Source organism: Parasphingorhabdus pacifica, from assembly GCF_054779195.1.
The window spans coordinates 1-57,671 of the sequence record NZ_BAAGYS010000002.1 but is presented as its reverse complement, the minus strand read 5'-3'; the positions used below and the strand labels follow the sequence as shown (position 1 = coordinate 57,671).

Annotated in this window: 50 protein-coding genes (1 of these 50 running past the window's edge); 31 read left to right on the top strand and 19 right to left on the bottom strand. The window is 68.5% G+C overall.

The features are described 5' to 3' along the window. Positions 1-24 carry the 5' portion of an NAD(P)H:quinone oxidoreductase gene (wrbA, locus tag ACYVAN_RS00260; RefSeq protein WP_460954270.1) on the bottom strand. 591 nt of this gene lie to the left of the window's left edge, so 24 of the gene's 615 nt are visible here — the first part of the coding sequence; it begins with the start codon at positions 22-24; its stop codon lies off the left edge, out of view. A 112-nt stretch (positions 25-136) separates the two neighbouring features. Here wrbA and ACYVAN_RS00255 point away from each other — a divergent pair, with 112 nt between their 5' ends. Together ACYVAN_RS00255 and ACYVAN_RS00250 are read left to right on the top strand one after the other, a co-directional pair. After that, entirely contained in the window at positions 137-649 is a 513-nt protein-coding gene (locus ACYVAN_RS00255; RefSeq protein ID WP_460954268.1) for a MarR family winged helix-turn-helix transcriptional regulator, read from the top strand. Positions 650-841: 192 nt separating this feature from the next. Then, positions 842-1,945: a methyltransferase gene (locus tag ACYVAN_RS00250; RefSeq protein ID WP_460954266.1), complete on the top strand. Its 1,104-nt coding sequence runs from the start codon at positions 842-844 to the stop codon at positions 1,943-1,945. 68 nt (positions 1,946-2,013) lie between these two features. Here ACYVAN_RS00250 and ACYVAN_RS00245 read toward each other — a convergent pair whose 3' ends face one another. Further along, the gene (locus ACYVAN_RS00245; RefSeq protein WP_460954264.1) at positions 2,014-2,577 is read right to left on the bottom strand and encodes a flavin reductase family protein; all 564 of its coding nucleotides are present in this window, start codon (positions 2,575-2,577) and stop codon (positions 2,014-2,016) included. 437 nt (positions 2,578-3,014) lie between these two features. Here ACYVAN_RS00245 and ACYVAN_RS00240 point away from each other — a divergent pair, with 437 nt between their 5' ends. Beyond that, on the top strand, positions 3,015-4,184 hold the full coding sequence (locus tag ACYVAN_RS00240; RefSeq protein ID WP_460954262.1) for a sensor histidine kinase: 1,170 nt from the start codon (positions 3,015-3,017) through the stop codon (positions 4,182-4,184). Positions 4,185-4,207: 23 nt separating this feature from the next. Here ACYVAN_RS00240 and ACYVAN_RS00235 read toward each other — a convergent pair whose 3' ends face one another. Further along, positions 4,208-6,049 carry an AfsR/SARP family transcriptional regulator gene (locus ACYVAN_RS00235; protein ID WP_460954260.1) on the bottom strand — a complete coding sequence of 614 codons (1,842 nt, stop codon included), beginning with the start codon at positions 6,047-6,049 and terminating at the stop codon, positions 4,208-4,210. Between the two features lie 344 nt (positions 6,050-6,393). On the opposite strand from ACYVAN_RS00235, the gene ACYVAN_RS00230 reads away from it, so the two are divergent. The 3 genes from ACYVAN_RS00230 to ACYVAN_RS00220 are packed head-to-tail and all read left to right on the top strand — an operon-like array spanning position 6,394 to position 10,391. Then, positions 6,394-6,582 (top strand): hypothetical protein, encoded by a 189-nt coding sequence (locus tag ACYVAN_RS00230; protein WP_460954258.1) that lies wholly within the window; start codon positions 6,394-6,396, stop codon positions 6,580-6,582. After that, positions 6,579-8,882 (top strand): TOMM precursor leader peptide-binding protein, encoded by a 2,304-nt coding sequence (locus ACYVAN_RS00225; RefSeq protein WP_460954256.1) that lies wholly within the window; start codon positions 6,579-6,581, stop codon positions 8,880-8,882. Before ACYVAN_RS00230 ends, ACYVAN_RS00225 begins: the two co-directional genes overlap by 4 nt. Positions 8,883-8,939: 57 nt before the next feature. Then, positions 8,940-10,391 carry a SagB family peptide dehydrogenase gene (locus ACYVAN_RS00220; RefSeq protein ID WP_460954254.1) on the top strand — a complete coding sequence of 484 codons (1,452 nt, stop codon included), beginning with the start codon at positions 8,940-8,942 and terminating at the stop codon, positions 10,389-10,391. A gap of 4 nt (positions 10,392-10,395) precedes the next feature. Here the strand turns inward: ACYVAN_RS00220 and ACYVAN_RS00215 are convergent, their stop codons facing one another. Further along, complete coding sequence (locus tag ACYVAN_RS00215) at positions 10,396-11,001, bottom strand: response regulator transcription factor (protein ID WP_460954252.1); 606 nt, start codon at positions 10,999-11,001, stop codon at positions 10,396-10,398. A gap of 347 nt (positions 11,002-11,348) precedes the next feature. Further along, positions 11,349-12,755 (bottom strand): cation:dicarboxylate symporter family transporter, encoded by a 1,407-nt coding sequence (locus ACYVAN_RS00210; RefSeq protein ID WP_460954250.1) that lies wholly within the window; start codon positions 12,753-12,755, stop codon positions 11,349-11,351. Positions 12,756-13,028: 273 nt separating this feature from the next. Between ACYVAN_RS00210 and ACYVAN_RS00205 the strand changes: the two genes are divergently transcribed. Both ACYVAN_RS00205 and ACYVAN_RS00200 read left to right on the top strand, forming a co-directional pair. Continuing rightward, entirely contained in the window at positions 13,029-14,660 is a 1,632-nt protein-coding gene (locus ACYVAN_RS00205; protein WP_460954247.1) for a sensor histidine kinase, read from the top strand. Then, positions 14,657-15,337, top strand: coding sequence for a response regulator (locus ACYVAN_RS00200; RefSeq protein ID WP_460954245.1), 681 nt, complete (start codon positions 14,657-14,659; stop codon positions 15,335-15,337). Before ACYVAN_RS00205 ends, ACYVAN_RS00200 begins: the two co-directional genes overlap by 4 nt. 7 nt (positions 15,338-15,344) lie before the next feature. On the opposite strand, the gene ACYVAN_RS00195 is transcribed toward ACYVAN_RS00200, so the two are convergent. Beyond that, entirely contained in the window at positions 15,345-15,953 is a 609-nt protein-coding gene (locus tag ACYVAN_RS00195) for a TetR/AcrR family transcriptional regulator (protein WP_460954243.1), read from the bottom strand. Positions 15,954-16,123: 170 nt separating this feature from the next. Here ACYVAN_RS00195 and ACYVAN_RS00190 point away from each other — a divergent pair, with 170 nt between their 5' ends. Then, positions 16,124-17,497 carry a carboxypeptidase regulatory-like domain-containing protein gene (locus ACYVAN_RS00190; RefSeq protein ID WP_460954241.1) on the top strand — a complete coding sequence of 458 codons (1,374 nt, stop codon included), beginning with the start codon at positions 16,124-16,126 and terminating at the stop codon, positions 17,495-17,497. A gap of 111 nt (positions 17,498-17,608) precedes the next feature. Here the strand turns inward: ACYVAN_RS00190 and soxR are convergent, their stop codons facing one another. Then, a complete protein-coding gene (gene soxR / locus ACYVAN_RS00185; protein ID WP_460954239.1) occupies positions 17,609-18,067 on the bottom strand; it encodes a redox-sensitive transcriptional activator SoxR in 459 nt (152 codons plus the stop codon). 190 nt (positions 18,068-18,257) lie between these two features. Here soxR and ACYVAN_RS00180 point away from each other — a divergent pair, with 190 nt between their 5' ends. The 7 genes from ACYVAN_RS00180 (at position 18,258) to hisI (ending at position 22,862) form a co-directional block, all read left to right on the top strand. Next, entirely contained in the window at positions 18,258-18,974 is a 717-nt protein-coding gene (locus tag ACYVAN_RS00180) for a thiamine pyrophosphate-dependent enzyme (RefSeq protein ID WP_460954237.1), read from the top strand. Further along, positions 18,971-19,912, top strand: a complete 942-nt coding sequence (locus tag ACYVAN_RS00175; protein ID WP_460954235.1) for a transketolase family protein — start codon at positions 18,971-18,973, stop codon at positions 19,910-19,912. Before ACYVAN_RS00180 ends, ACYVAN_RS00175 begins: the two co-directional genes overlap by 4 nt. A gap of 47 nt (positions 19,913-19,959) precedes the next feature. Continuing rightward, on the top strand, positions 19,960-20,589 hold the full coding sequence (hisH, locus tag ACYVAN_RS00170) for an imidazole glycerol phosphate synthase subunit HisH (protein WP_460954233.1): 630 nt from the start codon (positions 19,960-19,962) through the stop codon (positions 20,587-20,589). After that, positions 20,586-20,798, top strand: a complete 213-nt coding sequence (locus ACYVAN_RS00165; RefSeq protein WP_460954231.1) for a hypothetical protein — start codon at positions 20,586-20,588, stop codon at positions 20,796-20,798. Before hisH ends, ACYVAN_RS00165 begins: the two co-directional genes overlap by 4 nt. A gap of 72 nt (positions 20,799-20,870) precedes the next feature. After that, positions 20,871-21,602 (top strand): bifunctional 1-(5-phosphoribosyl)-5-((5-phosphoribosylamino)methylideneamino)imidazole-4-carboxamide isomerase/phosphoribosylanthranilate isomerase PriA, encoded by a 732-nt coding sequence (gene priA, locus ACYVAN_RS00160; RefSeq protein ID WP_460954229.1) that lies wholly within the window; start codon positions 20,871-20,873, stop codon positions 21,600-21,602. Between the two features lie 133 nt (positions 21,603-21,735). Beyond that, positions 21,736-22,509 carry an imidazole glycerol phosphate synthase subunit HisF gene (hisF, locus tag ACYVAN_RS00155; protein ID WP_460954227.1) on the top strand — a complete coding sequence of 258 codons (774 nt, stop codon included), beginning with the start codon at positions 21,736-21,738 and terminating at the stop codon, positions 22,507-22,509. Beyond that, positions 22,506-22,862, top strand: coding sequence for a phosphoribosyl-AMP cyclohydrolase (gene hisI, locus ACYVAN_RS00150; protein ID WP_460954225.1), 357 nt, complete (start codon positions 22,506-22,508; stop codon positions 22,860-22,862). The genes hisF and hisI overlap by 4 nt, the downstream gene beginning before the upstream one ends. Positions 22,863-22,876: 14 nt before the next feature. Here the strand turns inward: hisI and ACYVAN_RS00145 are convergent, their stop codons facing one another. Beyond that, positions 22,877-23,503 (bottom strand): TetR/AcrR family transcriptional regulator, encoded by a 627-nt coding sequence (locus ACYVAN_RS00145; RefSeq protein ID WP_460954223.1) that lies wholly within the window; start codon positions 23,501-23,503, stop codon positions 22,877-22,879. Positions 23,504-23,585: 82 nt separating this feature from the next. Here ACYVAN_RS00145 and ACYVAN_RS00140 point away from each other — a divergent pair, with 82 nt between their 5' ends. From ACYVAN_RS00140 to ACYVAN_RS00105, 8 genes are all read left to right on the top strand, one after another. Then, positions 23,586-25,157, top strand: coding sequence for an anthranilate synthase component I (locus ACYVAN_RS00140; protein WP_460954221.1), 1,572 nt, complete (start codon positions 23,586-23,588; stop codon positions 25,155-25,157). Beyond that, on the top strand, positions 25,138-25,746 hold the full coding sequence (locus ACYVAN_RS00135; protein WP_460954219.1) for a Trp biosynthesis-associated membrane protein: 609 nt from the start codon (positions 25,138-25,140) through the stop codon (positions 25,744-25,746). Before ACYVAN_RS00140 ends, ACYVAN_RS00135 begins: the two co-directional genes overlap by 20 nt. A gap of 241 nt (positions 25,747-25,987) precedes the next feature. After that, positions 25,988-26,797, top strand: coding sequence for an indole-3-glycerol phosphate synthase TrpC (trpC, locus tag ACYVAN_RS00130; protein WP_460954217.1), 810 nt, complete (start codon positions 25,988-25,990; stop codon positions 26,795-26,797). A 13-nt stretch (positions 26,798-26,810) separates the two neighbouring features. Continuing rightward, the gene (gene trpB / locus ACYVAN_RS00125) at positions 26,811-28,112 is read left to right on the top strand and encodes a tryptophan synthase subunit beta (RefSeq protein ID WP_460954216.1); all 1,302 of its coding nucleotides are present in this window, start codon (positions 26,811-26,813) and stop codon (positions 28,110-28,112) included. Further along, entirely contained in the window at positions 28,109-28,903 is a 795-nt protein-coding gene (trpA, locus tag ACYVAN_RS00120) for a tryptophan synthase subunit alpha (protein WP_460954214.1), read from the top strand. Before trpB ends, trpA begins: the two co-directional genes overlap by 4 nt. A 103-nt stretch (positions 28,904-29,006) precedes the next feature. Next, positions 29,007-30,173 (top strand): prolipoprotein diacylglyceryl transferase, encoded by a 1,167-nt coding sequence (gene lgt / locus ACYVAN_RS00115; protein WP_460954212.1) that lies wholly within the window; start codon positions 29,007-29,009, stop codon positions 30,171-30,173. 249 nt (positions 30,174-30,422) lie between these two features. Next, entirely contained in the window at positions 30,423-31,184 is a 762-nt protein-coding gene (locus ACYVAN_RS00110; RefSeq protein ID WP_460954210.1) for an alpha/beta fold hydrolase, read from the top strand. Beyond that, a complete protein-coding gene (locus ACYVAN_RS00105; RefSeq protein ID WP_460954208.1) occupies positions 31,184-32,422 on the top strand; it encodes a cytochrome P450 in 1,239 nt (412 codons plus the stop codon). The genes ACYVAN_RS00110 and ACYVAN_RS00105 overlap by 1 nt, the downstream gene beginning before the upstream one ends. A 34-nt stretch (positions 32,423-32,456) precedes the next feature. Here the strand turns inward: ACYVAN_RS00105 and ACYVAN_RS00100 are convergent, their stop codons facing one another. Genes ACYVAN_RS00100 through ACYVAN_RS00090 form a run of 3 tightly spaced genes read right to left on the bottom strand, consistent with a single transcriptional unit; the run spans position 32,457 to position 35,199 of the window. Continuing rightward, positions 32,457-33,230, bottom strand: coding sequence for an ABC transporter ATP-binding protein (locus ACYVAN_RS00100; RefSeq protein WP_460954206.1), 774 nt, complete (start codon positions 33,228-33,230; stop codon positions 32,457-32,459). Further along, positions 33,227-34,267, bottom strand: a complete 1,041-nt coding sequence (locus ACYVAN_RS00095; protein WP_460954204.1) for a FecCD family ABC transporter permease — start codon at positions 34,265-34,267, stop codon at positions 33,227-33,229. The genes ACYVAN_RS00100 and ACYVAN_RS00095 overlap by 4 nt, the downstream gene beginning before the upstream one ends. Beyond that, positions 34,267-35,199, bottom strand: coding sequence for an ABC transporter substrate-binding protein (locus ACYVAN_RS00090; protein ID WP_460954202.1), 933 nt, complete (start codon positions 35,197-35,199; stop codon positions 34,267-34,269). The genes ACYVAN_RS00095 and ACYVAN_RS00090 overlap by 1 nt, the downstream gene beginning before the upstream one ends. Before the next feature lie 698 nt (positions 35,200-35,897). Between ACYVAN_RS00090 and gltB the strand changes: the two genes are divergently transcribed. Together gltB and ACYVAN_RS00080 are read left to right on the top strand one after the other, a co-directional pair. After that, a complete protein-coding gene (gene gltB / locus ACYVAN_RS00085) occupies positions 35,898-40,451 on the top strand; it encodes a glutamate synthase large subunit (RefSeq protein WP_460954200.1) in 4,554 nt (1,517 codons plus the stop codon). Continuing rightward, positions 40,444-41,949 (top strand): glutamate synthase subunit beta, encoded by a 1,506-nt coding sequence (locus tag ACYVAN_RS00080; protein ID WP_460954198.1) that lies wholly within the window; start codon positions 40,444-40,446, stop codon positions 41,947-41,949. Before gltB ends, ACYVAN_RS00080 begins: the two co-directional genes overlap by 8 nt. A 122-nt stretch (positions 41,950-42,071) precedes the next feature. On the opposite strand, the gene ACYVAN_RS00075 is transcribed toward ACYVAN_RS00080, so the two are convergent. From ACYVAN_RS00075 to ACYVAN_RS00050, 6 genes are all read right to left on the bottom strand, one after another. Continuing rightward, complete coding sequence (locus ACYVAN_RS00075; protein ID WP_460954196.1) at positions 42,072-42,923, bottom strand: hypothetical protein; 852 nt, start codon at positions 42,921-42,923, stop codon at positions 42,072-42,074. Positions 42,924-43,081: 158 nt separating this feature from the next. Further along, positions 43,082-45,376 carry a HelD family protein gene (locus ACYVAN_RS00070; protein ID WP_460954194.1) on the bottom strand — a complete coding sequence of 765 codons (2,295 nt, stop codon included), beginning with the start codon at positions 45,374-45,376 and terminating at the stop codon, positions 43,082-43,084. A gap of 568 nt (positions 45,377-45,944) precedes the next feature. After that, positions 45,945-46,718, bottom strand: coding sequence for a transglycosylase SLT domain-containing protein (locus ACYVAN_RS00065; RefSeq protein ID WP_460954192.1), 774 nt, complete (start codon positions 46,716-46,718; stop codon positions 45,945-45,947). A 103-nt stretch (positions 46,719-46,821) separates the two neighbouring features. After that, positions 46,822-49,176 (bottom strand): ATP-binding protein, encoded by a 2,355-nt coding sequence (locus tag ACYVAN_RS00060; protein ID WP_460954190.1) that lies wholly within the window; start codon positions 49,174-49,176, stop codon positions 46,822-46,824. A gap of 144 nt (positions 49,177-49,320) precedes the next feature. Next, entirely contained in the window at positions 49,321-50,226 is a 906-nt protein-coding gene (locus ACYVAN_RS00055; protein WP_460954188.1) for an MIP/aquaporin family protein, read from the bottom strand. Between the two features lie 252 nt (positions 50,227-50,478). Then, positions 50,479-51,345 (bottom strand): phosphotransferase, encoded by an 867-nt coding sequence (locus ACYVAN_RS00050; RefSeq protein WP_460954186.1) that lies wholly within the window; start codon positions 51,343-51,345, stop codon positions 50,479-50,481. A gap of 89 nt (positions 51,346-51,434) precedes the next feature. Here ACYVAN_RS00050 and ACYVAN_RS00045 point away from each other — a divergent pair, with 89 nt between their 5' ends. Then, on the top strand, positions 51,435-52,094 hold the full coding sequence (locus ACYVAN_RS00045; RefSeq protein WP_460954184.1) for a DUF2461 domain-containing protein: 660 nt from the start codon (positions 51,435-51,437) through the stop codon (positions 52,092-52,094). Positions 52,095-52,147: 53 nt separating this feature from the next. On the opposite strand, the gene ACYVAN_RS00040 is transcribed toward ACYVAN_RS00045, so the two are convergent. Further along, positions 52,148-52,555, bottom strand: a complete 408-nt coding sequence (locus ACYVAN_RS00040; protein WP_460954182.1) for a VanZ family protein — start codon at positions 52,553-52,555, stop codon at positions 52,148-52,150. Positions 52,556-52,629: 74 nt separating this feature from the next. On the opposite strand from ACYVAN_RS00040, the gene pyk reads away from it, so the two are divergent. Together pyk and tesB are read left to right on the top strand one after the other, a co-directional pair. Beyond that, complete coding sequence (gene pyk, locus ACYVAN_RS00035; protein WP_460954180.1) at positions 52,630-54,051, top strand: pyruvate kinase; 1,422 nt, start codon at positions 52,630-52,632, stop codon at positions 54,049-54,051. A 112-nt stretch (positions 54,052-54,163) separates the two neighbouring features. Further along, complete coding sequence (tesB, locus tag ACYVAN_RS00030) at positions 54,164-55,102, top strand: acyl-CoA thioesterase II (RefSeq protein WP_460954178.1); 939 nt, start codon at positions 54,164-54,166, stop codon at positions 55,100-55,102. 96 nt (positions 55,103-55,198) lie between these two features. Here the strand turns inward: tesB and ACYVAN_RS00025 are convergent, their stop codons facing one another. After that, on the bottom strand, positions 55,199-55,699 hold the full coding sequence (locus ACYVAN_RS00025) for an Lrp/AsnC family transcriptional regulator (RefSeq protein ID WP_460954176.1): 501 nt from the start codon (positions 55,697-55,699) through the stop codon (positions 55,199-55,201). A gap of 90 nt (positions 55,700-55,789) precedes the next feature. On the opposite strand from ACYVAN_RS00025, the gene ACYVAN_RS00020 reads away from it, so the two are divergent. Both ACYVAN_RS00020 and ACYVAN_RS00015 read left to right on the top strand, forming a co-directional pair. Further along, positions 55,790-56,401, top strand: a complete 612-nt coding sequence (locus ACYVAN_RS00020; protein WP_460954174.1) for a LysE family translocator — start codon at positions 55,790-55,792, stop codon at positions 56,399-56,401. A gap of 343 nt (positions 56,402-56,744) precedes the next feature. After that, positions 56,745-57,416 carry a DedA family protein gene (locus tag ACYVAN_RS00015; protein WP_460954171.1) on the top strand — a complete coding sequence of 224 codons (672 nt, stop codon included), beginning with the start codon at positions 56,745-56,747 and terminating at the stop codon, positions 57,414-57,416. The last annotated feature ends 255 nt before the right edge of the window (positions 57,417-57,671 follow it).

Here is a 57,671-nt window from a genome sequence, read left to right as displayed (position 1 = left end):
GACGACCGCGATCCGAGCACTCATGTCACACCTCAATGGTTGTTCGTTTCGGACATTGCTTTTCTGTGATCGCTTGACCACAGAACGTATCCAGCAGACAGTTCACATGTCAACAGTTGCGATGTACTCTGTGTGGATGACTGCTGAGCATGGTGAACGCACCGTGGACCAGCTCGCCGCGTACGCGGCGATGTTTCGCGCCAACGCCCTGTTCAACAGGCGGATTGACGAAGTTCTGCGATCGGAGGCGGGCGTCTCGCTCGCTGAGCACGAACTCCTGGCGGTGCTCGACGGCCACGGGGGTAGCGCCCGGATGGGAGACCTGGCGCGCGACCTGATGTTCTCCAAGAGCGGTGTCACCCGGCTCGTCGGCAAACTCGAAGACCAACACGGTTGGGTCGCCAGAGTGCTGTCTCCCACCGACCGCAGGGCGGCCTGGGCCGAACTCACTCCTGATGGGCGCGCGGTGCTGAACGTCGCCGAGGCCGTGTTCGAGCGTGCGGTGGCCGACCTGTTCGATGAGCACCTCGACCCGTCCGAACTGCGCCGGATCGCCGACGACCTGGAACACGTCATCGCGGCCAACGACTGGGAGCCCGCGGCGGGGTCCTGCGCGGCGGAGCTCGCCCCGAAACCGCGCGACCAGTAGTGGAGCGCCCAGCAGCGGTAGGGGGAGTAGACGGCCGTTCCGCCATCCCGTTCGTCGGCTCGCTCGTGAGAGGCCGCCGAGAGCGCGAAGTGGAAATGTACTGCGGTGTAACGGAATCAAGTCTGTCGCAACTGGACGGACCGGTGTGCCGACCGCTGCCGTCGAGCGCAGCAGCCGCAAGGAGGAAACGTCGTGACGACCGCCAAGCCCTCGCCCGCCCGCACCCAGCACCCCGCCGAGCCCACCGAGGTTCCGCTCGGTGTGCGCAACCCGCTGACCCGGGAAGATCTCGTCGGAACTCTGTTCGGGGCCGCGGCCTTCCAGGCGCTCAACGCCGGCTGCGAGCTCGGCCTGTTCGACCTGTTGCATCGCGAGCCCGCGCTGACCGCCGAAGAGATCAGCGCTGAACTCGGACTGCAGGAGCGGCCTGCCGGGATCCTCCTGTTGGCCACCACCGCGCTGCGGTTGACGACGCTGGAGAACGGCCGCTACCGAAACGCCGAACTGATCGACGAGTCCTTCCGGGACAACTCCTGGGAGATCATCGCCGATATGGTCGCCTTCGAAGGCCGTATCGTCTACGAGCCCCAAGCCGACTTCGTCGAGTCGCTGCGCGCCAACACCAACGTCGGCCTCGACCGGTTCGAAGGTGCGGGGGACGACCTGTACCACCGGTTGGCGGGCACGCCGCACCTGGAGCAGCTGTTCTACCGGTGCATGCGGTCCTGGTCGCGGTTGTCCAACCCGATCCTGCTGGACAAGGTGGACCTGACCGGGGTCCGCCGGGTCCTGGACGTCGGTGGCGGCGACGGCGTGAACGCCATCGCGCTGGCCGAGGCCAATCCCGGCGTCGAGTTCACCGTGCTCGACTTGCCCGGGGCGGTCGCCATCGCGGAGAGCAAGATCGCCGACCGCGGTTTGTCCGACCGGATCACCGTGACCTCCGGAGACATCTTCGCCGATGACTACCCGAGCGGGTACGACTGCGTGCTGTTCGCGAATCAGCTGGTCATCTGGTCGCCGGAGGAGAACCTTTCGCTGCTGCGTAGGGCGTACGACGCGCTCGACGACGGCGGCCGGGTCCTGGTCTTCAACGCGATGTCCAACGCCACCGGAGACGGCCCGCTCTACGCCGCGTTGGACAACCTGTACTTCGCGACCATCCCCGCAGCCAGCAGCACGCTGTACCACTGGGGCCAGTACGAGCAGTGGCTCACCGAAGTGGGTTTCTCCGACGTGCGGCGGCTTCCCGGCGAAACGTGGACTCCGCACGGGGTGATCAGCGGAGTTCGGTAAAGCTCCACGCCGCGGACCACCCGGCGACCGGTGTCGGGTGGTCCGCGGGCGCGTGGTCGGGACGCGATTCACGGTTGCCCGAACGTTCCGTACTCGCCGTCGAAGAAGACGAGCGGGTACCGGTGGTCGGCCGGTTCGGCGTGGTGCACGCGAGAAACGACGATGACGTGATCGCCCGCGGGGTGCGCGGCGTCGATGGAACATTCCAGCCACGCCAGTGCGCCCACGAGAACGGGCGCCCCCGAGGGAACCGGCGACCAGCGCAGGCCGCGGAATTTGTCGGGCTTGCCGGACAGCTGTGCGGCCACGTGACGTTGACCGTCCCCCAGGACGTTCAAGCAGAACCGACCGGCCGTCCGGATTCGGGGCCAGCTGCTGCTGGTGTGCGCGACGCAGAACGCCACCAGTGGCGGATCGAGTGAGACCGACGTGAACGAATTGACCGCGAGACCGATCGGGGCGCCGTCGGGTTCGAACGCGGTGACCGCGACGACTCCGGTGGCGAACCTGCTCATGGTCTGGCGAAGGAGGGCGGCAGAGACCTCGTGTTCGGGCGGGGGCATCGCGGTGTCGGGACCCGGCCGACTCCTCGGATCGGCCGATGCCGATAGCATGGACATCGATTCGTGCAAACCAGCTCACCTCTTCTCGAAGCCGGCCGATGGCGAAACTCCCGACCGTCTATTCGCGAGCACATCCCGGCGGACAACGGCAATGTTCACAGAAGTAGGCCGCTCCACGGCAGTGAGCCAGGAACGAAGGCAGCATGAATTGATCCCGCGCCGACCATGAAAATTTCATGGTCCGTGCGGAGTGCGTCTTCACTGGGTACGCCGGCACGGCGGGAAAAGCATTGAACAGTGCGAATAGATGTCTTTTGCAACCAATGCCTCCGACGGGGATGTTCGACCGGATTCGGTCGGGTGTTCGGTCGGCTGCCGCGTCGCGATTCAGGCACTGCCCACCTGGTCGTTCGGGTAGATTTGTGGACGAAGCCATGGGCGGAGTTTCTGCGGTGCGTCACCGGCTGCCGCGGAGTGCCTCGCAGTATCTCGACAGGTAGGGGAGTATGGCGCCGGATACCGACGTCTCCGAATTATCCGCCGACATGACGCTGGCCCCGCGCATCGCTCGCGGCGTGGTCGTGACCGTGTTCTTCGCCGTGTGTCTGGTCGGGTTCCTGCACGTTCTCATGCAGCCCGTGGGCGCCGTGGGAATCGTCGTGTCGTTCAGCTGCATGGCAGCTCTGTTGCTGCTCCAGTTGGTCTACTTCGCCCGTTCGCGCGGTCCCCGTGACCGGTGGACGGTCGTAGCGCTGGTCGTACAAGCATGCCTGGTGTACGTCCCGATCCTGCAGTTCAAACAGGCATGGGTGGGGATGCCGGGATTTCTCGCGGGCAGCGTGCTGCTGGTGCTGCCACCGGTGGTGGGATGGACCGCGTTCGTGCTGATCGTGGTGAGCATGGGTGCCGCCCAGCTGCTGCTGAACGGTTCGCTCGTCGACATGTCCTACACGTCGGTCTCGACGGTCATCACCGGGCTCGTCGTGTACGGGTTGTCCCGGCTCTCGGACCTGGTCCACGAGGTGCACCGGGCACGTACCGAGCTGGCGCAGATGGCCGTGGCGCAGGAACGCCTCCGGATCGCCCGGGACCTGCACGACCTGCTCGGCTACAGTCTCTCGGCGATCACGCTCAAGAGCGAACTCACGCATCGCCTGGTGACCAAGCATCCCGCGCGGGCCCGGGCGGAACTGCAGGAGATCCTCGACATATCCAGGCGCACCCTCGTCGACGTGCGGTCCGTGGCCAGCGGCTACCGGGAACTCTCGCTCGATGACGAGTGCCGATCCGCGCATTCGGTGCTCACCGCTGCCGACGTGGACGTTCGGATGGACGTCGACTACTCGGACCTGCCGGTGCGTGTCAGCACCGTTCTGGCCACGGTGCTACGCGAGGGAATCACCAACGTACTCCGGCACAGCAAGGCCGAGCGCTGCGAGATCACGCTGTTCCAGGACGAGGACGAGGTCCACATCGAGATTCGCAACGACGGCGTGGCCGCGAGCGCCGGAGCACCGGCCGAATCCAGCGGGACCGGACTGGACAACCTCGCGGCCCGGGTGCACGAGCTCGGCGGCCGGATCAGCGCTGAGGTGGGCACGGAAAACGACTACCGCCTGCGGGTCCGGGCTCCCTTGCGCGTCGAGCAGGATCTCTCCCACTCGACGGCGGCCTGATGGCACCGGTCGGTGCGCGTACTTCAGATGTGGGACCACACGCTCGTCTCGCGTTCGGCATCACCCGCTCGGTGGCTGAGGACGTCGGCGCGCACCCGCTCGGGGAGCTCGACGAGCGCCCGTTCGCGGGCGTGCAAGCCGATGAGCTCGTGCAGCCTGTACCGGACGGTGCCTTCGCTGCTCACGCCGACCACCTCCACCAGCCGGTGATCCACCAGCGCGTCCAGCAGTTCCTCCGCACACGGCATCGGCACACCGCGAACCGCCATCACGGTCCACACGTCGAAGTTTGGGTCCGGGAGCAGTCCCAGCGCGTACCACAGGGTGCGAGCATCCTCGGACAGTCCCCGCAGGCTCGCTTGCAATCGCGAGCGCAGATCGAGGCTGCCCTGGGAAAGCAGATCAAGTCTGCGTTCCGGCTCGCGCAGCCGCTCGGCGAGGTGAGCCGGAGTCAGGTGCGGGTGGGCGAGCAGCCGGGCCCCCGCCGCGCGGACGGGCAGTGGCAATCCACCCGCGGCCCGGACGATCGCGCGTACGGCGGCCGGATCGGCCGCCGCTCGCTCCCGGCCGACGATATGGGTGAGAAGATCGACGGCTTCCGCTTGGGACAACCCGTCCACCTCGATCGGATATCCACCGGGCAGGTCGGTCAGGTTCGTGCGGCTGGTGATGAGCACGGCCGCCCCCGAGCCGGCGGGCAGGAGCGGCTGGGCCTGTGCGGTGTCGGCAGCATCGTCGAGCACCACGAGCACCTGCCGCTCCGCCAGGTGGCTGCGGTACACGGCCGCGCGTTCATCCACATCGGACGGTATCGCGGCATCCGGCAAGCCCAGTGCGCGCAGGAATCCGCTCAGCACCTGATCGACCTTCATCGGTTCGGGCTGGCGGCCCCCGAGGTCGGCATAGAGCTGACCGTCCGGGAACCGGTCCCGGGTCAGATGTGCGAGGTGGATGGCCAGCGTCGTCTTGCCCGCGCCGCTCTTGCCGAGCAGCGCGCACACTCTGCTGGCCGGGAGGCCGCTCGCGTCATCGCGGTTCTCGCGAACGAGCCGTTGCAGGATCTCGGTCGTCAGTGACGCGCGGCCGACGAAATCGGGGATGTCGGCAGGCAACTGCGCGGGGACCCGGTTCGGCGGGCTCGTGGTCCGTTCCGGCTTCGGGGACTCACCCGCCAACACTTGCCGATGCAGTTCGCGAAGATTCACACCGGGCTCCAGACCGAGCTCGTCGATCATCGCGGTGCGTCCCGCCTGGTAGACGGCCAGCGCCTCGGCCCGGCGGTCGCACCCTTGCAGCGCCGTCATCAGCTGGCAGCGCAGGCGCTCCCGCAGTGGATGTTGGTCGACCAGCGCGGACAGTTCGTCGACGAGCTCCAGTTTCCGGCCCGCGGTCAGTTCGAGCTCGATGCATGTTTCGAGCACGGTGAGCTTACGTTCCTCCCACTTGGCGGCAACCGCTCGCACCTGCGGCGAGTCGATCTCCGTGAGGACCGGACCGCGGAACAGCGCCAACGCGGCACGGAATCCCGGCACCGCCACCGCGAGATCACCGTTGTCGGCAGCCTTCTCGGCCTCCCGCGTCAGTCGTTCGAATTGGCATACGTCGACGTGTTCCTCGGCCACTCGCAGCGCATAACCCGAGGCGGTGGTCGTGATCAGTCCGTCGTCCAAGCCCGCCAGCGCGAACGCGCGGCGCAGTCGCCAGACGCAGGTCTGGATCTGCTCTGCCGCCGTGCGTGGTGGTCGACCGTTCCAAACCGCCTCCACCAAGCGCGTCACGGACACGGTGCGGCCCACGTCCATGACGAGCAGGGCCAGCACGGTGCGCTGTCGATTCTTGCCGACCGAAACCGGGCCGCCGTTCACGGATAATTCGAGTGGACCGAGTACGCCAAAAAACATCGCTAGCCCCCAACGGTTGTTCCGGTGAATGCGCTCCCGGACCCTTTTTCGGTTCGGCATCGCTGCCTTCCGGGCCGCGGCGGGCGCTCCGCCGGGCTGCCCCGACGTGCTGCCGATAATCACAGAAACTCCTGGTCCGAGGTCAGTGAGCACGCCACGAAAGCATGATGAAAAGTGCTGTGACGCGGTATGAAAAATCCACGTTTCGCCGGTGAACGTCGCACTGGCAGTTCGGGGAACGGAGTCAGCAGAATTGTGTCCATCCCGGTGGTGGAGTGCCGGAACTCGAGAACGCAGAAGGAGTCATGATGACTGCGAACGTGACCGAGATCGTGTCATCGCTGCTCGCCGAACCGAACATCAACGCCTACGAACTGCCCGCGGCCGACCTCGTGATCGACGAACTCGACGGCTGGACCAATCCCGCATCCACCGCCGTCGCGCCTACCTCCGTCAGCTGGTCGACACCAGCGCTCGCCACGGTGGTCGCAGCGTGACGGGGAACGGGGTCGCTCCCGCGGACAAGCGCGTGGTCGGCTTCAAGCAGCACCTCCGTGCCGAGGTGGTCAGCGGTGCGGGCGTGTACCTGTTCTCCGAACGCGGCGTGACCGCGCTCACCGGGCCCCACATCGAGGCGCTCGCTCCGTTGCTCGACGGCACGCGTGACCTGGCGGCCCTCCGTCGTGACCTGCCCGGCGGGCTTTCCGCCGAACAGGCCGCGAACCTGCTCGCACGGTTGGTCGAAGCCGACCTGGTGACGTTGCGGGAGCCGGCCGAACCCGGCACCGACGCCGGAATCCGCGCCTTTTGGGAGGCCGGGGGGCTTGATCCGAATTCGGCGTTGACCAGCACCGCGCGAACCAGGGTTCAGCTGATCGCCATCGATGGCCTGGACGGGTCGGCGACCCTTGCCGGCCTGCGGGCCGCCGGACTCACCGCCGAGGACGGCTCCGGCGATGCGCCGCCCGCCCTCGGAGATGCCGACTTTTCCGTCGTGCTGTGCGCGGATTACCTCTCTCCCGCATTGGCCGAGATCGACGCGGCACATCGGGACGCGGGTCGGCCGTGGCTGTTGGCCAAACCGGCAGGCACCCAGGTGTGGATCGGGCCCGTGTTCACCCCGCCGACGCACGCGTGCTGGCACTGCCTGGCCACCCGGCTCTGGGGACATCGGCAAGGGGAGTTCCACGTGCAGGCGGCCCTCGGACGCCGGGGCCCAGCCGAACGACTGGTCCCGTCGTCGGCCCCGCTGGGCGCGACGGCCAGCCACCTCGTCGCGCTGGAGGCGGCCAAGTGGTTGGCCGGGCATCGATACGCGGGGCAACGGGCGGTGTGGACCCTGGACGGCCTTGACCTGTCGGGCCGCCGCCACGAAGTGCGCTCCCGTCCGCAGTGCGAATCCTGCGGAGATCCGAATCTCGTGCGCGAGCAGGTTCGGCGACCCGTGCGGCTCGAGTCACGGGCCAAGGTGTGCCGCACGGGTGGCGGACACCGCTCGCGCTCACCGGAGGAAGTACTCGACACTTATCAGCACCTGATCAGCCCCATCACGGGTGTGCTCAAGGAGATCCGACAGGACCAGCGTGGACCGGCGTTCTTCAACTCCTTCCGGGCCGGCCCGAACCTGGCGCGGGGGACACGCGGTCTCGAAGACCTGCGCTCGACCTTGCGGGCGGAGAACGGCGGCAAGGGGACGACCGCACTCCACGGGAAGGTGAGTGCGCTGTGCGAAGCGCTCGAACGGCACAGCGGGTACTTCCACGGGGACGAGGAACGCCTCCGGGGCAGTTTCGAATCCTTGGGGGACGCGGCCGTTCATCCCGACGCGTGCCAGTTGTTCCATCCGCGCCAGTTTTCCGGCCGTGCGGCGTGGAATGCACGGCACTCGGCCTTCCAGCACGTGAGCGACCCGTTCGAGGAGAGCGCCGTGCTGAACTGGACCCCGGTGTGGTCGCTGACGCGGGAGCGGCACCGGCTCCTGCCGACCGGCATGCTCTACTTCGACTCCCCGCCTGAACAGCGGCCCTGGGTGTACGCCGATTCCAACGGAAACGCCGCGGGGAGCAGCGTCGAGGACGCCACCCTGCAGGGCATGCTCGAACTCGTCGAGCGCGACGCGGTCGCGCTGTGGTGGTACAACCGCACCCGAGCTCCCGGCGTGGACCTCGATTCGTTCCAGGATCCGTGGATCGGGGAATTGCGGGAGGTCCACGCCGCCGCGCGGCGCGAGGTGTGGGTGCTGGACGTGACGTCCGACTTCGGCATTCCCACGATGGCCGCGTTGTCCCGCCGCACGGACAAGCCGAACGAGGACATCATGTTCGGCTTCGGCGCCCACCTCGATCCGCACGTGGCGCTCTGTCGCGCGTTGACCGAGCTCAATCAGCTGATGCCCGCGATCGTCGACCTCGAAGCCGACGACGACTACGGCTGGGACGACCCCGATGCCGTGAGCTGGTGGCGGGAGGCCACCTGTGCCAACCAGCCCTACCTGGTGCCCGACCCGAGTCGGCCGGCGCGGACTCCCGCGGACTTCAACCACGCGCCGACGACCGATCTGCAGGCGGACGTCGGCGACGTCCGCGGGAGGCTCGAAGCGCAGAACCTCGAAGTGCTGGTGCTCGACCAGACCCGTCCGGACATCGGACTTCCGGTGGTGAAGGTCATCGTTCCCGGGCTGCGGGGGTTCTGGGCGCGGTTCGCGCCGGGACGGCTCTACGACGTTCCCGTCCGGCTCGGCAGAGTCGACCAACCGACCGCCTACGAAGCACTCAACCCGTATCCACTGTTCTTGTGAGGAGCCGGGCACGGCCCGCCCTCCTCTCGAACCGCCCAAGACCGCTGTGGAGCACCGATGCAGTTCGATTCCGCACCCCGGACCAGGTTGTGGTCGTTGCGGGAAGACGTGCTGGTGGAATCCGGCTCCGAAGACGGCGAACTGCTCGTCGTCACCCGCTGGGACGAAATCCGGCTGCCTCGGCCCGAACCGCGGGTGCGCGACTGGTTGTACCGAATGACCTTGGGGCCGGTTTCGTTGGCGAACGTGCTTTCGTGCGATCGCCCAGAGGAGCACCCGAGTTATCCCCACCTCGAACGGGTGCTCGCGCGACTGAGCAGTTGCGTGGTGCACTCGTTACGGCTCGACACCGATACCGGTCCGCTGTTGTCGGCGGTACCGATCGCTCGGCAAGCGTCCTTCGCGCTGACACCGCTCGACACGTCGGACGTCGTTCGGCTCTCGAGGTTCGCCGCGATCCGGGCGGACGGCGGGGAACTGGTGGTGGAGTCGGCCCTGACGAACTACCGCGCGGTCCTGCACCGGGAGTTGGCGTCGCGGATCGCGATGTCCTTGCCGACCGCGCGAACGGTCGAAGACATCGGCATCGCCCTTCGGACACCCCCATCGCTGGTCGCCGAGGTCCTGTCGTACCTGGTGGCAGCCGGCATGGTCGTCGTCGGCGAACGGTCTGCGCCGCCGGGCGGGGCCGCGTTCGGTGAGGACACCGACCCCGGTTTGTTGTCGTGGTCGCACCACGACCTGCTGTTCCACTCACGCAGCAGGATCGGACACCACGACGGTCCGGTCGGCGCGGTCTACCCGGTGATCGACGAGCTCCCACCGGCACCGGCGCTGAAACCGGCCCCCGCAGGTGAACGATTCCCGCTGTACACACCGCGGTTGGCGGAGGTGGCGGCTGGAGACCTGTCACTGACCGAGGCGGTGGAGAACCGGCGGTCGTTCCACCGGTTCGCATCTCGCCAGCTGTCCGCGGACCAGCTCGGCGAGCTGCTGTACCGGACCGCGCGGGTCCGGGCGGTCGAGGACGGGCCCGGTCGCGATGTCGTGCCGTACGCGACCACCGACCGGCCGTACCCGAGCACCGGTGGCGCACACGAGCTGGAGCTTTACCTGACGCTCGACGACTGTCCCGGACTCCCTCGCGGTATCTACCACTACGAACCGCATGCGCACGCGCTCACCCTGATCAACACGTCCGAACCGCACGTGACCGCACTGCTCGACGGTGCCAGGATCGCCACCGGAGCACCGCGACACCCTTCCGTGCTGGTCAGCGTGACCGCGCGGATGCGGCGGCTGTCATGGATCTACAGCGGGATCGCCTATGCCACGGCGCTGACCCACGTCGGCGTGCTGCAGCAGACGTTCTACCTGGTGACGACCGCGATGGGATTGGCTCCGTGTGCGGTGGCCACTGCCGATGTCGATATCGCCGTCGACGCGTTCGAACTCGATTGGCCGGCGGAGGTCGGTGTCGGGGACTTCGTCGTGGGGGTGCGGCCATGAGCGGTCAGAGCCAGTCCGCCTCGCTGGCGATTCGAATGGCGTCGACCCGGTTTCGCGCGTTGAGCTTGCTCGCGATCGTCGTCAGATAATTTCGCACCGTTCCGGGGGAGAGGAACATCTTCCCCGCGATCTCCTTGGCGTCGGTGCCGTCGGCGGCCAGGCGGAGAACTTCGATCTCGCGTGCGGTCAGGGGACAACTCGGGCTGTCCCAAGCGGCGAGGGCGAGTTTGCTGTCCACCACCCGCTCCCCGGAGGAGACCCGACGGATCGTGTCCGCCAGTTCCGCGGAGGGAGCGTCCTTGAGGATGAAGCCCCCGACCCGGGCCGACAGCGCGCGGCGCAACGTTCCGGGGCGGCCGAGGCCGGTCAGGATGAGGGTCCGAACAGCGGGCAGCTGCTCGTGGATCTCGCCTGCTGCCGTGAGCCCGTCCTTGCCCGGCAAGTCGATGTCGAGCACTGCGACGTCCGGCAGGTGCTCGCGTGCCACCGGCATGATCTCGTCCCCGTTTTCGACCTCGGCCACCACCTTGATGTCCGGTTCGAGGTCGAGGAGAGCGACGAAGGCGCCTCGGATCATGTGCATGTCCTCGGCGATCATCACCTGAATCATTGTTCGTCTCCCCTGCGACGCGTCCCCAGTACTGCCGGTTTTGTACCATTTCCGGGCGTGCGGCGACTCCGCCGAACGCCACGCCCGGCCTTCCGGCGCGCAGCGGTAGGCATCCTGCCTCATCGGCAGCAGACGCGGATTCGCAGCAGGCGCGGATTAACAGCAGGCGCGTATTCGCAGTGGACTGTGGACGGTGACGACATCGGTGGAGGGCCCCGAGCGGGCTTGTTTCCGCAATGACTCGGTGCGTCGACCGGTTGGCGGTCATGCGCGGGCGAGTCGGTGGTGGAACGAGAAGAAGGGCGGGTGCTCCGTCGGAAAGCACCCGCCCTTCGCATGCCGCCGCGTCAGCTCGTCGGGACCTTCTCGGCCCTCGAGTCGTCCTGCGCGGCAGGCGTTTCGGCCTGCTGTTCGGCCTGCTCGCCGCCGTGGCCCTCGTCGAGGAACGTCTGCTCGTCGAACGGTTCGTTGCCCGCGAACACCTGCTGGAGCTGCTCGCGGTCGATCTGCTTGGTCCAGGCGCCGATGATGACCGTGGCTACTGCGTTGCCCGCGAAGTTCGTCAGCGCACGGGCCTCCGACATGAACCGGTCGATGCCGACGATCAGCCCGACCCCGTCGAGCAGTTCCGGACGGTGCGACTGCAGGCCCCCGGCCAGGGTGGCCAGACCGGCGCCACTGACGCCTGCGGCGCCCTTCGACGCGATGACCATGAACAGCAGCAGCGAGATCTGCTCGCTCACCGTCAGCGGATCGCCCATCGCCGAAGCGATGAACAGCGAGGCCATCGTCAGGTAGATCGCCGTGCCGTCGAGGTTGAACGAGTAGCCCGTCGGCACGGTGATGCCCACGACCGGCTTGCTCACCCCGAGGTGCTCCATCTTCGCGATCAGCCTGGGCAGCGCGGCCTCGGAGGACGACGTGGACACGATGAGCAGGAACTCGCGGCCGAGGTAGCGCAGCAGCGAGAAGATGTTCACCCGGGCGAAGGCCCACAGCAGCGGCGCCAGCACCACGAAGATGAACAGAACGCAGGTCGCGTAGAAGCCGAGCATGATCACGGCGAGGCCCTTGAGGGCTTCCACGCCGGTGGCGCCGACCACGGCGGCGATCGCGCCGAACGCGCCGACCGGAGCCGCCCACATCACCATCGCGAGAATCTTGAACACGAGACGCTGAATGTGCTCGATGCCGCGCAGGATCGGCTTGCCCTTGTCGCCCATCGCTTGCAGCGCGAAGCCGGCCAGCAGCGCGACGAGCAGCGTCTGCAGCACCTCACCGGCGGTGAGTGCGGAAACCAGCGTTTCGGGGATGATGCCCAACAGGAACTCGGTGGTTCCCTCGGCGCCCGAACCGGCTTCCTGCGCGCCGGCACCGCGCAGTTCGTCGGTCAGTTGCATGCCCTCACCGGGGTGCAGGACGTTGCCGACCATCAGACCGATCACCAGTGCGACCAGCGACATGACCATGAAGTAGCCGAGTGCCAGGCCACCGACCTTGCCTACCTGTGCCGCCTGTCGCACGCTGCCCACACCGAGAACGATGGTGCAGAAGATGACCGGCGAGATCATCATCTTGATCAGATCGACGAAACCGGATCCGAGGGGCTTGAGCGAGGTACCGAAGTCGGGAAAGGCGAAACCGACTCCGATTCCGGCCAGAACCGCCAGGATGACGGCGATGTAGAGGAAGTGTGTCCGATCTCGGCGGCGTGGCGGGTTCGCCGACCCGTTCGCAGCATCGTTGCTTGCCACTGTTGTTCTCCTGCGTTGTTCGGCGGGAAGAGCGCGGAACCTTCCGCAGCATTCGTTCCGCACCGCTCGGACGACCGTGTTTCAGGTCACGGTGTTTGTCGCGGGTAACTATCAGGGCGAGGTGCCGGGAGCGTCACCGTTGTGTTCATTGAGTTCACGCGGAGGCAACGTCATCCGGAAGCGGCATTGGACGTGCAGTAACTTGTCGGACATGTCGAACAACGCGCTGGTCGTGCGGCGTAGACCGCGGCGCGGGCCACGAGGCAGGTAACCGTGGAGACGTTGCGCCGATCCAGCGGGCGTGACTGGTTCGGTCGCCTCGCCCGTGGCTGGAGCCTCGCCAGGCAGCTTTTCGTCCTCCAGATCGTCGTCGTGACCGCCGTCGTGCTGGCAGGTGCGGGACTCGCCTGGTACGAGGCGCAACGGCGCACGCGGGAAGCCGCGATCGACGAGGTGGTGGCCGTCGCGCACACCCTGGCGGCCCAACCCGGAGTTCGCTCGGCACTCGATTCCCCGAACCCTTCGCGTTCGCTGCAGCCGTTGGCCGAGACCGTGCGCGCCGACACCGGTGTCGCCTTCATCACGATCATGAACCCGGAGGGCATCAGGTACACCCATCCCGACCCCGAGCGGATCGGTCGCCCCTTCGTCGGGCACATCGACCGCGCCCGGGCGGGTCACGTGCTCACCGAGACCTACACGGGAACGCTGGGTCCTTCGGTGCGGGCGGTCGTCCCGGTGCTCGACGGGACGGGGGGTGTGCACGGCATGGTGGCCGTGGGCATCACTGTGAAGCGGGTCAGTGCGGAGGTGCGGGAGCAGGTGAGCGCCCTCGCCCTCGTCGCGCTCGCGGCCGTCCTGGTGGGCGCCGTGGCGACCTATCTCGTCGGTGCGCGGCTCCGCAGGCACACCCATGGCCTGCGGCCTGCCGAGTTGAGCCGCATGTACGAGTACCACGACGCGATCCTGCACGCGGTGCGCGAAGGATTGCTGCTGGTTTCGCCGAGCGGGCAGGTGACGATGTGCAACGACGGTGCGGCCGAGCTGCTCTCGCTCGATCCCGCCGGTGTGGAGGGGTCGCCGGTGTCCGCGCTCGGACTGCCGGAGTCCCTGGTCCGGACGCTCGCCACGCGGGGCCCGATCCGCGACGCGGTCCACCTGACCGACGACCGCGTACTGCTGGTCAACGTCTCGGCGGTACGAAGCGCGGGGCGCGACCTCGGTACCGTCGTGACCCTGCGGGACCACACCGAGCTGCAGGCCCTCAGCGGCGAGCTCAACTCGATGCGGGGCTTCGCCGAGTCGTTGCGCTCCCAGGCGCACGAGTCGGCCAACCGGTTGCACGCGATCGTCTCGCTGATCGAGCTCGGACGCACCGAGCAGGCGGTGGAATTCGCCACCGCCGAGCTCGCCCTGGCACAGCAGCTCACCGACCGGGTGGTCGGTGCTGTCGCCGAACCGGTGCTGGCGGCGGTGCTGCTGGGCAAGAACGCGGAAGCCGGCGAGCGGGGGGTCGAGGTGATCCTCACCGAGGACACCGAGGTGAGCGAAGACGACCTCGAGCACATCGATGCGCGCGATCTCGTCACGATCGTCGGCAATCTGATCGACAACGCGGTGGAGGCCACCCTGGAGGGGACCCGGGACGGGGTCGGACCCCGCGTTCTGGTGACGGCGCGCTCCACGCCGGACGAGCTGCTGATCCGCATCGCCGACAACGGGCGCGGCATCGATCCGACCGCGAACCGGTCGGTGTTCGAGCGCGGCTGGTCGACGCGGGAGGAAGGGCGCGGTCTCGGCCTTGCCCTGGTGGGGCAGGCCGTGCGCCGGTATGGAGGTGACCTGGAGGTCACCGACGAGGGTGGTGCGGTGTTCACCGTCCGGCTGCCTGCGGAGCGATCATGATCTCGGTGTTGGTGGTCGAGGACGACCCGGTCGCGTGCGAGGCCCACGAGCTCTGCGTGAACCGGATCGAGGGCTTCGAGGTCGTCGGCCGGGCGCACACCGGCCAGCAGGCGCTCCGGTCGCTGGAGGCCACTCCGGTGGACCTGGTGCTGCTGGATCTGCGCCTGCCGGACATGGACGGCCTGCAGGTGGCGCGCGCGTTGCGCAACGCGGGCAGCGGAGCCGACGTGATCGCGGTGACCTCGGCGCGTGACCTCAAGATCGTCCGCGACTCGGTCGCCAGCGGCGTCGTGCAGTACCTGCTCAAACCCTTCACCTTCGCCGCGATGCGGGAGAAGCTGGTGCACTACGCGCGTTTCCGGGAGAGCCTCGGGCACGATCGGGAGGCCAGTGGCCAGCACGAGATCGATCGCGCGTTCTCGTCGCTGCGGGAAGTCGATCGGAGCTCGATGCCGAAAGGCATGGGGGAGGAGACGTTGGCCGCGATCGTTTCGGTGTTGCGGGCCAGCCCGGAGGGCGCTTCGGCGGGCGAAGTCGGGGAACGGGCGGGGGTGTCCCGGGTGACCGCCCGTCGCTATCTGGAGTACCTCGTCGATCACGGCACCGTGGTGCGGCGACCGCAGTACGGCGGCGTGGGGCGCCCGGAGATGACCTACGTGTGGGATTCCGAGGTGTGAACGCCGTTCAGTCGTCCCGAAGGCCGTCGGCGAGCCGGCCGAACGCGTCTTCGAGCACGGGGACGGCGGTGGTTTCCGCCGTTTCCATCGCCGTTTCCATCGTGACCCGCAGGGTCGCCATCGAGGTGGCGGCGACGAGCCGGGGGTGGAAGTTCTCGGGTCTCGCTCCCGTCCGGAGGGCGACGCCTTCGCGCACCGCTCGCTCCAGCGCGTGCGTGCTGACCACGGCTCGGTGCAGCAGGGCGGGGTGCTCGCCGAGCAGCGCGTTGCGCGCGTGCCAGGTGGAATTCTGCGTCGCGTCGTCGAGCATGCCGCTGAGCACCTCGCGCACGGCACTGAGGGTGTCCTCGGCATCGGGCCGTCGCGCGATCAGTTCCGGTGTCGCCTCGATGGTCTCGGGGTCCCAGGGCGCGAGCACTTCCTCCTTCGTGCCGAAGTAGTTGAAGAAGGTGCGCGGTGAGACGTCGGCGGCGGCGCAGATGTCGTCGATCGTGACCGAGTCGGGGCCGCGCTCGCCGAACAGATCGATGGCCGCTTCCTGCAGCGCTCTCCTGGTCGCGCGCTTCTTGCGCTCACGCAGGCCGGGGGCGGTGTTGTTCTTGCGGGTCGTGCTCAACTGCTCAATCCGTTCGACGTGTGCGGTGGAGTCGGAATGGTAGTCCCGGCCGGCCCGCCGTGGGCGGTCTGCCCGATTCTAACCCAAGGTGCAGTTGTGCAATTTTGCATTGACTGCACTTCTGCTAGTCTGAGGCCCGCCGAAGACCGGGGAATCGTGTGAGGAGTCGGGTGTCCGAGAAGGAGCAGTCAGCAGCCGCGTCCGGTGGCGCCGAGGCGCCACCATCGGTGTTCCGAACCCTGGCTTCGACGCTGTGGTTCCCGGTGTTCTTCGTGATCGGCTTCCTGGTCTGCTACCTCGTGCCCTTCCACGCGCCGGCGCCGCACAACGTCCCGGTCGCGATCGTCGGGCAGCAAGCCGCCGCAACCGCGACCGAGAAGATGAACGAGCGCGCGCCGGATTCGTTCGACGTGACCGCGGTCGACACCCCCGGCGCGGCTCGCGAAGCGATCAGTGATCGCGAGGTCATCGCCGCCTACGACCCCACGACACGGGAGCTGTTCACCGCAGGTGCCAACGGGAAGGCGCTCCAGCAGGTCCTGCTGCCCGCCTTCACCCGGCAGACGCCGAACGGTCCCGCGCCGCCCACCGTCGTGGACCTGGTGCCGACAGCGACCGGCGACGTGATGGGCACCGGGTTGTTCTACGTGGTCATCACCATGAACCTGGTCGGCTACATCGCGGTGATGATGCTGCTTCGCGCGACGACGCTGACCACTCGGGTCAAGCTGGCCGCGCTGGCCGGAGTCGGTGCGTTCGCCTCCGTGGCGTCCTACCTGGTCGCTCTGGGGCTCGATGTGATCACCAACCATCTGGGGGTGCTGGTCGTCGGGTTCCTGCTCACCCAGGCGGTCTCCTGGGTGACCTTCGGGCTGGTGCCCTGGGTCAAGCAGTTCATTCCCGGTGTGGCGATGGGACTGTTCGTGATGCTGAGCATCCCGTCCAGCGGCGGCGCGATCCCGAAGGAGATGGTGCCCGAGTTCTTCCAGGTGTTGCACCCGATCATGCCGATGGGCAACGCCGTCGAAGCGATGCGCGGGCTGCTCTACTTCGACGGGACCGGGACGGCTCACGGGGTGGCGGTCCTGCTCGGCTGGCTGGTGCTGGGCGCGGTGCTGATCGGAATCGACGCCCACCGGAAGCGCGGGGCCGAATCCGCGGTCGAGGAATCCGCGGTCGAGGGATCGGAGCCCGCCGCCCTCGCGCCTGCCGCCGAGATCGCGGACCCGCTGCTCACCGCGCCGGAGTCGACCCATGAACGCGACGCGCTCGCGGGCACGGTCTCGGATCGTGCGGGTGCGGCGATCGAGGGTGCGATGGTCACGATCACCGACGCCTCCGGCCGGCAGCTCGCGCACGTGCGCACTGCGGTCGACGGCCGCTACACGGTCCGCGAACTGCCCGAGCGACACGTGACCGTGGTGGTATCCACGCGTGGGCACCGGCCTTCGGTCGAGCAGGTTCACCTGACCGTCCACGGTGCGCGCCAGGACTTCGTGCTCGAGGACAAGGAAGCCGCGCACGCCACAGCAGTCACCGGCTGAGTCGGTCGGGCGAAACTCGCGGCCGGGGGAGGCGAAGCCGGTGAGCCGGGGCGCGGGTCGGGCGCGAGTCGGGCCTCGACCGGCGCGTGAGCCGGTTACGGACTCAGTGGCTCAGTGCCGGTCGGATACCGGTGTCAGTATCGGTGAGCCCGGCCCGTACTCGGCCATCTGATCGTCGGCGTTGTTGAGTGTGCAGGTCCGCAGGGAGAGGCAGCCGCAGCCGATGCAGCCGGTGAGCCGGTCCCGAAGGCGTTGCAGCCCGTCGATCCGCGCGTCGAGTTCATCCCGCCAGCCCTTCGAGAGCCGCGTCCAGTCGGCTTTGGTCGGTGCGTGGTCGGTCGGTAGTGTGGCGAGTGCTTCGGAGATCTGTTCCAGGCTCAGGCCGACGCGTTGCGCGGCGCGGATGAACGCCAGCCTGCGCAGGATCGCGCGGTGGTATCGGCGCTGGTTCCCGCCGGTCCGGGTGGAGGTGATGAGGCCGCGCTGCTCGTAGAACCGAAGTGCGGTCCGAGCGACACCGCTGCGGCTGGAGACGTCACCGATGGTCAGCAACTCTGGAAGTTTCGGCACGTCGCGAGCATAGCCGAAGACCTCTAGTTATGTGGAGACTTTCGTGGGCGGGCGCGTGTCGGATGCTCGCGTCACTCCGCGCCCCGTGCTGCGTCCGGTCTGTGCTCGCGGCAACGGGGAATCGTTGCGGCGCAGCGGATTCCGGAAAGTCCTTGACTTCAAGTGAACTCGAAGTCTGAGGATCGTGCACATGACGATGACGACGCGATCACCCGAGCAACGGGTCGAATTCGACGAGCTGCCCGGCCTGATCAGCAGGATGACCGGCGACGAGAAGCACTCCTGGGCCGCCAACTCGACTCTCGACGCGCTCTGGGTGCTCTACGACCAGGTGCTGTCGATCGAGCCCGACAACGCGACCTCCCCGGAACGGGACCGGTTCCTGCTCTCCAAGGGACACGGTCCGATGGCCTACTACGCGGTCCTGGCGGCCAAGGGCTTCCTCGACCCCGGCGAACTCGACCGGTGGTCCCGGTTCGATTCCCGGCTGGGACAGCACCCCGACCGAGTGGTGGCTCCGGGAGTCGAGATCGCCAGCGGCTCCCTCGGTCACGGACTGCCGCTCGCGGTCGGCACCACGCTGGGACTCCGCGCGCAAGGACGCACCGAGCCCCGGGTCGTCGTCCTGGTTGGCGATGCCGAACTCGACGAAGGCAGCAACCACGAGGCAATCGCGATCGCGGGGCGGTTGCGGCTCGGTCGCCTGACCACCGTGATCGTGGACAACGCGTCGGCCACCCACGGATGGCCAGGCGGAATCGCGGACCGGTTCAGCCGCGAGGGCTGGGTCCACCACGTGGTCGACGGCCGCGACCACGAAGCCCTGCGCGGGGCACTGACCGACACCCGCCGGGAACAGCCGCTCGCCGTGGTCGCCACGGTCGAACCGCGAGGAGTGAAGGAATGACCACGATCGCCGATTCCACTGCCACCATGCGCGACACCTTCGTCGAAACGGTCGACGCCGCACTGGACACCGACGAGCGGTTGGCCGTCGTGCTCGCGGACATCTCCTCCGACCGCTTCGCCGACACGGCCGAGCGGCACCCCGACCGGATCCTCAACGTGGGCATCCGGGAGCAGGCCATGATGGGCGTGGCCGGGGGACTGGCGCTGGCCGGGATGCGGCCGGTCGTGCACACCATCACGCCGTTCCTGGTGGAGCGCCCGTTCGAACAGATCAAGCTGGACCTCAACCACCAGGGTGTGGGTGCCGTTCTGGTCAGCACCGGGGCTTCCTACGACTATCCCGGAGCCGGACGGACGCACATGGCACCGGGTGACGTGGCGCTGCTGGACACGCTGCCCGGTTGGACCGTGCACGTGCCGGGGCACCCGGCGGAGGTTCCCGGGATGCTCGCGGACGCGTTCGCCGGGGACGGTCCCGTCTACCTGCGGCTGTCCGACCGGACCAATGCCGAACCGCGGCCCGGCGGGCTCCACGTCGTCCGGACCGGTGGGCGAGGTGTCGTGGTCGCCATCGGACCGATGCTCGATCCGGTACTGGCGGCCACCGCCGGGACGGACGTCACGGTGCTCTACACGGCGACCGCGCGTCCGTTCGACCGGGCCGGACTACGCCGAGCGGTGCTCGAGTCCGCACCCGCCGTCGTACTGGTCGAGCCCTACCTGAGGGGGACGTCCAGCCACCTGGTCGGCGAGGCGTTGAGCGACGTGCCGCACCGGCTGCTCGGGTTGGGTGTCCGCCGAGAACCGGAGGTCCGCTCCTACGGCACCGCCGCGGAGCACGAGGCCGCGCACGGACTCGCCCCGGCGGGTATCGCCGCTTCGGTGCGCGCGTTCCTCGACGGCGCGGGCCCGGACGGCGGGCCCGCTGGGTGGTGAGCAACACGGCTGCCGAAGGTCCCCGGCCTCGCAGGTAGTCTGGGGCCGTGGCACGAGTCGTCGTACTGGACTACGGATCAGGCAACCTGCGTTCCGCCGAACGCGCGCTGGAGCGTGCGGGCGCCGACGTCGAGGTGACCTCGGATCATCGCGCCGCGACCGAAGCGGACGGTCTCGTCGTCCCCGGTGTCGGCGCGTTCGCCGCGTGCATGACCGGTCTGCTCGACGCGGGCGGTGACAAGATCATCGATCGGCGGCTGGCGGGCGGCCGCCCGGTGCTGGGCATCTGCGTGGGAATGCAGGTGCTGTTCGACGGCGGTGTCGAGCACGGGGTGCAGGCCGACGGGTGCGGGCAGTGGCCCGGCACTGTCGAGCGGCTCCGGGCGGACGTGTTGCCGCACATGGGTTGGAACGAGGTTTCGGCGCCGGAGGGAACCGAGCTGTTCGCCGGGATCGAGCCGGGTACCCGGTTCTACTTCGTGCACTCCTTCGCCGTGCGCGAGTGGGAGATACCGCCCTCCGAGGCGCTCGTTCCGGCACGGGTCACGTGGGCCGAGCACGGTGAGCCGTTCGTGGCCGCCGTGGAGAACGGTGCTCTGATGGCCACCCAGTTCCACCCGGAGAAGTCCGGTGAAGCGGGCGCGCGGCTGCTGCGCAACTGGCTGGGCACGCTGTGAGCGCGCGACGGCACGGGCTGATGCGCCCGGGTGGCGGGTCGAGGTTGATCGCCCTGCTGCTCGTGATCGGGATGATCGCCGGGTTCTCGGCGACCTACTTGGTGCAAGCCGGTGTGCCCACCTGGCTCGTACTGCTGGCCGTGGTCCTCGTGGTGCTCGTTCCGATCGTGTCCGCCGCCCGCCCCGGCAAGGACGGCCGGAACGGCTGATCCGACGCTGAGCTGGGGTGACGTGCGTGACCACCCGGTCACTGCCCACGAGTGGTCTCGTAGGGTTGACGCGTGACTTTCACCCTTCTTCCCGCCGTCGACGTTGCTGATGGACAAGCGGTCCGCCTCGTGCAGGGCGCGGCCGGTACCGAGACCTCTTACGGAGATCCGCTGGAGGCGGCCCTGGCCTGGCAGCGGGCGGGGGCGGAGTGGATCCACCTCGTCGACCTCGATGCCGCGTTCGGTCGCGGCACCAACCGCGAGCTGCTCGCCGACGTGGTTTCCCGGTTGGATGTCGACGTGGAGCTCTCCGGTGGAATCCGCGACGACGACTCGCTGGAAGCCGCGCTGGCCACCGGTTGCCGGCGCGTGAACCTCGGTACCGCCGCGCTGGAGAACCCCGAGTGGGCGGACGAGGTCGTCGGTCGATACGGCGACCGGGTGGCCGTGGGTCTGGACGTCCGGATCACCGACGAGGGCCACCGGCTCGCCGCTCGCGGATGGACCAAGGACGGCGGCGACCTCTGGGAGGTGCTGAACCGGTTGGACCGGGCCGGGTGCTGCCGCTACGTAGTGACCGACGTCAGCAAGGACGGCACGCTGCGCGGCCCGAACGTCGAGCTGCTGCGCGAAGTCTGCTCGCGGACCGAATCGCCGGTGGTCGCCTCCGGCGGAGTGTCCAGTGTGGATGACCTGGTCGCGTTGTCGAAGCTCGCACCGGTCGGTCTGGAGGGGTCGATCGTCGGCAAGGCGTTGTACGCGGGCAATTTCACGCTCGAAGAGGCGCTCGCGGCGGTTCGCTGACCGGGACCGGCGCAGGGAGGTCCCCGCCCTGCGCGGTGGGGAACACCGGACACCGCCCGTCGGCCGCGCGCACCTGGCGGGCATCGTCCGGCCTGTGCGCACGGCTGCCGCGGCTCGCCTCTACCCTGGAGGCATGGCTGTCGCGGTACGTGTGATCCCCTGCCTGGACGTCGACCAGGGGCGGGTGGTCAAGGGCGTCAACTTCACCAACCTCGTCGACGCGGGCGACCCAGTCGAACTCGCCGAGGTCTACGACGGGGAAGGCGCCGACGAACTGACCTTCCTCGACGTCACCGCCTCCTCGTCGGACCGGGAGACGACGTTCGACGTGGTGCGTCGCACCGCCGAACAGGTGTTCATTCCGCTCACCGTCGGCGGTGGCGTGCGCAGCCCGGAGGACATCGACCGGCTGCTGCGCGCCGGCGCGGACAAGGTGAGCCTGAACACGGCCGCGATCTCCCGACCCGAACTCCTGCTGGAATCCTCCCGGCGGTTCGGGGCCCAGTGCGTCGTGCTCTCGGTCGACGCCAGGCGGGTGCCGGAGGGCGGTGAGCCGACACCTTCCGGGTACGAGGTCACCACCCACGGTGGCCGGCGCGGTACCGGCATCTGCGCGGTGGACTGGGCTCGTCGGGGGCAGGAACTGGGCGTGGGCGAGATCCTGCTGAACTCGATGGACGCGGACGGGACCAAGGCCGGTTTCGACCTGGAGATGATCCGCGCCGTGCGCGAGGTGGTGGAGGTTCCGCTGATCGCAAGCGGTGGTGCCGGGGAGGTCGAGCACTTCGCTCCCGCCGTGCACGCCGGTGCCGACGCGGTCCTCGCCGCCAGCGTTTTCCACTTCGGACAGTTGCGGATCGGCGAGGTCAAGCACGCCATGCGTGCGGAAGGGATCACGGTTCGATGAGCGGGACCGGACTGGACCCGGCGATCGCCGACCGGCTCAAGCGCAACGAGGTGGGCCTCGTCGCGGCGATCGCGCAACGGCGCGGCACCGGCGAGGTGCTCATGATGGCCTGGATGGACGATGAAGCCCTGCACCGGACCTTAACCACTCGAAAGGGCACCTACTTCTCGCGCAGCCGGGGCAAGTACTGGGTCAAGGGCGAGAGCTCCGGGCACACCCAGCACGTGCACGAGGTCCGGCTCGACTGCGACGGCGACACGGTGCTGCTGATCGTCGATCAGGAGGGCGCCGCCTGCCACACCGGCGACGACACCTGCTTCGACGCCGATGTGCTGCTGGCCTCGGACGGGTGACGGTCATCCGTCCCTCAGCCGCCGATGCCGGTCACATCACCGGTGAGGTAGCGCTGCAGGCTCGGTGCGATGGCGGTGACCACCGTCTCGCGGTCGGCAGAGGCAAGTGGTTCCAGCCGGATAGTGTAGCGCATCATCCCGAGCCCCACGATCTGTGACCCGCAGAGCGCCGCCCGCAACTCGGGTTCGTCCGCGCGCAAGGTGGCGAGCAGCTTGCCGAACAGCACCCGCGAGACGAGATCGCGCAGCATCGCGGTCGCCGTCTCGTTCGAGGTGACGCTGCGGAGCAGCGCGATGAACTCGTCGCCGCCCGCCGTGTCCCACACGGTCAGGAACTGGCGCACGATGCGCTCGGCCAGCTCGTCGGTGGACCCGTCGAGCAGCTTGGGAATCACCTCGGCCGGGTCGATCGGGATGGAGATGGCGGCGGTGAACAGTCCTTCCTTGCCGCCGAACCAGTGATTGACCATGGCCGGGTCCACATCGGCTTTGGTCGCGATCGCTCGCACGGTCGCGCCGTCGTAGCCCTGTTCGATGAACACCGTCCTGGCCGCCTCCAGCAGCATGGCTCTGGTGTCCGTGCCGTTCGGGCGACGTCCACGCCGTTTCGGCTCCCGCGAGTCGTCGATGCCACCGCCCACCCGAACATCCTCCACGCACGGAGCTGCCGAGCGCAAAGAGACCACGCGCGAGCGTCCGCCGTCCGCGCGGCACAATGACGTCATGGTCGGTGACATCGGCAGCATCAATCTCGAACGCGAGGAGTTCCGCGCGCTTGCCGCGCACCACCGGGTGATCCCGGTCGTGCGTCGCCTGCTGGCGGATGACGAGACACCTCTCGGGGTGTACCGCAAACTGGCGGAGAACCGGACGGGAACGTTCCTGTTCGAGTCCGCCGAGAACGGGCGTTCGTGGTCGCGATGGTCGTTCATCGGCGCCCGCAGCGCCGCTGCGCTCACCGTTCGGGACGGAGAGGCGGTGTGGACGGGCACGCCGCCGGTCGGGTTGCCCGAGAGCGGCGATCCGCTGGAGGCGCTGCGCGAGACCGTCCGGTTGTTGCACACCGATCCGCTGCCCGGCATGCCACCGCTGACCGGTGGGATGGTCGGCTACCTCGGCTACGACAGCGTGCGCAGGATGGAACGCCTCCCGGACCTCACCGAGGACGACCTGCAGATCCCCGAGATGGTGATGCTGCTGGCCACCGACCTCGCTGCTCTGGACCACCACGAGGGCACGATCACGCTGATCGCGAACGCGGTGAACTGGGACGACAGTCCGGAGCGCGTGGATGCCGCCTACGACGACGCGGTGCGCCGCCTCGACGAGATGACCGAGCAGCTGTGCACGCCTGCCGCTCCGACGGTGGCCACGTTCGCCAGGACGCAACCGGACTTCACCCGTCGCCGGAAGCCCCAAGAGCACTACGACGCGGTGGAAAACGCGAAGGAGGCCATCCGGGCGGGTGAGGCGTTTCAGGTGGTCGTCTCGCAGCGCTTCGAGATGGAGACCGAGGCGGACGCGCTCGATGTCTACCGGGTGCTGCGCACCACCAACCCGAGCCCGTACATGTACCTGCTGCGGCTCGAAGCTCCCGATGGCGGGGAACCCTTCGACATCGTCGGTTCGAGCCCCGAATCGCTGGTCACGGTGCGCGACGGGCAGGCGACCACTCACCCGATCGCGGGCACTCGGTGGCGTGGTGGCGACGAGGACGAGGACGCGTTGCTGGGGAAGGAACTCATCAACGACGAAAAGGAACGCGCGGAACACCTCATGCTGGTGGACCTCGGCCGCAACGACCTCGGCAGGGTGTGCCGCCCGGGATCGGTGCACGTGGTCGACTTCTTCCGGATCGAACGCTACAGCCACGTGATGCACATCGTCTCCACGGTCACGGGCAAGCTGGCCGAAGGGCGGACCGCGTTCGACGCGATCGCCGCGTGCTTCCCCGCCGGGACCCTTTCGGGCGCCCCGAAACCGCGTGCCCTGGGGATCATCGAGGAGCTCGAGCCGACCCGCCGCGCGCAGTACGGCGGTGTGGTGGGTTATCTGGACTTCGCCGGGAACGCCGATACCGCCATCGCCATCCGTACCGCCCTCGTGCGCGCGGGCAAGGCGTACGTGCAGGCAGGTGGCGGGATCGTGGCCGACTCCGATCCGGTCGCCGAGGACGAGGAGTGCATGAACAAGGCTCGGGCGGTGCTGAACGCCGTCGCGACGGCCGGGACGTTGCGCGAGCCCGGCCGCAACACTCTGCCGACGGAGGAACGGGTTGACCGAGCACGCATCTGAGGAGCCGCGCCGGACCTCTCCGCGCCTGCTGGGGATCATCGTCCTGCTACTGCTGGCCGGGGCGGGGGTGCTGTGGAGTGCCAGCGCGTTGGGCTGGACCGCGCAGCGATTTCGCGGCGAGCTGTCCGGGGAGACGGCGGTCGAGCTGGCCGGGGCGGACGTGCGTCCCGAGCTCGTTCCGTTCGCGCTGCTGACGCTGGCCGCGATCGCCGCTGTGCTGGCGACCGGGGGGTGGCTGCGGCGTTCGGTGGGCTTGCTGATCGCCGCCGCCGGTGCCCTGGTCCTCACCCGATCGGTTAACGGGTGGAGCACCGGCTGGTCCGTCCGGCGCGGGGCGGGACCGGCCGGAAGCGAACCGGTCGGGGAACTCACGGTGAATCCGGTCGGCCCGTTGTTGATGACGGTCGGCGGTCTGGTGCTGGTCGTGGCCGGTGTGCTGGTCACCATTCGCGCTCGTCGGTTGCCCGCGATGGGTTCGAAGTACTCCGCACCACGTGCGCGGGAGGACCAGGCAAAAGACCCGGACCGGACGTTGTGGGAGGCACTGGACGCCGGTGCGGACCCGACCGCCGACGACCGGGAACGCTGAGCAGGCCGGCCCGAACAGCGAGTTCGAAGACCCGCCGCGACGGCGTGCAAGGGGCGAAGGTCCTTTCTGTGCTGGGACGTTCTACCGACCCCTTGCTCGTGCCGCGGTGCGGGCGGGTTTAGCATCGGCGATGCGGCCGGCACGGCGGGAAGGGGAGTGTCGTGATCGAGCGCAATGAATTCATCTGCGCAGACATCGACTCGTTCGGGGATGTTCGAGATACACACGGTGAGGTGTTCGCGTGAGCATTCTTGAAGCGATTGTCGAGGGTGTTCGTGAGGACTTGGCGGTCCGCGAAGCCCAGGTTCCGTTCGACGAAATCAAACAGCGTTCGGCGGCCACGCCGCCGCCGCACGACGCACTCGGGATTCTGCAGGCGCCGGGGGTCGGGGTCATCGCCGAGGTCAAGCGGCGCAGCCCGTCCAAGGGCGACCTGGCCGACATCGCCGAGCCCGAGGACCTGGCGGCCGGTTATGCGGCTGCGGGTGCCAGAGTGATCAGCGTGCTCACCGAGCAGCGCCGCTTCGGCGGCTCGCTCGCCGACTTCGACGCGGTTCGCGCCAAGGTGAGTGCTCCGCTGCTGCGGAAGGACTTCATCGTCAGCCCGTACCAGGTGCACGAGGCCAGGGCGCACGGTGCGGACATGGTGCTGCTGATCGTCGCGGCCCTGGAGCAGAACGCTCTGGAAGCGTTGTTGGACCGGGTGGAGTCGTTGGGCATGACCGCGCTGGTCGAGGTGCACACGGCGGAGGAAGCGGACCGCGCTCTGGAAGCCGGCGCCAAGGTCATCGGTATCAACGCGCGCAACCTGCACACGCTCGAAGTGGACCGCGAGGTCTTCGGCCGGATCGCGCCGGGCCTGCCCGCCGAGGTGGTCAAGGTCGCCGAGTCCGGAGTGCGCGGGCCCAGCGACCTGATGGCCTACGCGGGGTCGGGGGCCGACGCGGTCCTGGTGGGTGAAGGCCTGGTTACCAGTGATGACCCGCGGGCTGCGGTGACGCAGCTGGTCACGGCCGGTTCGCATCCGGCATGCCCGCGTCCGAGCCGGTGAGGGAGAGCGGAACATGGCAGTCGTTCGCGAGGTAGGGGCCGCGGAGAACGCTCGCGCGCATCGTCCCGGCAAGCCGGTGCCGGAAGGGCACGACCCGGACGAACGCGGCCACTTCGGTCCGTATGGTGGCCGGTTCATGCCGGAGGCGCTGATCGCGGCCCAGGACGAGCTGGCCGCCGAGTACGAGAAGGCGCAGGAGGATCCCGAGTACGTCGCCGAGCTGGCGGGCCTGCTCCGCGACTACGCGGGCAGGCCGTCTCCGCTGACCGAGGCGAAGCGGTTCGGCGAGCACGCGGGTGGAGCGCGGATCCTGCTCAAGCGGGAGGACCTCAACCACACCGGCTCCCACAAGATCAACAACGTGCTGGGTCAGGCGTTGCTGGTCAAGCGGATGGGCAAGCACCGGGTGATCGCCGAGACCGGCGCCGGGCAGCACGGGGTCGCGACGGCTACCGCGTGTGCGCTGCTCGGGCTCGAGTGCGTCGTCTACATGGGCGAGGTCGACACCAAGCGCCAGGCCCTGAACGTCGCCCGGATGCGGTTGCTCGGTGCCGAGGTGCGCCCGGTGGCGAACGGTTCGGCGACGCTGAAGGACGCGATCAACGAGGCGCTGCGCGACTGGGTGGCCAACGTCGCCGATACCCATTACCTGCTGGGGACCGCGGCGGGCGCCCACCCGTTCCCGCTCATGGTCCGGAACTACCACAAGATCATCGGCGAGGAGGCCCGCGAGCAGTCGCTCGCGGTGGCCGACCGGCTGCCGGACGCGGTCGCTGCCTGCGTGGGTGGCGGCTCCAACGCGATCGGCATCTTCCACGGGTTCATCGACGATCCGGACGTCCGCCTCGTCGGGTTCGAACCCGCCGGTCACGGTGTCGACAGTGGTGAGCACGGGGCCACCCTCACGCACGGAACGCCCGGGACGCTGCACGGTGCCCGGTCGTACCTGCTGCAGGACGACGACGGCCAGATCGCCGAGGCGTACTCGATCTCGGCCGGTCTCGACTACCCCGGTGTCGGTCCCGAACACGCGTACCTGAAGGATTCGGGTCGCGCCGAATACCGCTCGGTCGACGACGACCAAGCCATGCAGGCCTTCCAACTGCTCTCCCGCACCGAAGGCATCATCCCGGCGATCGAGTCGGCGCACGCGCTGGCGGGTGTGCTCGAACTCGGTCGCGAGCTCGGGCCGGAAGGTTTGATCGTGGTGAGCCTGTCCGGGCGAGGCGACAAGGACATGGACACCGCCGCGAAGTACTTCGGGCTCGTGCCCGAGGATGCCGAAGAGCACGACGAGGAAGGACGGGCGCGGTGAGCGTGCACGAGGTTTTCGCTACCTGCCGGGCTGAGAACCGCGCCGCGCTGATCGGTTACCTGCCTGCCGGGTACCCCTCGGTCGAGGGTTCGAAGGAGCTCTTCGACGCGATGCTCTCCGGCACGGGTGATGAGCCGGGCTGCGATCTCGTCGAGGTCGGCATCCCGTTCTCGGACCCCGTGATCGACGGGCCGACCATCCAGGCGGCCAGCGACAAGGCGCTGCGCAACGGGTTCCGGGTGCGGGACCTGTTCGATGTCGTGTCGTCGATTTCCTCGGCGGGGAAACACGCCGTGGTGATGACCTACTGGAACCCCGTGCACAGCTACGGTCCGGACGCGTTCGCCCGCGACCTCAAGGCTGCGGGTGGTCTGGGCGTGATCACGCCCGACCTGGTTCCGGACGAGGCCGACGAGTGGATGACCGCGACCGACGAGCACGGCCTGGACCGGATCTTCCTGGTGGCGCCTTCGTCGACCGAGCGTCGACTGGAAATGACGTCCAAGGCGGCTTCGGGATTCATCTACGCCACCTCGGTGATGGGCGTGACCGGCGCGCGGGATTCCGTCGGTGAGGCGGCCGCCGGTTTGGTGCGGCGAACTCGTGCCTACACGGACCTGCCGGTGGGCGTGGGGCTCGGTGTCCGGTCCGGTCGGCAAGCAGCCGAGGTCGCTTCGTTCGCCGATGGGGTCATCGTCGGATCGGCTTTCGTGACCCGCGCGGAGCAGGACGGGGTCGAGGGTGTTCGCGAGCTCGCTTCCGAGCTGGCTCGCGGCGTTCGTTCCCGCTGATCGTCCACGGCCCGGGTGAGACGTCCGGTGTGGTGTCACCCGAGATCGGGAGTTTTCCCGACCGGACATCGCGGCCCGCGGGCAACCGGATACGGTTGACCCCGTGAGTGCCCCGGTTACCGCCTCGGCGACGAGTTTCCTGGCCAATATCCCGAGCCCCCCGCAGGGCGTGTGGTATCTCGGCCCCGTGCCGTTGCGCGCTTACGCGCTGTGCATCATCGCGGGCGTCATCGTGGCCATCGTGTGGTCGGATCGCCGCTGGGTCGCCAGGGGCGGCCGCAAGGGCACGGTCACCGACATCGCCGTGTTCGCGGTTCCGTTCGGCCTCGTCGGTGGTCGGCTGTACCACGTGGCGACCGACTGGCACAAGTACTTCGGTCCGGACCGGAACCCGCTGGACGCACTGAAGGTGTGGGAAGGCGGCCTCGGCATCTGGGGCGCGGTCGCGCTCGGTGCAGTGGGTGCGTGGATCGGCTGCCGGCGGCGTCAGGTCCCGCTCCCGGCGTTCGCCGACGCGGTAGCCCCGGGCTTGGTGGTCGCTCAGGCCATCGGGCGGCTCGGCAACTGGTTCAATCAGGAACTCTACGGTGGCCCCACGGATCTTCCCTGGGGCTTGGAAATCTACCGCCGCGTCGATCCGGAGAGCGGTCTCGCCGATCCGATCGCGGGCGTGGCGATGGACAGCGCTCCGGTCGCCGTGGTGCACCCGACCTTCCTCTACGAGCTGCTGTGGAACCTCCTGGTGGCCGCTGTGGTGGTGCTCGCCGACCGGAAGTTCCGGATGGGGCACGGCAAGGTGTTCGCCCTCTACGTGGCGGGCTACACCTTCGGCCGGTTGTGGATCGAGATGATGCGCACCGACGAAGCCACCCACCTGCTCGGCGTGCGGATCAACGTCTTCACGTCGGTGGCGGTGTTCGCGCTCGCGGTGCTGTACCTGGTGTTCGTCCGGGGCAAGCGCGAGGAACCCTCGTTGCTGCGTGGCAAGCCGTTGCCCGGCGAGGAGGATGAGCATGACCTCGCGGCGGCGCGGGCAAGCGGAGCTTCCGCGACTTCGGCGGACGAATCGGACCCCACGCAGTCCGCGATATCCGACGACGGCGCGAGCGCCGGACCAGGCGATACCGAATCAGGCCAAAACGGAGCAGGTGAGGAGTCGAGCTCTGCTGCTTCCGGGAGTTCCGGGCCGGGTGAGGCAGGTTCCGATGCGGAGCAGGACGCCGCGACCGACCGGCAGTCGAAGGCGCAGACGAACGGCGACCACGGCTAGCGTTCGTTCCGGAAGTGAGCTCCGGCCGGGGCCCGGCCGGCCACCGAACTCCCGCCGACTGGGGCGGCCCCGCTTGGCCGGATGCCGCGATCGAAACGCTCGTCACTGATACGGGGATCGCGGTTCGGTGCCGACGAGTACCGGCCACGCTCGCACTCCCGCGTTGACAGGCAGTGTGCCCCGGGACACGATCACCCCGCACAGTGCCATCGCCAGCTCGCACCGGCGAGCGCAGCACGGGGAGGTTTCGTGGCGGACGAGGACTACGAGCGCTTTGGGAACGGTTCGCACGCCGTCCTCGCTTTGCACGGTTGGTTCGGATCGGCGACGTGCTGGGGAGCACTGCGGCCGCATCTGAACGGAGCGGAATTCAGCTACGCGTTTCCGAACTACCGCGGCTACGGATCCCGGCGAGCGGTCGAGGGGGATTACTCGATCGCCGAATCCGCGCGGGACGTGCTCGCGGCCGCCGATGACCTCGGATTCGACCGGTTCTCCCTGGTCGGGCACTCGATGGGTGGCAGCGTCATGCAGCGGGTGCTGGTCGACGCTCCCGAGCGGGTGCGTGCTCTGGTCGGCGTCGCGCCCGTCCCCGCGAGCGGGGTCCCGTTCGACGAGCAGGGGTGGGAGTTGTTCTCCGGCGCCGCGGAAGACCCCGGCAGTCGCAGGGCCATCGTCGACTTCACCACGGGAAATCGGCTGACCGGTGTGTGGCTGGACGAGGTGGTCGAACATTCGGTGCGCAATTCGGAGCCGCACGCCGTGGCCGGGCACCTGCGGGCCTGGGCGAAGACGGACTTCCGGGACGAGGTCGATGGCAACCCGGTGCCCATCAAGACCATCCTTGGCGAACACGACCCGGCGATGCCCGAGGAGATGATCCGGAAGACGTTCGGCAAGTGGTATCCGAACCTCGAAGTGGAGGTCATGCGCAACGCCGGGCACTACGCGATCGACGAAGTGCCCGTCGCGCTGGCGACCTCGATCGAGAACTTCCTCGCCGAGCACTGATGACCGCAGCCGACGTCTTCGATCCCAGGATCTTCGCCGCCGGGCTGCCGCACGAGCGTTTCCGGGTGTTGCGGGACACCGACCCGGTCAGCTGGCAGGACGAGCACGAGGTGCTCGGTTGGCCTGCTGGTCCGGGCTATTGGGCCGTCACCCGGTATGCGGATGTCCGGCACGTGCTTCGAACGCCCGAGGTCTTCTCCTCGTGGCTCGGCGCGACCCAGATTCGCGACCCGGAGACCGACGATCTGGCGTTCGTCCGGCGGATGATCCTGAACATGGATGCTCCGGAACACCAGCGGTTGCGCCGCGTGGTGGCCGCGGTGTTCACCCGGCGGCGGTTGGAACGCTCGGCCGAGCAGGTCGCCGAACGCGCGAGGGGACTGATCGACGCGGTCGCCCCGCGCGGACGGTGCGACCTGCCGACGGAGGTGACCGACGACTTCCCGCTGGCGAATCTCGCGGAGTTGCTCGGCGTGCCGCCGCACGACCGGGAACTGTTGTTGCGGTGGACGAACCGGGTCATCGGCTACCAGGATCCGGAACACGCCGAGGTGGTGCGGGACGCGGGCGGAAAGCCGCTCAACCCGCGTTCCCCGGCGATGTTGCAGGACATGTTCGCCTACGCGCAGGAACTCGCCGAGTACAAACGCGCACATCCCGGCGACGACCTGATGACCGCGCTGGTCAACGCCTCGGTGGACGGGCGTGGCCTGGACGACGCCGAGCTGAACATGTTCTTCTTCCTCGTGGTCATCGCGGGTAACGACACGGTGCGCAGTGCCCTTCCCGGCGGCGTACTGGCCCTGTTGGAGCATCCCGACCAGTATCGGAGGGTGCGGGCCGACCCGGAGCTGCTGCCGGGTGCGGTGGAGGAGATGCTGCGCTGGCACCCGCCGGTGCTGAGCTTCCGGCGCACGGCCTCCCGGGACACCGAGTTGAGTGGGACGCGCATCCGCGAGGGCGACAAAGTCGTCGTCTACCACGCGTCCGCGCACTTCGACGAGCGCGCGTTCGACGATCCGTTCCGTTTCGATCCGGCGCGTTCGCCGAACGATCACCTGGCTTTCGGGCAGGGGCCGCACCTGTGCCTCGGCGCGCACTTCGGCAGGTTGCAGCTGCGGGTGTTCTTCCGCGAGCTTTTGGACCGGTTACCCCGACTGGAACCGGACGGCGAGTCGCGCCGGTTGACGTCGAACTTCATCAACGGGATCACGCATCTGCCCGTTCGCTGGACGTGAGCCGGACACGGCGAACGCGTCCGGCGCCACGAGGCTATTCGCGTACGGGCGCGACGACCGGCGAGCCGTCTGGGGAGTGCAGGACGGTCACACGCGCGGTGTAGCGGTCGGCGAGGAGAGCCGGGGTGAGCACGTCGAGCGGAGTTCCGTCGGCGCAGACCCGCCCGTCGTCGAGCAGGAGCAGCCGTTCGGCGTACTGGGCGGCCAGCGTGAGGTCGTGCAGGGTCGTGACGACCGTGGTGCCGAGTTCGTGCCGGAGTTCGTCCACCAGGTCCAGCAAGGCTTGGGCGTGGCCCACGTCCAGACCCGTGGTCGGCTCGTCGAGCAGCAGTACCCCCGCTCGTTGCGCCAGTGCCCGCGCGAGCACCGCCCGCTGCCGCTCACCACCGGACAGGGTCGCCAGTTGACGGCTGGCGAGTCGGGACAGGTCGAGTCGTTCGAGCACCTCGTTGACCACCCGCAGGTCCTCGCGGCCTTCTTTGCCCAGCGGCCCGAGGTGCGGTGTGCGTCCGAGCAGCACGTAGTCGGTCACGGTGAGCCCGATCGGCAGCTGCGGGATCTGCGGGGCGTATCCGAGCAGTGTGGCGCGCTCGCGGCGGCGGACGCCGGTCAGCAGCCGACCGTCCACCTGCACTCGGCCTTCGTGGCGGACCAGGCCGGCGATCGCCTTGAGCAGGGTTGATTTGCCGGAACCGTTCGGGCCGATGATGCCGAGCCAGCCACCCGACTCCACTGATGCGGAAACTTCCGAGAGCACCCGGGTGCGTCGATATCCGGCGGCGAGACCGTCGACTTCGAGCGTGCTCAAGGGGTCCTCTTCATGTGCAGGAGCATCGCGAAGAAGGGTGCTCCGGTGAATGCGGTGATCACGCCGATCGGCAGTTCGGCGGGCGCCATCACGGTCCGGGCGAGCATGTCGGCGCCCACCAGGAAGGCGCCGCCGAACAGCAGGGACAGCGGGACGATGAGGCGGTAGCTGCCCCCGACGGCGAGCCGGACCAGGTGTGGAACGACCAGGCCGACGAAGCCGATCAACCCTGCTGCCGAGACCGCAGCGGCCGTGGCGAGCGATGCGGCGACGAGCACGAGGGCGCGCACCCGGCCCGGCCGGATGCCGAGAGCCGTGGCTTCCTCGTCGCCGGTGCCGAGCAGGTCGAGCCACCGGGCCGACAGCCACAGCACCGCGGCGGCGGCAGCCACGTACGGGAGCACCACCAGCACTTCGTGCCAGCCGGTGGTGTGCAATCGGCCCAGCAGCCACATGTACACCTGTTGGAGGGATTCCAGGCGGAGTTGTTGGGCGAACGTCTGCCCCGCGGTGAGGAAGGACCCCACGGCTACGCCGGCCAGGATCAGGGTAGCGGTTTCGGATCCCGCCGAACGCCCGACGATCCAGGTGAGCGCGACCCCGCCGAGCGCGCCGAGGAAGGCGGCCAGTTGGGCCGTGCCGGACATCCCCGTTGCTTGCGGGATGAGGATGATGACCACTGTGACGGCCAGGCCGGCTCCCGGGGCCGAACCGAGCAGGTACGGCTCGGCAAGGGGGTTCCGGAAGACCCCTTGGAAGGCGGCCCCGGAGATGGCCAGCGCGCCGCCGACGAGCGCACCGAGCACCACGCGGGGAACCCGCAGTTCCCACAGGATCGCGGCTTCGCGTTCGGAGAGCGGAGACCGACCGCCGGTCAGCTGTGCGCCGATCTCGGCGAGGACGCGTTGCCAACCCAGCTCGGCGGCGCCGAGGAGCACCGAGGCCGCGACGGTGACCACCAGCACGGAGAGTGCCGCGAGCAGGTGGGTGGCGCGGAGTCTGGTCGGGGAGAGCTCGGTGGGAGCAGCGGAGGGCATCAGCCGCTCTGCGCGTCGGTGACGGCGTCGCTGATCGAGCGCACCATGTCGACCACGCGGGGTCCCCAACGGCCGGCGATGTCATCGTCGAGGGTCACGATCTGGTTTTCACGGACTGCGGTGAGCGTGTCCCATCCCGGCCGGTCGGTCACCGAACGCGGGGAGACCGCACAGCACTTGGTGTCGGCGAGGAAGATCAGGTCGGGGTTGGCCTCGATGATGTGTTCCTGGGACACCTGCGGGAACTTGCCTTCCGCGCTGTCGGCGATGTTGGTGAGGCCGAACAGTCCGTAGATGCTGCCCACGAAGCTGCGTGAGCTCGCGCTGTACTGGTCGGGGCTGATCTCGTGATAGTAGCTCAGCGGGCGGGACGGCTTCGGGGTCTTCCGGACGATCTCGTCGATCTCCGCGCGCATCCCGCGGGCCACGTTCTCGGCCTGTTCGGTGTGACCGGTGGCCCGGCCGATCGTCTCGATCTGCTCATAGGTGGCGTCGAGCGTTTTCGCAGCGGGGGTGAGCAGCACCGGGATGTCCAGGGCTCGCAGCCCGTGGGCGAGTTCGGTGGCGTTGTCCTGCGCGATGACCAGGTCGGGCTCGTGCGAGCTGACCCCGGCCGCGTCGGTGTTGAGCCCGGACAGGTCCGTGCGCGGCGCGTGTTCCGGGTAGTTGGATCGCCCGTCGACGGCGACGACTTGGTCACCGGCACCCACCGCGTAGAGGGTTTCGGTGGCCGTCGGGCTCAACGAGACGATGCGCTTGGGCTGCTGCGGGATCGTCACGGAGTCCTGGGTCGGCAGCTGGACCTTGACCGGGAACGCGGAGGCCGGGTCGTCGGCGGGCGCGTGGGTCTCGGCTGGCTGGGGGCGGGTGGCGCAGGCGGTGAGCGCGAACAGGGCGAGTAGCAGCGCCGCGAGGCGACGGAACCCGGTCATGACTTCCCTCGGTGGTCGGCCGGTGCGGTGGGCGCCTGTCCGCCGCGAGGAGCGAGGTGAACCGACGCCGCACCCCTGCACCGGGGGTGGTTGACATCGACACCGGGCGGAAGGCGACCTGGCTCGTGCGTGACCGTTGTCCCTCGGACCACGGTCGGCACATCACAGTTGCGGCACAGCACCGGGTTCGCACCGGATTTCGCTACCGTCGGCGTCTGAGGCGTGGCCGCGTCCGTGAACGACGGTCGCGATCCTGCCCTGAGCAGGCAAGATATCAGCCGGTGATCTCGAATGAAGCTGTGACCGGAGTGTTTTGCCGCACGCGAGGTCGTTCGGACACGGTGAAGACTGGGCGCGAGGCGCGTACTCTTCTCCGCACGAGCGAGCCATCTCACCTGTTCGGGCGGTGTAACCGCAAGGCGTGAATCCGTCACGCAAGACGCTGACCAGCTATCATGTTGATTGATAACCGTTGAAGGTCGGGGATTTCGGTTCTCGGGCCCCGAACGCGATCCCGGCGGTCTTGGGTCACCTGGTCTTGGGTCACCCGGTCTTGGGCCGCCCGGTCATCGGGCAGTCGGTCATCGGGCAGTCGGTTTTTTCACAGCAGCGCCGAAGGATCTTGCGGGCCAGCGTCGTCCCGTGCCGTGGAGCCGCCGCCGGCGGCAGCTCAAGCGCGAAGACGAGGGAGATCCGTCATGGTCTTCTCTGCCGATCCGGGCCCACAGGGTTTGTACGATCCCTCGTGGGAGCATGATTCCTGCGGTGTCGCGATGGTCGCCGACGTCAAGGGACGCCGGTCGCACCGCACGGTCACCGACGCGCTCACCGCGTTGACCAATCTCGACCACCGCGGAGCCGCGGGTGCCGAGCCGACCAGCGGTGACGGTGCGGGCATCCTCGTCCAGCTGCCGGATGCGCTGCTGCGGGCTCGCTCGGGGGTCGCTCTCCCGGAACCGGATTCGGCGGGAAACCACCGGTACGCGGCAGGACTCGCGTTCCTGCCCGCGGATGCCGAGCAGCGGCGCCGTGCGGTGGAGCTGGTGGAGAACCTCGCGGCCGAGGAGAACCTGCGGGTGCTCGGCTGGCGGGACGTGCCGGTGACACCGGAAGCGGCCGGTGTCGGGTCGACGGCGGCGCGGTGCATGCCCGAGTTCGCGATGCTGCTGGTCGCCGACGAAGGGGGCCTCTTAGCTGGGGTCGATCTGGATCGTTCGGCGTTCTGCCTGCGCAAGCGGGCCGAGCGGGAGGCTGCGCGGCAGGGGCTGGAGCTCTACTTCCCGTCGCTCTCCAGTCGCACCCTGATCTACAAGGGCATGCTGACCCCCGTCCAGCTGCCCGCGTTCTTCCCGGATCTCGGCGATGACCTCCTGGTGAGCGCGATAGCGCTGGTGCACAGCCGGTTTTCGACCAACACCTTCCCGTCCTGGCCGCTGGCGCACCCCTTTCGGTACCTCGCGCACAACGGTGAGATCAACACGGTGCGGGGTAACCGCAACCGGATGCGCGCGCGAGAGGCGCTGTTGGCCTCGGACCTGATTCCCGGTGACCTGTCGAGGCTCTTCCCGATCTGCGCCGAGGACGGTTCGGATTCGGCGTCGTTCGACGAGGTGCTGGAGCTGCTGCACCTCGGTGGGCGCACGTTGCCGCACGCCGTGCTGATGATGATCCCGGAGGCGTGGGAGAACCACGCCGAGATGGATCCGGCTCGCCGGGCCTTCTACCAGTTCCACGCGGGCCTGTTGGAACCGTGGGACGGGCCGGCCTGCGTGACCTTCACCGACGGTGCGCTGGTCGGCGCGGTGCTCGACCGCAACGGGTTGCGTCCGGGGCGCTGGTGGCGGACCGCCGACGACCGGATCGTGCTGGCGAGCGAGAGCGGTGTGCTCGACATCGATCCGGGTGAGGTCGTCGAGAAGGGCAGGCTCCGTCCGGGCCGGATGTTCCTGGTCGACACCGAGCAGGGGCGGCTGGTGGAGGACGACGAGATCAAATCCGAGCTGGCCACCGAACATCGCTACGAGGAGTGGTTGTACGCGGGCCTGCTCAAGCTGGAAGAACTGCGCGATCGCGAACACGTGGTGCAGAGTCACGAGTCGGTGGTCCGCCGGGAGCTGCTGTTCGGGTACAGCGAGGAGGAGCTCGCGCTGCTGCTCGCGCCGATGGCCTCGAAGGGGGCCGAACCACTGGGGTCGATGGGGTCGGACACCCCGCCCGCGCCGCTCTCGCGGCGTTCTCGGATGCTCTACGACTACTTCGTGCAGCACTTCGCGCAGGTGACGAATCCGCCGTTGGACGCCATCCGCGAGGAGATCGTCACTTCGGTCAGCCGGGTCATGGGCCCGGAACAGAACCTGCTGTCCCCGTCGCCCGCGTCCTGCAGGCACGTGGTGCTGCCGACTCCGGTGATCGACAACGACGAACTGGCCAAGCTGATCCGGATCAACGAGGACGGAGATCTGCCCGGCCTCTCCTGTTCTGTCCTTTCTGGACTGTACTATGTGGATGGTGGTGGTCCGGCGCTGGCCGAAGCGCTCCAGTGGGTGTGCGAAGAGGCGTCCGAGGCGATTCGAGCCGGCGCGCGAGTGCTGGTGCTCTCCGACCGCGACTCCGACCATCGGCGGGCGCCGATCCCCTCGTTGTTGTTCGTCGCCGCGGTGCACCACCACCTGGTGGAGACGAAGGAACGACTCAAGGTGGCGCTGGTCGTCGAGTCCGGTGACGCCCGCGAGGTGCACCACATCGCGGCGCTGCTCGGTTACGGCGCGGCGGCGGTCAACCCGTACCTGGCGTTCGAGGCGATCGAGGACATGGTCGCGACCGGCCAGATCGGTGCGCTGCGACCCCGCGCTGCCGTGCGAAACTACGTGCAAGCACTGGTCAAGGGCGTTCGGAAGGTGATGTCCAAGATGGGCATCTCCACCGTCGGTGCTTACACGGCTGCACAGATCTTCGAAGCCGTCGGGCTCGCCCCGCAGGTCGTCGACGAGTACTTCCGGGGCACCGCCTCGAAAATCGGCGGTGTGGGGCTCGACGAACTCGCCGAAGAGGTCGCGCAGCGGCACCGGCGCGCCTACCCGGACAACCCGGCGGATCGCGCGCACCGCGGTCTCGACAGCGGAGGAGAGTACTCCTACCGCAGGGAGGGCGAACTGCACCTGTTCTCCCCGGAGATGGTGTTCCTCCTGCAACACGCCACCAAGACCCGCAAGCACGAGGCGTACCGGTCCTACACCGCCGAATGCGACCGGTTGGCGAAGGAAGGTGGCGCGCTGCGCGGCCTGTTCGAGTTCGACAGCGCGCGGACGCCCATCCCCATCGACGAGGTCGAACCCGCTTCGGAAATACTCAAACGCTTCGCCACCGGCGGTATGAGCTACGGCGCCATCTCGGCGGAAGCCCACGAGACGCTCGCGCTCGCGATGAACAGGTTGGGCGGGCGCTCCAACTCGGGTGAGGGCGGTGAGGACGCCGACCGGTTGCACGACCCGCGGCGGCGCTCCAACATCAAGCAGGTCGCCAGCGGACGATTCGGCGTGACCAGCGAATACCTGGTCAACAGCACCGACATTCAGATCAAGATGGCCCAGGGTGCGAAACCCGGCGAAGGCGGGCAGCTACCCGCGCACAAGGTTTATCCGTGGATCGCGAAGACTCGCTTTTCGACCCCGGGCGTGGGGCTGATCTCGCCACCGCCGCACCACGACATCTATTCCATCGAGGACCTCGCCCAGCTGATCCACGACCTCAAGAACGCCAACGAACACGCCCGCGTGCACGTCAAACTGGTGAGTTCGGTGGGTGTGGGCACGGTGGCGGCAGGTGTGTCCAAGGCGCACGCCGACGTGGTCCTGATCTCCGGGCACGACGGTGGGACCGGCGCGGCTCCGCTGACCTCCCTCAAGCACGCGGGAACGCCGTGGGAGGTGGGCCTAGCCGAAGCGCAGCAGACCCTCCTGCTCAACGGGTTGCGCGATCGGATCGCAGTGCAGGTCGACGGTGGCATGAAGACCGGTCGCGACGTGCTGGTCGCCGCACTGCTGGGCGCGGAGGAGTACGGCTTCGCCACCGCGCCGCTGATCGTCGAAGGCTGCGTGATGATGCGGGTGTGCCACCTCGACACCTGCCCGGTCGGCGTGGCAACCCAGAACCCCGAGCTGCGCAAGCGCTACACGGGGCAGGTCGACCACGTGGTGAACTTCTTCGAGTTCGTGGCCGAGGAGGTGCGGGAGTACCTCGCGGAGCTCGGATTCCACACCCTCGACGAGGCGATCGGCCAGGTCGGCGTACTGCGGGTCGACAAGGCCGTCGCGCACTGGAAGAGCAGCGGACTCGACCTCTCGGGGTTGTTCGCCGAACCGAGCACGCCCTTCTCGCCGGCGCGGAGGCAGACGCGCGAACAGGACCACGGCCTCGACCAGGCGCTGGACCGGACGTTGATCCAGCTCGCCGAGGCAGCGCTGGAGGACGCGCACCCGCTGCGGATCAAGCTGCCGGTCCGCAACGTCAATCGCACCGTCGGCACCTTGCTGGGCGCCGAGGTGACCCGGCGCTTCCGTGGTGACGGTCTGCCCGACGGCACCATCCACGTCGAACTCGACGGGTCCGCGGGCCAGTCGCTCGGCGCCTTCCTGCCCAGCGGTATCACCCTGGAGCTGGCCGGTGATGCGAACGACTACGTCGGCAAGGGGCTCTCCGGCGGCCGGATCGTCGTGCGTCCGCACCAGGAGTCCATGTTCGCGGCGGAGGATCAGGTCGTCGCGGGCAACGTGATCGGCTACGGCGCGACCGCGGGCGAGGTGTTCCTGCGGGGACTCGTGGGCGAGCGGTTCTGCGTGCGCAACTCCGGTGCGCTCGCGGTGGCCGAGGGGACCGGTGATCACGCCTTCGAGTACATGACCGGCGGCAGGGCCGTCGTGCTCGGGCGGACCGGGCGGAACGTGGCCGCGGGCATGTCGGGCGGCATCGCCTACGTGCTCAACCTGGATCCGGTTCGGGTCAACACCGCGATGGTCGACCTGCAGCGGCCGAATTCCGAGGACCTCGCTTGGCTACGGGAAATCGTCCGGCGGCATTACGCGTTCACCGGTTCGTCGGTGGCCGCATCGCTGCTGGGCGACTGGCCACGCCGGTCGGCGGCGTTCACCAAGGTGATGCCGAGCGACTTCGAGCGAGTCCTCGAAGCGACGCGGTTGGCACATGCCGAGGGCAGGGACGTGGACGAGGTGATCATGGAGGCTTCTCGTGGCTGACCCGCACGGATTCCTGAAGTACGGGCGAGCCGATGCCGCCAAGCGCCCCGAGGCCGAACGAATCGGCGACTGGCACGAGGTCTACGCCGCGCTCTCTCCGGACGACCGCAACCGGGAGGTTTCGACCCAGGCCGCGCGGTGCATGGACTGCGGAGTTCCGTTCTGCCACTCCGGTTCGGCGGGCTGTCCGCTGGGCAATCTGATTCCCGAGTGGAACGACCAGGTGCGGCGTGGGCAGTGGCGGCGGGCGAGTGAACGGCTGCACGCCACCAACAACTTCCCCGAATTCACCGGCAAGCTGTGCCCCGCACCCTGCGAAGCCGGTTGCGTACTGGCCATCTCCCCCGATTCGGGCGGGGCGGTGGCGATCAAGCGCGTCGAGGAAACCATCGCCGAGGTGGCCTGGGAGAACGACTACGTCGAGCCGCACGTCCCCGAGATGGGTTCCGAACACCGGGTGGCGGTCGTGGGATCCGGCCCCGCCGGGCTCGCGGCGGCCCAGCAGCTCACCCGCGCAGGCCACGCGGTCACCGTGTTCGAACGGGACGATCGACTCGGCGGATTGCTTCGGTACGGGATCCCCGAGTTCAAGATGGAGAAATCGGTCCTGGACCGCCGGTTGGCGCAGATGCGTGACGAAGGCACCCACTTCGTCACGCGGTGCGAGGTCGGGGTCGACCTCACCGTGGCCGAGCTCCGGGCTCGCCACGACGCGGTCGTGCTGGCCGTCGGCGCCTTGCGGGGCCGGGACGACCGGACGGTGCCGGGTAGGGAGCTCGACGGCGTGCACCTCGCCATGGAGCAGCTCGTGCCCGCGAACCGGGAGTGCGAAGGGGACGGTCCTTCGCCGCTGACCGCGCGAGGAAAACACGTGGTGATCATCGGGGGCGGTGACACGGGAGCCGACGCGTACGGCACCGCCACGCGGCAGGGAGCGCTGAGCATCACCCAGCTCGACCAATACCCGAAGCCGCCCACCGAGCGGGACGACGATCTGTCCCCGTGGCCGACGTGGCCGTACATCCTGCGCACTTATCCCGCGCACGAAGAAGCCGGTGAACGCAGGTTCGCTGTGGCCGTGGAGGAATTCGTCGGCGACGAGCACGGACACGTGCGCGCCGTCCGGTTGCGGCCGGTGCGAGTCGAGCGGGGCGGCGACGGGCAGCGGACGGTCGTGCCGGTCTCCGACGAGAGCGAGGAGCTGCCGTGCGATCTCGTGCTGTTCGCGATCGGGTTCGACGGCGTCGAACACATGGAGTTGCTCGGCGGTCTCGGTATCGAGTTGTCCCGGCGCGGGACCATCGGCTGCGGGTCGAATTGGGAGACGAAGAGCCCGGGGGTGTTCGTGTGCGGTGACGCCCACCGGGGCGCCTCGCTCGTCGTGTGGGCGATCGCGGAGGGGCGCGCGGTGGCGCACTCCGTCGACGCGTGCCTGACGGGGGAGTCGCAGTTGCCCTCGCCGGTCGAACCGACCGCGCTGCCCCTCGCGGTGGTGTGAGCGGACCGGGAGGTCGGCATGGTCGTCTTCGTCGTCGGCAGCGGCGGGGGTGATCGAGGGACTGCTGCTGCACTGCACGACGCCGAGTTCTCCGGAGCGTGGCCGCTGCGCCGGCGTGCCGGTCAGCCTGGCGGGAGAGAGCGCGTCAAGCTGAGCAGCAGCGGTGAACGGACGGCGAGTCGGGCCGTGGCGTCGGCGACAGCTGCTGCCAGCCAGCCGACCGCGTCGCAGGACCACTCGGCCAGTTCCCCGCGCAGCACCGCGCCGTGGCGGGGTGGGCCGTTCCAGAAACGGTCGTCGAACGGTGGAGGTGGCACGGCCTCCCGCTCGGTGAGGCCGTGGTAGCGGCACACGAACACATCCTGGTCCAGCCCGGCCAGGTAGTCGGTGAGTTGCTCCACGACGGCGGGAATCGCCGGGTCCTGGCCGCTGTCGAGGCCCACCTCCACCGGTGTGCTCGCTTGCGGGGGGCACGTATCGAACCAATGACGTGTGCCCATTGCCGGGACCGGCGCGTACGCCGGACGCGTCGCGGGGTCGATCCCCTGTACCGGCAACAGGAGCTGCACCGCGGTCAGGTGCAGCGTGCCGGCGCGCGCTGTCGCGTCCTCGGCGCACCGCAGGAACGGCTGCACCGGCAGTGGCCGGTCGTCGGCCACCGCGCCGGCCTCTACCTGAAACCACGACACCAGGCCCGTTCCGGTAGCACCGAGAGGGTGGCCCCACCCAGCGTCGTTCATCCCCCACAGCCCGGGTGCGCGGCGCGTGCGGTCCTGCCCGTCGCCGCCGGCGTTGGTGTCGTCGAGCCAGCCCATGGTCAGTGCCCGCTGGTGGAACAGCTGGTAGGCGTCGTGCTCGGGATGGTGCCAGGCGTGCGGGGCCAGTTCGCCGTACAGGGCAGCCACCATGGTGCCCGCGGTCTCGGAGGGTGCGGGCACCACACCCGGCCGTGCTGTCCCACCGCACTCCCGCACGCTGGTTCTCCTCTCCGGCCACCTCGCGGCTGCGACGGTCTTTCGCCGCACACACTAGGACAGGCGGCAGGTGACGACGGCCTGGTTGCACAGCTGTTCGTCGGTGTCGATCTCGCCGACCACGTGGTTCCGCACGACGCCCGTGGCTGTCGCCGCTGTCACGCCGAGTTGAGCCCGGACAGGACTTCCGGGAGGCCGTCGGTGTGCACGACTCCCAGCCGCTGGGTGGCGCGGGTCAGTCCCACATAGAGGTTGTTCAATCCCTGCACCGAACCGTCCAGCACCGCCTCGGGGTGCACCAGCAGCACCGCGTCGAACTCCAGCCCCTTCGCCTGTTCCACGGTCAACAGCACGGCAGGGGAGTCGAGTCCTTCGGGACGGGTGTCGACGGTCTCGGGAAGCACGCGGCTGACCGGTTCGCCGACCTCCTCGATCAGTTCCGGCGGGAGGATCACCGCGAGCGTGCCGTCCCCGACCGCGCGCAGTTCCTCCTCGACCATCGACGGCAACACTTCGGCGAGCTGCTCTGCCGGGAGGTGCTTGGTCCAGGGAGTGTGGCCGCTGGTGCGAACCGAGTTCGGCGCGCGAAGATTCGTATCCATTTCGGACAGAACGTCCGCGGCCACCCCCATGATCTCCGCGGGCGTCCGGTAGTTCACCGTGAGTTCGGCCAGCTGCCACCGGTCGGCGACGTAGGGCGAGAGCACCTGGTCCCACGACCGCGCGCCTCCCGGGGCGCCGGTCTGCGCGATGTCGCCGACGAGGGTCATCGATCGGCTGGGGCACCTGCGCATCAGCACGCGCCAGGTCATCTCGGACAGTTCCTGCGCCTCGTCGACGATCACATGGCCGAAGGTCCAGGTCCGGTCGGCGGCCGCGCGTTCGGCAGCCGACAGGTCGCTGCGGGTCTGGTGCCGTTCGGCGAGCAGTTCGGCGTCGAGCACGTCGGAGACCCGCAGGCGTTCTTCGTCGGCGATCTCCTCGTCCTGCTCCATGATGTGCAGGACGCCCTGGGCGTAGGCTAGTTCCTCACGTTCCTGCCGAGCTTGCTCCTCGCGTTCCCGGGAGTCGTCCTCACCGAGCAGCTCGGCGAGTTCGTCGAGCAGGGCGACGTCCGCGGGAGTCCAGTCAGCGCCCTGTTCCCGGAGCAGAGCGGCCCGTTCCTGGTCGTCGAGGTGCTTGCGGGTGGCCGAGAACAGCCGGTCGGGATCGCTCAACAGATCGTCCAGGAGCTGCTGCGGGGTCAGTTCCGGCCACAACGTGTCCAGCGCGGCGCAGACCGCGGGGTCGCCACGCAGCTCCGAGTTGATCTCGTCGAGGTCGCGGCGGTCGAGCAGGTCCTGGCCAAGCCGGTCGGCGGCCCGTGTCGTCAGCGCCGAGAACATCTCGTGCTGGAAGGTCTTCCTGGCGTGGTTGTGGGCCTTCCTCGACCGGCGGGCGCGAGTGCGCGCCTGCGACACGGTCTTGCGGTCGACCAGCAGCGGTTCCCGGTCGTAGACGACCTCGAAGAACTTCTTCGGGACCTGTTGGCGGTCGCGCACCGCCGTGTTGAGCACCTGGGCCATGTTCGCGCGTCCCTTGACCTCGCCGGCCGTCTCGGAATCGGCGCCGGTGGCGCTCACCCCCGGGAAGAGCTCGCCCGGCGTGGAGAGCAGGACACCCGTCTCGCCGAGTGAGGGCAGCACTTGGCCGATGTAGCGCAGGAAGGTCGAGTTCGGCCCCACGACCAGCACGCCGCGCTTGGTGAGCTGCTCGCGGTAGGTGTAGAGCAGGAACGCCGCCCGGTGCAGCGCGACCGCGGTCTTGCCGGTGCCGGGACCGCCCTGCACGACGAGGACGCCGTTCATGCTTGCGCGGATGATGCGGTCCTGCTCGGCCTGGATGGTGGCGACGATGTCGCTCATCTCACCGGTGCGTCGTGCGTCGAGCGCGGCGAGCAGGGTGGCTTCCCCGGCGAGACCGAGATCGCTGCCCTGCTCGGTGGAGTTGAGATCGAGGACCTCGTCCTCCATGTCGACGACGTTGCGCCAGCTGGTGCGGATGTGCCTGCGCCGGTGCACGCCGTCCCGCGCGGCCGCGGTGGCCAGGTAGAACGGCCGGGACGCGGGAGCGCGCCAGTCGATCAGCAGCGGTTCGTACTCGTTCTCCTCGTCGAACAGGCCGAGACGTCCGATGTGGAAGCGCTCACCGCTGTCGAGGTCGAGCCGACCGAAGCACAAACCGTGCTCGACAGCGCTGAGCTGGGAAAGCTTGTCGGTGTACATCGTGGTGGAGATGTCGCGCTCGGTGCGCGCCTGCGGTGTGCCGCCGGTCTGCCGCAGCGTTTCGTTCAACCATTTCGTGGTCTGCTCGCGCAGCTCGTCGAGCTTGTCGTAGAGCACCGAAACGTACTGCTGCTCGGCGGCGATGTCGTCGGCTCGGTCGATACCCCGATCACGTCGGGCGTTGGCCACTTTGCTCCACCTTGTCCTGCGAAACGGTCGCGATTCGGTCGGGCGCCCCTGCGCCCGGAAGCGCAGGCGAGTCCGGGTTTCCGGGACGCCCGGACACGGGACCACCTGGCTGCGGGAATCCGGACTCCCGCGCCCGGTTCCCAGCGTCCGGGGGCCCGGAAGGTCCGGTGTTCCGGACGGGCTGGGTACTCGTTGGTCTGGTGTTGGCGAGTCCGATCTCGGAAACCTCGGGGCTCGGCGGAACGTGTGTTCCGCGTGAGTCCGACCAGCCATCATACCGTCACGAGCCCGGGTCCCGTCGTCGGTGAAGCGTGTACCCGCCCCAGTGCGCACGGTCGCCCGACGTGCGGAACCCGGTCGGGTGGTTGCGGAGCGGGCGATGGGGCCCGGGAACGCAGAACTCGTGCCGGAACGGGTCGGGCCACGCCGGAGTCGATGCCGCCGCCCGAGTGGCCGGTCGGGCAGCTTGCGTCCGGGCGCGGGGCGGGGAGTGAAGCGGCGGTGAAAATAGGAACGGCGGTCGACCCTCGGGGGTGGAGTCGACCGCCGTCATCCCGGATGTGGTGGATCAGTACCCCTGGTAGGCACCTCCGGACTTGGTTCCAGTCACACCCGGAACGTTCGAGACGGACCCGTACCGGTCGATCGAGTACAAGGTTCCCGCGATGATGTTGTCCACCGGGTGCCAGATGTTTTGGTGCCCGGGCAGCGCGTAGGACTCGAACGTCGGGTCGATGGTCTGCATCAAGCCCTTCGAGGGGGTGCCGTTCACCGCGTTCGAGTCCCACCCGTTGATCGCGGACGGGTCACCACCGGATTCGCTCTCGATGATCAACCGGAGGTCGTCCTCGTCGACCGCGTCTTCGGGGACACCGCGCTCTTCGAGGACTTCGGTGGCTTCGTCGATCCACTTGTCGATCCGGTCCTGCCGGTCGGCTGTCCCGGACTTCGGGGGCGAGTCCGGGACAACCGCCGGTTTCTCGGGGCCGGTCAGCGGCGCGGTGTGCGTTGCCACTGCCACGTGTCCGTCTTCCGGCTGGGCCTGGCCGAGCACGAGTCCCAGCGTGGCCACCGCTGTCACCGCTGTGCCCACCTGGGCCGACCGCATTTTCGGGGGGATGCGGCCGATGCCTCCGGTCGTGGCGGCCAACGTCGAACGAGACCGGCGAAGGAACGTGGCCGCTGACGACGTGAGTCGCTGGGGGATGCGGCGCGCGGTCCTCGGGGGTCCGTCCGGAGCACGGTCGCCGTCCTGCTCCCCGTTCGGGGCGGGGTCGCGGGACGGTTCGGGGAGACCGGTTTCCGGCGGCTGGGCTCCGTCGTGGTGGTCGCGGTGGGTCACCACTCAAGGTTCCGATACAGAGCGTATGTCGACATCGCGGTTTATACGTGCATCGGTACCTACATTCACCGCTTCGAGTGGCAATGTGAGGCTTGATTGTCACTTAGAGTGTTTCTGGATCCTGTCCAGCTTCGGTCTGGCGCGCGGCCACCCAGCCCGCGATCTGCGTTCGCGACGTGAAGTCGAGCTTGGTCAGGATGTGCTGCACGTGCCCCTCGACGGTGCGTTGGGCGATCACCAGGCTCTCCGCGATCTCCTTGTTCGTTCGGCCCTGCGCGACCAGATCCGCGATTTCGCGTTCGCGACGGGTCAACGTCGTCGGCGAGCTGGCCTTCGCCCGCGCGTTCCGGCTGGGTTTGACCTCCAGGGCGAGGTCCAGCGCGGTGGCCAGCGGTAGTTGGTCGCCCGCCTCGAACGCCTGCGCGAAGGTGTGGTCGCCGAGTGCCGCGCGTGTTCCCGCCATGTCCGCGTTGTGGATCTCCCGCATGGTCGAGTAGTACTGCGGGGTCGCCCGGATCGCGGACCACACGGCGTTCGCCGCACCGAACAGGCGCGCCGCCCGGTCGTAGCGGTGCTGCCGGTAGGCGATCCACGACAGCGTTTCGAGGCTGAATGCGATGGCCAGCTGGTGATCCAGCTGCTGTTGCAGGCGGAGCGCGTCCTTGACCACGACGTCGGCCCGCTCCGTTTCGTCCTGCATCAGGTACACGAAGCCCAGGCCCCACAACGCGTACGAACGCCAGTACAGCTCCCCGAGCTGTTCGCCGAGGCGGTCGCCCTCTCCGAGCAGTTCCAGACCTTCCTGGTACCGGCCGGTGATGCCCATGGCCAGACCGAGTCCGAGCAGCGCGATGAGCTCACCCTGCCGAGAGCCGTGCTCGCGGAACTCGACGAGCGATCTCCACAGCAATCGGGTCGCCGACTCGAGGTCGTTGCCGAAGATGGCGGCCATTCCCCGCGTCTGCGTGAGGAAGGCCGATTCGATCGGAGCATCCAGCCGCTGGAGGATGCTCTCGGCTTCGTCCAGCATCGGCTCCGAAACTTCTGGCTCTCCCTGGAGAAGCGCGAACCACGCGCCGTTGCGCAGCGCCGAGGCCCGTTCCGGAGCGGAAGGCGGGGTGATCTCCAGTGCCTGGTTGATCCAGTAGCGGGCCTCGTTCTTGAGTCCTCGGATGCCCCAGTACTGGGCCAGGTGCGAGGCCATCCGCAAAGCCATGGTGGCGGTCTCGTGCGAAGCAGCTGCGATGTGCAGGGCCTGCCGGAGGTTGTCCTGGTCCCGGCGCAGCTTGTTGACCCACCAGACCTGGTCGGGGCCGATCCACTCCGCGGCGAACCGTTCCGCCTCCTGCGCGTACCACTCGCAGTGCCTGCGCAGCACCCGCTCCTGCTCCCCCGAAGCGGCGAGCTTGACCTGCCCGTAGTCGCGCAGGGCGTGCATCAGGCGGAACCGGACCTCGCCGGACTCCTCCTCGCGGAACAGGATCGACTGGTCGACCAACGAATGCATGGCGCCGAGCACGTCGACCGGGCTGAGCCCGTCGCTCGCGACGTGTTCGGCGGCTGCCAGGTCGAAGCTCCCGGAGAACACCGACACCCGCGCCCACGCCACCTTGTCCTGGTCGGAGCAGAGGTCGTAACTCCAGTCGATCAGCGCCCGCAGGGTCTGCTGGCGAGCCGGCGCGCCACGCCTGCCCTCGGTGAGGAGCTCGTACCGTTCGGTCAGCCGGTCCTCGAGCTGTCGCAGCGACAGCGAGCGCAACCGGACCGCGGCCAGTTCGATCGCCATCGGATTGCCGTCCAGGTGATGGCACAAGCGCATCAGCACGGCGCCGTCGTCGGGACCGACCTCGAACTCGGGCACCGCGGCCTTCGCCCGGTCGACGAGCAAGCGGACCGACGAGTACTGCTCGTAGGTCTCTGGTGGCGGCAGATGGTCGGGATCCGGGGTCGGCAGCGGCGGTACGACGAGCGTGCTTTCCCCTGCGACGCCGAGGGACTGCCTGCTCGTGGCGAGGATGCGCACTCCCGGGCAGGCGCGCAGCACGGTGTCGACCAGCAGCGCGGCCTCTTCCACGACGTGTTCGCAGTTGTCGAGCACCAGCAGAAGTTCGCGGTTCTTGAGGTGCTCCACGATGGCGTCCAGGTCATCGCCCGAGGTCGGTGAATTGATGCCCAGCTGCTCGGTCACGGCTTCGGGGACCAGCGAGCCGTCGCGGAGCTCCTCCAGCTGCACGTGCCAGGTCTTCTCTCGGAACGTCCGCCGGAGGTTCTGCGCGACGCGGAGGGCGAGCCGCGTCTTCCCGACGCCGCCGGGCCCGGTCAGGGTGACGAGTCTGGACTCGGCGAGCAGGCGCTTCGTGCGCGTGATCTCATGCCGCCGGCCGACGAAGCTCGTGACGTCGGCCGGCAGATTGCCCGCCGGCTCACCGCGGACGCCGGTTCGTGCGATGGAGACCACCTCGCGAGCGTAACCCGCATCCGGCTTGCTGACCTGGGCAGTTTTGGGCCGACGGAGCGGTGGACCCGAACGAGTGAGGTGTCTGCTCGCGGCTCGCACTTTCGGGTGGATCCTCGGAATCTCAGCGGGTGTTCGCGGTCCGAATCAGGATTCGTCCGTGGGCAGTCGACCGGGCTCCGGTCCTTCGGCTGCCGCGGCCCGCGCGCTGATGATCTGGCCGATGAAGAGGTCGTAGACGAGGGCGCCGATGATTCCCCCGATAAGCGGTCCCGCTATGGGAATCCAGAAAAACCACGAGAACCATTCATAACTGCCCGGAAAGGCTATGTCGCCCCACCCGGTGAGCCACGTCCACAACCTGGGGCCGAAATCGCGTGCCGGATTGATCGCGTATCCCGCGTTCGTGCCAAAGGTCAGGCCGATGACCGTAACGACCATTCCGATCAGGAACGGCGCCATGTTGGCGCTTGGAGCGGCGTTCCGCGAGTCGGTCAGCGCGCAGATCAGCAGTACCAGCATCGCGGTTCCGATGATCTGGTCCAACAGTGGACCCCACCACGAAGAACCGAAGTATTCGGCGGGGAACGTCGCGAAGATCGCAAAGGTGTCGAGCGACTCACCCCGGCTCACCCCGGCTTCCGCGTTGAACGCGTCGATCGCCCAGCTGTAGGAGGAGTAGACCAGGGCGGCTGCCACGAACGCGCCGACGACCTGGGCGAACCAGTACGGAATGACCTTCCACAAGGCGAACGTCCTGCGCACGGCGAACGCCAGGGTCACGGCTGGGTTGATGTGGGCCCCGCTCACGCCCCCGGCAACGTAAACGCCGAAGACGACCCCGAAGCCCCAACCGAGCACGATGATGAGCCAGTTGGCCGGGCCGAACGCGGCCTCCTGGCGTCCGGAGCCGGACAGGCCGGCTACCGCTACCGCGACCGACCCGCACCCGAAGAGGAGCAGGGTGAACGTACCGAGGAACTCGGCGAGCATCTCTCCGGCGATGCCCGCCCGGTATCCGGGCCGGCGCTGGGAATCCGTATCCGCGGCCATCGAGTTCTCCTAGAGCGCATAGGTCGAAAAACCCGCGGCCGGTGCGGATCGAGACTCCGCTTACGAGCCCGCGGGCAAGGATTGGGCGCAACGAGCAGCGTAAGTGGCCACGCCCATTTCCGCTCATCGTGCGAACGCGGCAATTGCCGTAGAAGGCCGCGACGAATTCGCGAAAGGGTATTCGGTCCCGGTCCACGCGTCGATCGAAACGGCACCGAGCCCGGCGGCCCGCGTCCCCCGAGTCCCCGGGGGTCAAGCGTCCAGTCGGGAACGTGCGATGGCGACGTAGGCGTCGTTGCCGGTCCGGAGTCCGTGCACGCCGAGGGACACGCGGTATCGGAACTCCGCGAGCCGCGCGACGTGCCCGTCGAAGTGCTCGCGGGGCCGCCCGTCCGCGAGTGCGTACGCGCTGAGCAGGCAGTCGAGTCCGGCAGGGCCGAACGCCACGCAGGGCGCGACGAAATCCAGCACCGGATCGTCGACGGCCGCGTCGGCCCAGTCCAGGATTCCGAGCAGTGCGCCGGCCGCGTCGACGAGCGTGTGGTTGGGCGAGAGGTCGCCGTGGACCAGTCGGCGCTCGCCGCTCCAGTATCGGTCGTCGTCCAGCCACCGCCGCCACCGTGCGAACGCATCCTCGGGGATTCCGAGTTCTGCTCGTCCCTCGGCGAGTTCGACGTCGAGTTCCGCGCGCAGCGACCCGCGGTCGCGAACCTCGACGCCGATCGACGCGGCTTCGTCGACAGGAATCCGATGCAGTTCGGCGATCGTGGCGCCGAGGAGGCGGAAGTAGCTCTCCGTCCCCGTCCCCGGCCGGTGGTGCACTAGCGTCAGCGGGTCCTCGGTCGCCAGCGGAACTCCACGCAGGCGTTGGTACGCCACGAGCTGCGGCGAGCAGATCCCCCACCGCGGCAACTCGACGCGCAGGCGCGGTCGCAGCAGCTCCAGCAACCGCGCCTCCACCGGAATGCCCCGGGCGACCTCCGGACGGCGCGGCTCGCGCAGCACCCACCACCGGCCATCGGCGTCGACGCCGTGCCGAACGCGGAAATCCCAGCCGGTGTCGTCGACCTCCTCGATCCGGAGGTCGAGTCCGTGAGATCGCCCGACATCAATGCCCAAGGGTTCAGGTTAAGCCGGCGGGCACGCGAATTTCGCCAGGCACGGAGGGCGTGGACATCACGCGCGAAACCGCGGCATAAGCTCCGGTCGTGCGATTCGAGGGGTTCGGGGACGGCGCGGTCGAGTTCTACGAGGGTCTGGAGGCGGACAACTCCAAGGCGTACTGGAGCGACCGGTTCGCGCTGTACCGGGAACACGTCCGGGAGCCGATGGAGGCGCTCCTGGCCGAACTGGAGCCGGAGTTCGCCCCCGGATTCGGCAGCGCGAAGGTGTTCCGCCCGCACCGGGACGTGCGCTTCAGCCGGGACAAGGCGCCGTACAAGACGCACTGCGGGGCGGTGATCGAGCGGTCCCGAGGCGGGGGTGCCTACTACGTGGAGATCAGCGCCGACCGGATGCTAGTCGCGGGCGGTTGCTTCCACACCGAACCCGATCAGCTGGCCCGGTTCCGCGCGGCCGTGGCCGAGCAGGTGCCCGGTGAGCGGTTGCGGCAGCTACTCGAGGCGCTCCCGAGCGGATGGCGGCTCGCGGGGGAGACGCTGAAGACCCGGCCGCGCGGGGTGTCCGGTGACCATCCGCGCCTCGAGCTGCTGCGGCACCGCACCCTGTACGCCTATGCGGAGTGGGAGCCGGACGATGTGCTGCACCAGCCCGAATGCGTCGACCGGGTCCGGCACGCGTGGCGGCAACTGCGCGAACTGAACCAGTGGTGCACCGATCACATCGGTGGTTCCGAGCGGCGGCGTTGAACTCGTCGAGCCGTGCGGGTCGGATGTTGCGACGAGAATCACACGATCGACTGTCAGTGGTCGCGGCGGTCACGAGCCGCGCCGGTACGGCCGAGCGCGCGAGTGGTGGCCGAACGGGTCCGGCCGCGCGTCGCCCGGTATGCGGCGAGGCCGGCTCCGGCACCCAGGAGATCGGTCAAGGCATCCGCCACATCCCCGCTGCGGCCGTCCACGGCCGCCGCCTGGATCACCTCCGAAACACCTGCGTAGCAGGCTAGCCCGACGATGAGCGGGGACGGTCTGATCCCTGCGGAACACCCGGTGATCGCCAGTCCGGCGAACAGCGCGAAGTGCACCGCCTTGTCGGTGCCCGGGGGCGCGCTCGGCACCCCCGACGCAGGGGTGAACAGGACGGCGAAGCTGATCAGGGAGACCGCCGCGAACGGGATCCGAGCCAGTGGCGTTCTGTAATGATCCAGCAATGGTGCTCCCCGATCGGTCGCAGTCGCGCGGCTGAGTGCCGCAAGCGTGGTCCAAGAGACTAGGCTGACCCAACGTGAGTCGACGAGCCAAGATCGTTTGTACTATGGGCCCCGCCACTGCGACCCCGGAGAAGATGGCGGAGCTCGTCAACAGCGGAATGAACGTCGCCCGGCTGAATTTCAGCCACGGCAGCCACGCCGATCACGAGCAGATGTACGAGATGGTCCGGACCGCCGCCAAGGTGTCGGGTCGGGCCGTCGGCGTTCTCGCCGATCTGCAAGGACCGAAGATCCGCCTCGGGAACTTCGCGGCCGGTCCTGTCGAGTGGCTGACGGGCGAAGTAGTGCGAATCACGGTCGATGAGGTCGAGGGTACCCACGACCGGGTCTCCACTACCTACAAGGGACTGGCCGCGGACGCGAAGGCCGGGGACAGCCTTCTCGTGGACGACGGCAAGGTCGCTCTGACCGTCACCGCGGTCGAGGGCAACGACGTGGTGTGCGAGGTCGTCGAGGGCGGCCCGGTGTCCGACCACAAGGGGCTGTCCATGCCCGGCATGGACATTTCGGTGCCGGCACTGTCCGACAAGGACGTCGAGGACCTGGAATTCGCCCTGGAGCTCGGGACGGACTTCGTCGCGCTGTCGTTCGTGCGCAGCCCGGCCGACATCGACCTGGTGCACCAGGTGATGGATCGGGTCGGCCGCCGGGTTCCGGTGATCGCGAAGCTGGAGAAGCCCGAAGCGGTCGACAACCTCGAAGCGATTGTGCTCGCGTTCGACGGTGTGATGGTCGCCCGCGGCGACCTCGGTGTGGAGGTGCCGCTCGAACACGTCCCGCTGGTGCAGAAGAAGGCCATCCGGATCGCGCGGGAGAACGCCAAGCCCGTGATCGTGGCGACCCAGATGCTGGATTCGATGATCCAGAACTCGCGCCCGACGAGGGCCGAAACCTCGGACGTGGCCAACGCGGTCCTGGACGGTACCGACGCGGTGATGCTCTCGGGCGAGACGAGCGTGGGCAGCTACCCCATTGAGACCGTGCAGACCATGTCCCGGATCGTGGAGGCCGTGGAGGCCGGATCGGCTGCTCCGCCGCCGCTGAGCCACGTCCCGCGGACCAAGCGTGGCGTGATCTCCTACGGCGCGCGGGACATCGGTGAACGGCTCAACGCCAAGGCACTGGTGGCCTTCTCCCAGTCCGGTGACACGGTTCGCAGGCTGGCACGCCTGCACACGAGGTTGCCGCTGCTGGCGTTCACCCCTGAGGAGTCGGTGCGCAGTCAGCTCGCTCTCACTTGGGGGACCGAGACGTTCTTGGTGCCTAAGGTGGACACCACCGACCAAATGGTTCGTCAAGTGGACCAGGCGATGCTCTCCCTCGGACGTTCCCAGCGAGGGGACATGGTGGTCATCGTGGCCGGTTCTCCACCGGGGACCGTCGGGTCCACCAACCTGATCCGGGTACACAGTCTCGGTGAAGAAGACCACGTGTGACGAGACGCGGGTGCCGCAATTGTCATCGGCCACCGGACTCCGCGTGCTCGGGGCTCGACGCGGGTTTGGTGGGGCCGGCCTGGACGATTGCGAACAACCCTAGGAGTACGAAGTGACCGAAGCCGCGCGCGCGGCGGCAGCCGACCCCGCAGGTTCGCGAATCACCGGTGCGGTGCCCCTGGACGTCAACGGTGTCGCCCACGGGCAGCCGGTGGTGGACCGCCTCGTCGGTCTGCTCGACCTCGAGCGGATCGAGGAGAACATCTTTCGCGGGGTCAGCCCCGCGGATTCCACGGTGCGGGTGTTCGGCGGCCAGGTCGCTGGACAGGCGCTCGTGGCGGCAGGGCGAACGGTGCCGGAAGACCGCCCCGTGCATTCGCTCCACGCGTACTTCATCCGGCCGGGTGATCCGAGCGTGCCGATCGTCTACGAGGTAGACCGAACCCGGGATGGCCGCTCGTTCACCACCCGCCGCGTGGTCGCGGTGCAGCACGGGAAGACGATCTTCTCGCTGTCGGCCTCGTTCCAGGTCGAGGAAGCCGGTATCGACCACGCCGAGCCGATGCCGGACATCCCGGCTCCCGAGACCTTGCCGACCTATGGTGAGCGGGCGCAGGGGCTGATGGAGCAGATCGGCATGGACGGCTACCCGCCTCGACCGATCGACGTCCGCTACGTCACCACACCGCCGTGGGAAGGCGATGGCGCTGGTGAAGCCCGTAGCCAGGTTTGGATGCGAGCCGACGGCATGCTGCCCGACGACGGGCTGCTGCACGTGTGCATGGTCGCCTTCGCCTCCGATTTGACGCTGCTCGACGCGGTGCTGGCCAGGCACGGCGTCTACTGGGGCTTGAACAAGGTCGTGGGGGCGAGCCTGGACCACGCCATGTGGTTCCACCGCAGCTTCCGGGCGGATGAGTGGCTGCTCTACGACTGCGCTTCACCGAGCGCTTCCGGGTCCCGCGGACTGGCCACCGGACGATTCTTCTCCCGCGACGGACAACTGGTGGCGACCGTCGTGCAGGAAGGCCTGCTCCGCGTGCTGGACTAGTTCTCCCGCCGGTGCCGGTGCGTGTCGGTGGTTGGTTCGTTTCCGCTGCTCAAGACGCCTCGTCGAGGGCGAACGAGCGCGGTGTGCGAGTGGTGATCACTTGCGGCGGCGTTTGGGGCGTAGGTGCGGCGGAGCGGTCAGCGCCCGCGTGTGGGCCTGTTCCAGCACGATCGAGCTGGTGAAGTTCCGCACCTCGGTTCGGGCCGCGAGCCTGTCCACCAGGAACTCCTGCAGGTGCACGCTGTCAGCCACCGCCACGTGCAGCAGGAAGTCGGCCTGTCCGCTCACGTGCAGCAACGACCGCGTTTCCGGCTGGGCCAGCACGAACTCGCGGAACGAGTCCACGACCGGTCGGGTGTGCGGGCGGACGTTGACCGCGACGACGGCTTCCAGCGGGAGGCCGGTCGCCGCGGGATCGACGTCGATGTGCGACCCGATGATCACGCCCTGTTCGCGGAGCCTGCGGACTCGTTGCAGGCAGCTGGAAGCGGCGAGACCGACCCGTTCGGCCAGCACTCGGTTCGGGAGCGTCGCGTCGTTCTGCAACTCCTCCAGAATCTGCCAGTCAACCGAATCAAGTTCCACAGATGAGCGCATTGCCGAAGATCCTACGGTCTTCATGGCGAGCGAGCGAACTGGTGAAGGAGACTCCCGCAGTTAGCCGCACATGTTGATCAGGAGGGTGCCGTGCATATCGAGTGGGGTCCGTACCTGCTCGCCCTGGTAGCGATCATTATCGTGCCGGGACCCGACTTCGTATTGGTGACCAGCAACGCGGCGACGGGTAGACGCTGGGGTTGGTTCGCGGCCGCGGGAGTGACCTGCGGACTGTTGGTGCACGCCAGCGCGGCCACGCTCGGCTTGTCCGCCTTGCTGGTCGCGGCCCCGCGAGCGCTGTTCGCGGTGAAGGTCATCGGCGCTCTCTATCTCGCCTACCTGGGCGTTCAGATTCTGCGCAACGCCGGTTCGGGCAAGGTGGCGCCCGGGCAGGTCGATACGGTTCCTTCGGGGCGGTCGGTGTTCTTCCGCGGTCTGTTCATCGACCTGCTCAATCCCAAGGTCATGCTGATGTTCCTGACCCTGCTGCCGCAGGCGATGGATCCGGCGGGGGAACCGGTCACGCAAGCCGGTGTGCTCAGTGCGGTGGCGGTCGGTGCGTTCGGCTCGTACTGGTTGATCGTCGTGCCGTCGGTGCGCTGGCTGGCGGCATTCCTCGCCGACCCCGGGCGGAACCGGGTGTTCGAGCGGTGCTGCGGCGGCGTGCTGCTGGCGATGGCGACTTCCATCGTCCTGACCTGACCTGACCTGACCTGACCTGACCTGACCTGACCTGACCTGACCTGACCGGGCGCGGAACAGATCGAGATAGGAGCAGGTACGAGCGGGCGGTCTTCAGGCCGCCCGCTTTGTACAGCTCCGCGGAAACCCCGCGAGCCCTGTCCCGCTCCAGCCCGAAGCAGTCCTACCGGGTACCCGTCGGGCTTTCCGGACCGCGGTCTTCGCTGTGGCTGTGTTGGGACGGCGGATTGTATGAGCTGTATCTCAGGGCGCGGCAAGGGGTCGTTCCGGAGTTGGCGGGTAGTGCCGGTCGGTAACGTGGCGGACAACGCTCACGTCCCCGAGCTCGTCCGAGGAGTCACCTGTGTCCTTCATCAGCGATTTCCTGGCCCTGATCGCGGGATTACCGAGGCCACTCCTGGTTGTGGTGACCGGTGCGCTGGTGTTGGCGGAATGCACGGTCGGACTCGGCTTCGTCGTCCCGGGGGAGAGCGGTCTGCTGATCGCGTCGGCGGCGGTGACCGATTTCGGCTTCTTCTGCACGCTGTCCGCCGCGGTGGCCTTGTGCGCCGTCGTCGGTGACAACATCGGCTATTGGCTGGGGCGGCGCTACGGTTTCCGGTTCCGCGAGACGCGGGTGGTGCGCAAGCTCGGACAACGGCACTGGGATCGCGCCTGTCGCTTGTTGTGCAAGTACGGCATGGGTGCGGTGCTCGTCGCCCGGTTTCTCCCGGTCGTGCGGACGCTTACGCCGGTAGCGGCGGGGACGAGCGGCCTGGGATACGGGCGATTCCTGCTCGCGTCGGTGATCGGCGGAGTGGCGTGGTCGGCGACGCACGTCAGCATCGGCTGGATAGCGGGCGCCTCGGCCAAGTACGTCGAGGAGATGCTCGGTAGAGCCAGCGGAATCGTGGTCGTGGCGATCGGGCTCGGTGTGCTGGCGGCCTGGTGGCGGCGTCGCGCGCGGCAGCGCAGGGTCGCGGCGGACCGGGTCGAGGCGCCCGCCCGGGAGGCTGAGACCGAGCACGCGGCCTGAACGTTCACCTGGCCGAATCGGCCTACCGGAGAAGCCGACACGCATACGTCGGCCACGGTCTCGGCGTCCGGTACGGGTGCGGTGACGCCGTCGGCATGCCGCCCGCGAAACGCGAAGCGCCGCCCCCGACATTCGGGGGCGGCGCTTCGCGTTCGAGCAGTGTCTCAGCGTGAGACGAACCGGTGCGTCACAGGTTGGGGTAGAGGGGGTTGGCGGTGGCCAGTGCCTCGACGCGGGTGCGCAGTTTCTTGCTGG

What these genes read in the sequence shown, in the direction of transcription:
- ACYVAN_RS00255 (WP_460954268.1), top strand. Translation starts at nt 137, where the DNA reads ATGACTGCTGAGCATGGTGAACGCACCGTGGACCAGCTCGCCGCGTAC.
- ACYVAN_RS00240 (WP_460954262.1), top strand. Translation starts at nt 3,015, where the DNA reads ATGGCGCCGGATACCGACGTCTCCGAATTATCCGCCGACATGACGCTG.
- ACYVAN_RS00230 (WP_460954258.1), top strand. Translation starts at nt 6,394, where the DNA reads ATGACTGCGAACGTGACCGAGATCGTGTCATCGCTGCTCGCCGAACCG.
- ACYVAN_RS00220 (WP_460954254.1), top strand. Translation starts at nt 8,940, where the DNA reads ATGCAGTTCGATTCCGCACCCCGGACCAGGTTGTGGTCGTTGCGGGAA.
- ACYVAN_RS00215 (WP_460954252.1), bottom strand. Translation starts at nt 11,001, where the DNA reads ATGATTCAGGTGATGATCGCCGAGGACATGCACATGATCCGAGGCGCC.
- ACYVAN_RS00200 (WP_460954245.1), top strand. Translation starts at nt 14,657, where the DNA reads ATGATCTCGGTGTTGGTGGTCGAGGACGACCCGGTCGCGTGCGAGGCC.
- ACYVAN_RS00180 (WP_460954237.1), top strand. Translation starts at nt 18,258, where the DNA reads ATGACGATGACGACGCGATCACCCGAGCAACGGGTCGAATTCGACGAG.
- ACYVAN_RS00175 (WP_460954235.1), top strand. Translation starts at nt 18,971, where the DNA reads ATGACCACGATCGCCGATTCCACTGCCACCATGCGCGACACCTTCGTC.
- hisF (WP_460954227.1), top strand. Translation starts at nt 21,736, where the DNA reads ATGGCTGTCGCGGTACGTGTGATCCCCTGCCTGGACGTCGACCAGGGG.
- hisI (WP_460954225.1), top strand. Translation starts at nt 22,506, where the DNA reads ATGAGCGGGACCGGACTGGACCCGGCGATCGCCGACCGGCTCAAGCGC.
- ACYVAN_RS00140 (WP_460954221.1), top strand. Translation starts at nt 23,586, where the DNA reads ATGGTCGGTGACATCGGCAGCATCAATCTCGAACGCGAGGAGTTCCGC.
- trpB (WP_460954216.1), top strand. Translation starts at nt 26,811, where the DNA reads ATGGCAGTCGTTCGCGAGGTAGGGGCCGCGGAGAACGCTCGCGCGCAT.
- ACYVAN_RS00105 (WP_460954208.1), top strand. Translation starts at nt 31,184, where the DNA reads ATGACCGCAGCCGACGTCTTCGATCCCAGGATCTTCGCCGCCGGGCTG.
- ACYVAN_RS00095 (WP_460954204.1), bottom strand. Translation starts at nt 34,267, where the DNA reads ATGCCCTCCGCTGCTCCCACCGAGCTCTCCCCGACCAGACTCCGCGCC.
- ACYVAN_RS00090 (WP_460954202.1), bottom strand. Translation starts at nt 35,199, where the DNA reads ATGACCGGGTTCCGTCGCCTCGCGGCGCTGCTACTCGCCCTGTTCGCG.
- gltB (WP_460954200.1), top strand. Translation starts at nt 35,898, where the DNA reads ATGGTCTTCTCTGCCGATCCGGGCCCACAGGGTTTGTACGATCCCTCG.
- ACYVAN_RS00055 (WP_460954188.1), bottom strand. Translation starts at nt 50,226, where the DNA reads ATGGCCGCGGATACGGATTCCCAGCGCCGGCCCGGATACCGGGCGGGC.
- ACYVAN_RS00025 (WP_460954176.1), bottom strand. Translation starts at nt 55,699, where the DNA reads ATGCGCTCATCTGTGGAACTTGATTCGGTTGACTGGCAGATTCTGGAG.